This is a genomic window from Ferdinandcohnia jepli (assembly GCF_047246645.1).
GTDB lineage: Bacteria > Bacillota > Bacilli > Bacillales > Bacillaceae_L > Ferdinandcohnia.
Genome location: NZ_JBFOKR010000012.1, coordinates 109,199 through 166,869, shown reverse-complemented (window position 1 = coordinate 166,869; position 57,671 = coordinate 109,199). Strand labels below are relative to the sequence as shown.

Genomic DNA, 57,671 nt, shown 5'->3' with positions numbered 1-57,671 from the left:
AGGTATGAACGGTGTGCCGGGAGTTACAGCACGGATTGTTACTGCACTTTCGGAAAAAGGAATTCAAATCTTACAATCAGCAGATAGTCTTTCAACCATTTGGGTACTTGTGAAGGAGTCTGACATGAATGAAGCAATAAATGCACTACACAGGGCATTTCATTTATCAGATGGTCCTGTAGGAACAGAAGTAGCCGATTTATAAGAGAGTAGGAGTGAAATCATGATCGATTTTGGTAAAGTTTCAACAGCAATGGTAACTCCTTTTGATAATAAAGGAAATATTGACTTTACAAAAACAACACAGTTAATTAATTATTTATTAAATAACGGTACCGATTCATTAGTTGTTGCGGGTACTACTGGTGAATCTCCGACATTGTCGTCAGAAGAAAAAGTAGCACTGTTCCGTCATGTAGTTCGTGTTGTTGATGGGAGAGTACCAGTGATTGCAGGAACAGGAAGCAATAATACGTATGCATCAATTGAGCTAACAAAAAAAGCTCAAGATGCTGGTGTGGATGCTATCATGCTAGTAGCACCATACTATAATAAACCAAACCAAGAAGGCTTATATCAACATTTCAAAGCCATTGCCGAAAGTACAAATCTACCTGTAATGCTATACAATATACCTGGTAGATCTGTTATAAATATGTCTGTTGAAACCATTGTTAAGCTGTCTAAGCTTTCAAATGTAGTGGCTGTAAAAGATGCAAGTGGCAATCTAGATGCAATGACAGAAATAATTTCAAACACTGATCAAGACTTTGTATTGTATAGCGGTGATGATGGATTAACGCTTCCAGCGCTTGCAATAGGTGCTAAGGGCGTAGTATCAGTAGCGTCACATGTTATTGGTAACGAAATGCAACACATGATTAATGCTTTTGTATCGGGGACTGTACAAGAAGCTGCACAACTTCATCAACAACTATTACCAAAAATGAAGGCATTATTCACAGCTCCAAGTCCAGTTCCAGTAAAAACGGCTCTTCAGCTTAATGGACTCGATGTTGGATCAGTCCGTTTACCACTTGTACCACTAACTGAACAAGAAAGAAAAGATCTTTCAAATATCTTTTTAAACTAATAGATTATGAAAAAAGTCAATCCACTGATTGGCTTTTTTCTTTTGTCTCATTTACAAAGAGAATGTTACCTCAAAACATTCCAACGTTATAAATTCATCATTTTTTACTCCTTGCACAGTATAAATGGACACTTTCCCTGAGAGGAGAATGAAAAGAAATCTTGTGTTTATACTAAGTGGTAAATGGCTTGAAAGGAGATTACAATGGATAACGAACAATACATAAATGCTGGGCAACCCGAGGGGGACCAAGATAAGAATGATGGAGCAAAGGGATCTACTTTAGTTGAAAAAATACAACAACTAGGACAAACAAATGTGCCGCAGATGTCAACTGATAGTAAGATACATTGCTTAACAATAGTAGGACAGGTGGAGGGCCATATTCAACTGCCACCTCAAAATAAAACGACTAAATATGAACATGTTATCCCACAAATTGTTGCAATTGAACAAAATCCTAAAATTGAAGGATTACTTGTTATCTTAAATACAGTTGGCGGTGATGTAGAAGCAGGACTTGCAATTGCTGAAATGCTTGCCTCACTTTCAAAACCAACTGTTTCGATTGTATTAGGCGGTGGTCATTCAATTGGAGTACCAATTGCGGTGTCCTGCGATTATTCTTTTGTAGCCGAGTCCGCAACCATGACTATTCATCCTGTTAGATTAACTGGATTAGTAATTGGAGTACCTCAAACTTTCGAATATTTAGATAAAATGCAAGAAAGAGTTGTGAACTTTGTTACCGGACATTCAAATATTACGGAAGAAAAGTTTAAGGAACTAATGTTTTCGAAAGGAAATTTAACGCGTGATATCGGTACTAATGTAGTTGGTTCAGATGCAGTAGAGTATGGATTGATTGATGAGGTTGGAGGAGTAGGCCAAGCTATTAAAAAGCTTAATGAACTCATTGAGGAGAGACAACATTCTATTGAAAGTGAGCAGATGATCCAATGATTTTATATACAATGATGCCTCAGGAACTTGTTTATCCGCAAAATGATTATGAAGATAGTGGCCTCGAGTATATTAAGCAAAATGGTGTTTCGTTATGTGTGAGCAAAGATTCTGTTGGTGAGTATAAAATAGAAAGAGTGATGAGTACTGACCCACAACATTTTTTAAATGATAAGTATGCTCCTGGAAGTAGAATACAGTTGTAATGATCGTTTATTTTAAGAGCAGAAGAAACTTCCCCTAATTGTAGGTTTCTTCTATTAATGCTATAATTTAATAGGATTTATATAGAAGGGCAGCCATATTGTGGCTGCTTTCTCGTTATGTAAAATGGGTAGGTGTATTATGGCAAAGAGAAAGCGTAGGCATACAAAGAAAAAAGAGGAATGGAAGAAAACAATTAAATTTGAACTGCTAGGTTTATTACTTCTAGCATTATCATGTATTGGATTAGCTAGATTAGGTATAGTAGGTACTGGATTAGTACTCGTGTTTCGATTTTTTTTAGGGAATTGGGACATAATTGGCCTATTGGGTTTATTAGTAATTTCAATCTACATAATATGGAGACGTGAGTGGCCAACAGTCATAACAAGACAATTGATCGGGGTATATCTTATTATCGCTGCTATACTCTTACTGAGTCACATACCTTTGTTTAATTTACAGACAAATGGAGGAAAATTTGCTGAACCAAGTGTTATTAAAAATACCTGGAATTTATATTGGTCTGTAGTACAAGGAAACACTAGCACTACTGATATGGGTGGCGGAATGCTCGGCGCAATTCTTTTCGCTGCGTCCTATTTTTTATTTGATGAAGTAGGTTCAAAAATCATTTCGATATTTTTAATTATAATCGGCGGAGTTTTAGTAACAGGAAAATCACTACATGATTCTCTATTAAAGGTATTTGGGCCGGTTGTGCGTTTTATGCAAAAGCAATGGGTGGCATTCTTAGAGGATATCAATGAGTGGGTTAGTAACCTTAAAACGCGTCCAAAAAAGAAAACGAGGGTAAAAACCAAAAGTGAAAAAACTCGTTCGGATGTCGAGGTAGACCAAAACGAAATAGAGGATACGGTTGAGGAACCTATGGAACCAATTATCTCGAACTTTGCAGATAGAGCATATACCCAAGGTCCAGAAGTTCCAAAACAAGTCTCTAAACCAACTAAAGCAATAGACGATGAAGTTGAGGATAAGACTCCAATCACGTTTACAGAAGTAGAGCCTGAAAATGTAGATTACGAGTTGCCACCTATACATCTATTACATCCACCAAAGCAAACGAATCAGAGTGCTGAGCATGAAAATATTTATGAAAATGCTAGAAAGTTAGAAAAGACCTTTCATAGTTTTGGAGTTAAAGCGAAGGTCACAAAAGTACACTTAGGTCCCGCAGTGACAAAATATGAGGTTTATCCTGATGTTGGGGTCAAGGTAAGTAAGATTGTTAATTTAAGTGATGATTTAGCACTAGCTCTTGCTGCTAAAGATATACGCATTGAAGCTCCTATTCCAGGTAAATCTGCAATTGGAATAGAAGTTCCTAACTCTGAAATAGCAGTTGTTTCATTAAGAGAAGTGTTAGAATCAACAGAAAATAATAGCTCCGATTCAAAATTATTGATTGGTCTAGGCAGGGATATTTCAGGAGACGCAGTACTTGCTCAACTAAATAAAATGCCGCATTTATTAGTTGCCGGAGCAACTGGAAGTGGCAAAAGTGTGTGTATTAATGGAATTATTACAAGCGTCTTAATGAGAGCAAAGCCTCATGAAGTTAAGATGATGATGATAGATCCTAAGATGGTTGAATTAAATGTGTATAATGGTATTCCACATTTATTAGCTCCTGTAGTAACAGAGCCGAAGAAAGCATCACAGGCCCTTAAAAAAGTTGTAAATGAAATGGAGAGAAGATACGAACTCTTTTCACATACTGGTACAAGAAATATTGAAGGATACAATGAATACATTCGTCGTCACAACAATGAAGAAGAAGGTAAACAACCACCCCTTCCTTATATAATTGTTATTGTGGACGAGCTTGCAGATTTAATGATGGTAGCATCCTCAGATGTTGAGGATTCGATTACAAGGTTAGCACAAATGGCACGTGCTGCAGGAATACATCTAATTATTGCCACTCAAAGACCTTCCGTTGATGTAATAACGGGCGTTATAAAGGCTAATATTCCTTCACGAATTGCATTTAGTGTTTCTTCGCAAACTGATTCACGTACAATTCTGGACATGGGTGGGGCCGAAAAGTTACTAGGCCGTGGCGATATGCTCTTTTTACCAGTTGGCGCTTCAAAACCAGTTCGTGTTCAGGGGGCATTTTTATCTGACGAAGAAGTTGAAGAGGTTGTTGATTTTGTTATTTCTCAACAAAAGGCTCAGTATCAGGAAGAAATGATACCGACTGAAACTGTAGAAACAAACGAAAAGGTAGAGGACGATTTGTATGATGATGCGGTTCAGCTAGTGATTGAAATGCAAACTGCATCAGTTTCCATGCTTCAGAGAAGGTTTCGAATTGGATATACGAGAGCTGCTAGACTGATTGATGAGATGGAAGCAAGAGGTGTTGTAGGTCAATATGAAGGTAGTAAACCCCGAACAGTCTTACTTTCTGCAAAGAATGAGGACGTAGGAAGTTAACATTTTATGTCAAGAAGAGCATAGTGCTCTTCTTTTTTTCGACAAAATTTGTGATTGTTGTTTATTTCTCAATTGAAAAATGATATATTTATTTCGAATTAGTTTATTGTCTAACATCAGAGGTCTGATGACTATATAGCAAAACGGAGGAAAAATACATGACTATCAAGTTGGACAATCGACCTTTATATCTACAAGTGATTGATCAACTTAGGCTTGATATTGAAAACGGTATCTATAAAGAGAAGGAAAAACTTCCATCAGAATTCCTCCTAGCGAAGCATTTAGGAGTTAGCAGAGCCACTCTTCGAGAAGCACTAAGAATTCTTGAAGAAGAAAATGTCATCATTAGAAGACACGGGGTAGGTACATTTATTAATGCAAAGCCGTTGTTTAATTCGGGGATAGAACAGCTTACTAGTATAACAGACATGATACTTCAAGCAGGCATGAAACCTGGAACAATCTTTCTTTCTAACTCAGTAAAAGCTCCAACTGATAATGATATTAGAGGCTTTAACTGTTCAGAGGAAGAAGAAATTACAGTGATTGATAGAGTTCGTACTGCTAATGGAGAACCAGTCATTTATTGTATTGACAAAATTCAAACAAAACACTTACCTTCTACTTATTCACATGAGGAATCTTTATTTGATTTGCTTGAGATGAAAGCTGGTAGAAGAATTTCTTATGCAGTGACTCATATTGAACCTCTAGGTTACCATGAGAAAATATCACAAATTTTAAATTGTGATCCTGAAACCTCACTATTATTGTTAAAACAAATGCATTATGATGATAATGATGAGCCAGTTCTCTTTTCATTAAATTATTTTAAGGCAGATACGTTTTCATTCCATGTGGTAAGAAAGCGTTTATAATATTTTTCGTGCAAGTTGCACATTTTAAGGAGGTGAGTAAGGGGTCAAATACTAAAGTTTTTTTCATTTAGAAATATTAAAAAATATGTAGGGGGTATAAACCAATGTTAAAAAAGAAATTTAGTTTCGGTCTAGCATTTCTACTTGCTGCTGGTACATTACTGGGCGCATGTGGTGGTGCTGATGAAGAAGGAAATGGTGGCGGCGCTGACGCTCCAAAATCAGATTTAAAAGTAGGTATGGTAACTGACGCAGGTACAATCGATGATAAATCATTCAACCAAGGTACTTGGGAAGGGATTCTAGCTGCTAAAGAAGAACTAGGGATTCAAGAAAAATACTTAAAGCCAGCTGGTACAACTGAAGCAGAATACCTTAAAGAAATGGGTAACTTATACGATGCAGGTTACAAGTTTATTGTAACTCCTGGATTTAAATTTGAAACTGCAGTATTCCAAGCTCAAACTAAATATAAAGATGCTAAATTTGTAATTCTAGATGGTAATCCACATAGTGGTGACTTCAACCCTGTTGTAGAAGATAACACAGTTGCTGTTTTCTTCGCAGAGCATGAATCAGGTTTCTTAGCTGGTGTTGCTGCTGCTCTTGAATTAAAAGAAGGCGAAGCAGGATTCATCGGTGGTATGGAAATTCCAGCAGTACAAAAATTTAACTGGGGCTTCCAACAAGGTCTAGCATATGCTAACGAAAATCTTGGAACTAACATGAGCATTAAGGCTGATAACGTATTATATCAAGGTTCTTTTGATGACTCAGCTGCTGGTCAGCAAATTGCAGCACAAATGTATGACCGTGGAGTTAATGTAATCTTTACTGCTGCTGGTGGTGTAGGTGTAGGTGCAATTAACGAAGCTAAGACACGTGCAGGCGCTGGAGATGAAGTTTGGATCGTTGGTGTAGACGTTGACCAATATGCAGATGGAATTTATGACGAAGCAAATAACAAATCAATTATCTTAACTTCTGCTATGAAGAAGTTAGCTCACGTTACACAAACAATTATTGAACAAGAATTAAATGGTGAGTTCCCTGGTGGAGAAACGTTAACATTTGATACTACAAATGATGGTGTTGGTATTCCGGATGAAAACCCTAACTTAAGTGAAGATACTGTTAAGCAAGTTAAGGATATCTATGAAAAAATTAAATCTGGTGACATCAAAGTATCCTCTGAACAAGGTAGCTTAATTAAGTAATTTGGATACAAAAGAGACGGTTTCTTCCGTCTCTTTTGTTAACAACAAAGTATTAGGAACTAAAAAGTTGTCGTTAAAAAAGTAATGCTTTTTTTATGAACAAGACATTTGTATTTTTGTAAGAATCTCTAGAAAAGAACAGATAATTAGGTAACACAAAATCCTATGTCTTTATGTGATTATAGGGGACTCCTATTAAAATGGAAACGAGTCTATTAAAAAGGTGAGTGCTACTATGGAATATGTTGTAGAAATGCTAGATATCAGAAAAGAATTTCCTGGTATTGTTGCAAACGATAATATTACCCTTACTTTAAAAAAGGGTGAAATACACGCATTACTAGGTGAAAATGGAGCCGGGAAATCAACATTAATGGGTGTGCTTTTTGGAATGTACCAGCCAGAGAGAGGAACCATTAAAGTTAACGGTGAAGAAGTACGTATTACAAATCCTAATGTAGCTAATCGTTTAGGAATTGGGATGGTGCACCAGCACTTTAAATTAGTTGATAATTTTACGGTTACTGAAAATATTATTTTAGGTAGTGAGCCTGTTAAAGGTGTTGTGCTTGATACAAACAGTGCTGCTAAAAGAATAGAAGAGTTATCAAAGTATTATGGATTGAATGTTGACCCACATGCAAAGATTGAAGATATATCAGTAGGTATGCAACAAAGAGTAGAAATAATGAAAATGCTTTATCGTGAAGCAGATGTGCTTATCTTTGATGAGCCTACAGCTGTTTTAACTCCTAATGAAATTGAAGAATTAATGAAGATTATGCGTAATCTAATTAAAGAAGGAAAATCAATTATTATTATTACTCATAAGTTAAAAGAGATTAAGGCTGTTGCAGACCGTTGTACAGTAATACGACGTGGTAAGTCAATCGGAACAGTCAATGTTGCGGAAGCTAGTGAAGCTAGCCTAGCTGAAATGATGGTGGGTAGACACATATCATTCAAAGTGGATAAGAAAGAACGCACAGCAGGTGATGTTGTACTTGAAATAGATTCTTTATCTGTAAAAAATAACAGAAAAGTCCTGGGCCTTAAAAATTTCGCATTAACGGTTAAAAAAGGTGAGATTGTAGGTATTGCAGGTGTAGACGGAAACGGACAATCTGAGTTAGTTGAAGCGATCACTGGCCTACGTAAAGCAGAATCAGGAAAAATCTTGTTAAATGGAGAAGACATAACTAGTCTTCCTATACGTCAAAGAATTGAAAAAGGGATAGCTCATATTCCTGAAGATAGACAAAAACGCGGATTGGTTCTTGATTATACCTTACAATCCAATATGGTATTAGAGGTTTACAATAAGCCTCCTTTTGCCAAAAATGGTCTTTTAAATGTATCTGCTATGAAAGAATATGCAAAGAGAATATTAGAAAACTTTGATGTCCGTTCCGGTGAAGGTGAAATTTCTATTGCTAGAACTTTATCAGGTGGTAATCAGCAAAAAGCAATTATCGGTAGAGAGCTAGAACTTGATCCTGATTTGTTAGTTGCTGTTCAACCAACCCGTGGACTGGATGTAGGTTCAATCGAATATATTCACAAACGGTTAATAGAACACCGTGATAAAGGAAAAGCAGTACTCCTTATTTCTCTAGAACTAGATGAAGTATTGCAGCTTTCTGATCGCATTGCTATCGTTAACAACGGTGAGTTAGTTGGCGTTGTTAATGCCTCTGAAACGAATGAAAATGAGGTAGGATTAATGATGGCTGGTGTAGGTAAGGAGAGAAGTATATGAGAAATACTATAATATCTTTAATTGCAGTATTATTGGGACTTATAGCTGGTGGTATTTTAATGCTCTTTATTGGTAGTAATCCTCTTGAGGGATATTCGTTTCTGTTTCAAGGGGCATTAAAAAATATTTCAAGAATCGGTGATACATTAGCAACTGCTACACCGTTAGTGTTTACTGGACTCTCGGTAGCATTTGCGTTTAGAACTGGTCTATTTAATATTGGTGCATCTGGACAAATGTTAATTGGTGGTTTATTAGCAACTGCTGTTGGATTGACTTTTGATATCTCTAGACCTCTTTTACTTCTAGTTATGATTATAGTAGGATTTATCGGTGGTGCTTTATGGGCATTTTTACCAGGTCTTCTTAAAGCACGTTTTAATGTACATGAGGTTGTATCTACAATAATGATGAACTGGGTTGCCTATTGGACTGTATATTATGTAGTCCCAGGTTATTTCAAAGGGGAGTTTCTTGAAACTGAATCAGCGAAGTTACCGGAGTCAGCAACTCTTAGAACATCATTTTTAACAGATATGTTTCAAGGCTCTTATATTAACTTAGGATTATTTTTAGCTGTAATTGCAGTAATTATAGTAGGATTTATTATCAATAAAACTACTCTTGGCTTTGAATTAAAGGCTGTTGGGTTTAATCGTCATGCAGCTGAATATGCTGGTATGCAGGTTAACCGAAATATTATTCTATCAATGTTAATTTCTGGTGGATTAGCTGGTCTTGCAGGAGTAGCTATGTATACTGGGAACGCTTCAAGTATGCAAATAGGTATATTACCTGCCCAAGGTTTTGATGGTATCGCGGTAGCGCTATTAGGTGCTAATAATCCAATTGGTGTATTCTTTGCAGCGGTATTCTTCGGAATCTTATATTCAGGTACAGGATTTATGAATGCCATGACGGAAATCCCGCCTGAGATCGCAAATACTATCATTGCAATTATTATTTATTTTGCAGCTACAAGTATTTTAATCGAACGCATGTTAAACAAATTCAGAAAACGACGTTCAAATTCAAATGAAACTGGAAAAGCTGTTGTGAAAAAGGAGGAAGTATAAGATGTGGTCAATTATTGAACAAATCTTCCCATATGCAATTGTGTTTACAATCCCTCTCCTTATCACAGCACTTGGTGGTTTATTTAGTGAACGAAGTGGTGTCGTAAACATTGGTTTAGATGGATTAATGATTTTTGGCGCCTTCTCGGGTTCATTAACTATTTATTATCTACAGGGAACTATGAATCACACTTTAGTACTATGGATTGGTATCTTAGTAGCAGCATTAGTAGGAATATTGTTTTCTTTACTACATGCTTTTGCAAGTATTAATTTAAGTGCAAATCAAATTATTAGTGGTACTGCGATCAATATGATTGCTGGTGCGTTAACTGTATTCTTAGCTAGAAATATCACTGGTAGTGGTAATATCCGTATCACAAATGGGTTTGCTCCTTCGGATATTCCAGTATTGTCATCAATTCCTATTATAGGAGACTTGTTTTTTACAAAGACTTATCCAACAACATGGTTTATTTTGCTAATTTTGTTGGTTAGTGCATTTGTTCTATATAAAACAAAAGTTGGACTTCGATTACGTTCTTGTGGTGAATATCCACAGGCAGCTGAAGCAGCTGGTGTAAATGTAAGAAGAATCCGCTATCTAGGTGTAATGCTTTCAGGTGCATTTTCTGGAATTGGTGGAGCTCTTATAATCGTGACATATGCAGGTGAATTTAAAGGAACAGTTTCAGGGTTAGGGTTCTTAGCTCTTGCTTCCTTAATTTTTGGACAATGGAAGCCTCTTGGAATTCTAGGTGCTACTTTATTCTTTGGTTTTGCAACTACAGTAGCTAACGTTTCTCAAGTTATACCTGAGCTTGCGGCAATACCACCAATTATCCTAAAGATTTTCCCTTATGTAGTAACACTTATTGCATTAGTTCTGTTTTCTAAGTCATCACAGGCTCCAAAAGCAGCGGGTGAACCGTTCGACTCAGGAAAGAGATAGGAAAAATAATATGTATACTCGAAAAGGAATGACAATAATGTCATTCCTTTTTATGTGTTTTTCACTTTTGTTCATTATTTATTTATTGCAAATAGTAAAATAAAAATATTTCTGTTACTAGTTTCACATAGTATAATTATCAATGCACTTATTTAATTATATTGGAGGACTTGAAATGACAAGAAAAGAGATTATATGTGGAAGCCTTATACTTCTGTTAGTGCTACTTGCATATATCATTCCCTTCGTATTCCTAACTGAAATATCAGCTTGGTATGGAAGTTTTCTTTTTTGGACTGTATCAGCATTACTCATTATTATTTTAAATTACATACTAACTAAGGACTGGAAGTGATTGAACGATGAATACATCTTATGTATGGTGGGGGATTGGAATATATATAGTAATATCGATATATATAGCATATTTATCCAAGAGCGAGAAACAAGTCAATATGGAGGGGTATTTTTTAGGAAGTAGAAAAATGAACGGATTTGTGTCTGCTCTAAGCTATAGTGCCACTACATATAGCGCTTTTATGATGGTTGGGTTAGCAGGTCTTACCTATAGAGGTGGAGTTGGCGCGCTAGGCTTTGAAATCATTTATTTTATGGGGGTTTCTCTAGTTGCATTTTTTGGGCCTCGTTTTTGGGTAGTTGGAAAAAAGTATGGATATGTCACTCCATCTGAGATGTTAGGAGATCGGTATCAAGATAAAAAAGTTGCAGCCATCATATCCATTTCGAGTTGTATATTTCTTATCCCATATAGTGCTGTTCAGCTAGCTGGGGTGGGCTATTTGTTAGAGGGGATAACAAATGGTGCGGTTTCATTTACTACAGGTGCAATTATTGCAACCGTGTTGGCAATTGTTTATACATATATAGCAGGTATCCGGTCTGTAATGTGGACAGATTCTTTACAAGCTTTGGTAATGATATTGTCGTCTACTTTAGTGGTAATTCTTCTTGTAAACGGCTTAGGGGGCTTTAATGAATTTTTTGGAGCTCTACAGACTACTTATCCAGATTCACTAACTGTACCTGGTAACGGTTATTTTAGTTTTGCTACCTTTTTATCTCTTACCATCCCTTGGATCTTTTTTAGCTTATCAAATCCACAGGTGAGTCAGCGTCTATATATGCCTAAATCTTTAGGAAGTTTACGAAAAATGCTTTTAGGATTTCTTATATTCGGATTTATTTATACACTTGTATCGGTAATGTGGGGTTACTCAGCAATTTTACTCTTTCCTGGGCTAGAAAATCCGGACATTGCTACACCAAGACTTCTGTCATCTCATCTTGTACCTCCTGTTCTAGGAGTAATTGTTATGGTATCAATTATGGCAGCAGCTATTTCTACTATAGACTCTATCCTATTAACACTATCTTCTTTATTTGCAAGGGATGTTTATTCTGTTACCAAAAAAGGCAAGGATGAACAGCAGCAATTAAAAATTGGTAAGTTTGTAATACCAGTAATCGCATTATTAGCCTATGGGTTTGCTCAGTTACAGCTTGATTTAATTGCAGTATTATCTGTTGCTTCGTCTGCCGGACTTATAGTTGTTGTGCCAGCAATTATTGGTGCCTTTTTCTGGAAAAGAGGTACGGCAGCTGGAGTTATAACAAGCGTTACAGTAGGTGGTATACTTGTTGTGTTATTGGAACTGGCTAAATTTAAACCATTTGGGTATGGATCTGGTGTTTGGGGGCTACTCGTATCAGTTCTTTTATTTATCTTAGTTAGCTATGCTACAAAAGCTCCAGAACAGAAGGCTACTGAGTTTATATCGTATATTAAAGAAGAACTGAGTAGACAACGTAAAACATCGAAAGAAAAGTTCCAAGTAAAACCCAATAAATAATTTTGAAAACCAGTTGTAGTATGAATGAATACAACTGGTTTTTATTTTTCTTTGGGATAGGCGTTTACTTGAAATTATTGCTAAATTGAGGTTATAGTGTTTTTAAGATTATTTATACGATTTTAGTTGAAAATAGCACTATAGGTTTTTATCTCGTATGAATACAAGTAAATAGTGTATATTTCACAATACCTAGCCAAAATAGCCCCACAAGTAATTTATTCCATCTGGATTAACATTCACGGTTTAATGTATCACCCTATTTGACCCAAAAGGAGGCAATATTCAGATGCTGTTATTAGATGAAACTGAACATAAGATTAACGGTTTAACACTCCACACTATCAAAACTGATAAATACAAAACAAACACAATCGTCTTTAAAATGAAAGCACCATTAGATGAAGGGTATGTGACTCAACGGGCATTACTTCCGTATGTTTTACAAAGTGAAACAAAGAGTTACCCATCCTCCACAAGCTTAAGAACATATTTAGATGAATTATATGGGGCTTCACTTCATGTAGATTTAGCTAAAAAAGGTGAATATCACATTATCACGTTCAGTTTAGAAATCGCAAATGAACTCTTTTTGAAGGATCATACCCCACTTCTTGATAAGGCTATATCGTTATTAGGTGAAATGATTCTCTCACCAAATTTAGAAAACGGTGGGTTTAAAAGTACTGTAGTTGACAAAGAAAAGCGGAGTATAAAGCAGCGAATTCAAGCAGTATACGACGATAAAATGAGATACTCAAATCTTCGACTTGTTGAGGAGATGTGTAAGAGTGAACCTTACCATTTACATGTAAATGGTCGAATAGATGACATTGAAGCAATTACCCCTAATTCTCTTTATGAATATTATCAGAAAGCTATTTCTGAAGATGAAATTGACCTATATATCATAGGAAACATTGATCCTGAATCTGTTAAACAAAGTGTATCTGATATTTTTACATTCCAAGAACGAAACAAAGTTCAAGCCGAACAGACTAATGGAAAAAAAGTAACTCAAGAAAATGAGGTTATTGAAAAACAAGATGTTAAACAAGGGAAACTTAATATTGGGTTCCGTACAAATACAACGTACAGTGATCCTGATTATGATGCCCTACAAGTGTTTAATGGAATATTTGGCGGTTTCTCTCATTCAAAATTATTTATTAATGTACGGGAGAAGGAAAGTTTAGCATATTATGCAGCTTCCAGAGTTGAAAGTCATAAGGGTTTATTAATGGTCATGTCAGGAATTGAATTTAAGAATTATCAAAAAGCAGTTACGATTATAAAGGACCAAATGAAGGCAATGGTAGATGGTGACTTTACAGATGAGACATTGTCCCAAACAAAAGCAGTAATAAAAAATCAACTATTAGAGACTATCGATACGTCCCGTGGAATCGCAGAGGTGTTATATCACAACGTGGTCTCCACAAAAGGTCGCAAGCTTGAAGAGTGGATAACTGGGATTGACGAAGTTACAAAAGAGCAGGTAGTCGAGGTTGGAAAGAAAATTGAACTTGATACGATCTATTTTCTTACAGGATTGGAGGTTGGCGAATAATGGAAAAAATAACCTTTGATCAGCTTCAAGAGGATCTCTTTCATGAGAAGCTCACAAATGGTCTAAATGTATATATCCTTCCGAAAAAAGGGTTTAACAAGACGTATGCCACTTTTACAACAAAATATGGATCAATTGATAACCGGTTTGTGCCATTAGGGAAAGAAGAATTAATTTCTGTTCCAGATGGGATTGCACATTTTTTAGAGCACAAGCTGTTTGAAAAAGAAGATGGTGATGTATTCCAAGATTTTAGTAAACAGGGTGCATCAGCGAATGCTTTTACATCATTTACTAGAACCGCATATCTTTTCTCGAGTACATCAAATGTGGAGCAAAATCTTGAGACTTTGGTTGATTTCGTACAAAGTCCGTATTTTACCGAAAAAACAGTAGAGAAAGAGAAAGGAATCATTGGCCAAGAGATTACAATGTATGATGATAATCCTGACTGGCGTTTGTATTTTGGGGTAATAGAAAATATGTATAAAAAACATCCTGTAAAAATTGATATTGCTGGAACAATAGAATCAATTTCCAAAATTACAAAGGATTCCTTATACGAGTGCTATGAAACATTTTACCACCCAAGCAATATGGTGCTATTTATTGTTGGACCAGTTGAACCTGAAAAGATAATGGATCAGATTCGTTCAAACCAAAATAAAAAGGATTACAACAACCAGCCTGAAATTAAACGTCATTTTGACGATGAGCCGATGGAAGTTGATCAAAAGAAAAAGGTCCTTGAGATGAATGTCCAATCCTCGAAATGTCTTGTTGGTGTCAAAGCAGTTAATCCAAAGCGTTCAGGTAATGAATTACTGAAACGAGAACTTTCGGTTAATATCCTTTTAGATTGGTTGTTCGGAAAGAGTTCAGACCACTACCAAACTCTTTATGATGAAGGGTTAATTGATGACACATTTTCGTTTGATTATACGGAGGAAAGTGGATTTGGATTTGCTATAATTGGTGGAGATACACCAAATCCAGATGAATTATCCTCACGTTTACGAGAAATCATGCTTTCAGGTAAAAATTCACCAATAGGTGAAGAGCAGCTGGAACGTGTGAAAAAGAAAAAAATCGGTGCTTTCTTGCGTTCACTTAACTCACCAGATTATATTGCAAATCAATTTACAAGGTATGCTTTTAATGATATGAATTTATTTGATGTAGTTCCGGTAATGGAAGAACTAACAGTACAGGATATTTCAAACACTGCTTCAGAATTTTTCAATGAACAGTGTATGACAGAATGTCAAGTTGTACCTAAGAAACAGTAATACTAGAAAGAAAAAAGCATCCTTTAGGTAAGGGATGCTTTTTTGGAGGAGACTATTAATGGAAAAGTACGCATTAATAACCGGAGCAAGCGGGGGAATTGGTAGTGCAATTGCTAAAGAGATAGCAAATTTAGGGTATTCGTTGTACCTTCATTATCATGAAAATGAGAAGGCAGTCCAAAAGCTGAAAGCTGAATTGGTTGGAATTAATTGCTTCCTAGTTAAAGCTGATCTCAGCAATAAAACAGGTGTAGAAGATATCCTATCTCAAATTACCCACCCAATTGATACAATTATCCATAATTCGGGAAAAAGTATTTTTGGTCTGATGACAGATTTTGAACAGGAAACAATTGAGAGAATGGTTCAGCTGCATACAACTTCACCTTATCTACTGACAAAAGCCCTACTGCCAACAATGATTACAAAGAAGAGAGGTAATATTATCGTTATTTCTTCAATCTGGGGACAAACTGGGGCCTCCTGTGAAGTGCTTTATTCTATGGTAAAGGGAGGACAATTATCATTTGTAAAAGCTCTTGCTAAGGAAGTCGCCCTGAGTGGAATTCGTGTCAATGCAGTTGCACCAGGAGCTATTAACACAAATATGCTTTCTGAATTTACCAATGAAGATATTGCTGATATCAGCGAAGAAATTCCTTTAGGTCGTATTGGTGAACCAAATGAAGTTGCAAATGCCGTTTCATTTTTATTATCTAATAAAGCCTCTTATATAACTGGACAAGTATTATCTGTAAATGGTGGTTGGTATTGTTAATTTCCACGAATAATTTCGGATAAAAACGAGAAACTATACATGTACTAACCTTATAAGGAGGGTCACTTATGTCTGTATTAGACAATTTTGAAGAGTGGAAGGATTTTTTAGGTGATCGCTTGCAGCAAGCTAAATCAGAAGGTATGGACCAAGGTGTAATTTCTGATATGGCATATCAATTAGGTGATTACCTAGCTAATCAAGTTGAGCCTAAAAATGCTCAAGAGAAAGTTTTAGCAGATCTTTGGAGTGTAGCTTCTAAAGAAGAACAGCATGCAATCGCAAACTTAATGGTTAAACTTGTTCAGTAGTTTGTCATGCAGAGAGGATTATCCTCTCTTTTTTTATATAAAAAACCAAGCTTCTAAGCATTTTAACAGTCGTAATTATAACGACAAGATTTTATCACACAGAATTGTTGTGTTTATACCTTTAGAACGACCATTTTTTAGGACCGTCATAATAACGCTTTTGTTTTCGTAACCTTTTATGTTCCATAACCTTAGAAAAATAATTATTCCTATACCAGATATATGAAAAAGCATTCTTATAAAGTTGTCTCTTCCCCTAAAAAACACAATTAGAAATTGCACTCATTATTTTAATATTGCACTATAAAATGTGAAATGATTGGTTTATAATGAAAATGATATATTTTAATTTTCATGGGAATTATATCCAACAATTGGGTTTAAGGGGATGGAATAATGGAGAAAAAAGAATGGTATTTAGAATATGAAATCTCAAAAAACCGTCCAGGACTTCTTGGTGACATTTCTTCATTATTAGGAATGCTTTCAATTAATATTGTTACAATAAATGGTGTAGACGATCGTAGAAGGGGTATGCTGTTATTATGTGACAACAATGAGCAAATCGAAAGACTTGAATCTATATTACATACCATGGATACGATAACTGTTACTAAATTTAGGGAACCTAAATTACGAGATAAATTAGCTGTAAGACATGGAAGATATATCCAAAGAGATGCAGACGATAAGAAAACATTTAGATTTGCACGCGACGAATTAGGTTTACTTGTAGATTTTATGGCTGAACTTTTTAAACAAGAAGGTCATAAACTCATTGGAATTCGAGGTATGCCTAGAGTTGGTAAAACCGAATCTGTTGTAGCTGCAAGTGTATGTGCAAATAAAAAGTGGCTTTTTGTTTCATCTACCTTGTTAAAGCAAACGATTAGAAGTGAGCTTATTGAAGATGAATATAATGTCGATAATCTATTTATTATTGATGGAATAGTCTCCACTAAGCGGGCAACAGAAAGACATCTTCAACTTGTTAGAGAAATAATGAGGCTTCCAGCAGTTAAATTAGTGGAGCACCCTGATGTATTTGTACGCCATACAGAGTATACGTTAAAGGACTTCGATTATATCATTGAACTTCGTAATGACCCTGATGAGGAGATTACGTATGAAGTTATTGAAGAACAACAAATGTTTTCAAGTTCTGATATTACAGGTTTTGAATTTTAATATTGTTGCAAAATATGTATAATCGATTAAAGGATATCAATATCCATTAATTATAGCCTTTGGTGGGTAATTTTCTAGTATGGAGTAAACTCCTCGAAAAATAGTTGGCCGCAAAAGATTTAGGTGTATTTGATTAAAATTGGTAGGTGTTAGCATTGACTGAATTAGGGACTCGACTTAAAGAAGCGAGGGAAACTAAAAATTTAAGTTTAGATGATCTGCAACAAATTACAAAAATTCAAAAAAGGTATTTAATTGGCATTGAAGAGGGTAATTATAGCGTAATGCCAGGAAAGTTTTACGTGCGAGCTTTTATTAAACAATATGCAGAAGCGGTAGGACTTGACCCAGAGACGATATTTGAAGAATATAAGTCTGAAATACCTGGTACATACAATGAAGAATTACCTGAACAAATATCAAGAGTACGATCTAGGAGACAAATTTCTACAGCGGGTTCAAAGGTTATTGACAAAATCCCAATGATTTTATTAATCGTATTTGTCTTAGGAAGTTTGATGACGATTTACTGGTTTGTTTCTAATAGAGAGGTTGCTGATGAGCCGGATACACAATTAGAGAATGAAAAAACACAGTATGAAGCATCAGATGAACCACCTCCAACTCCTGAAGATAAAGAAGAACCAGCTGAGGAAGACGATGCAGTTGAAGGGGTTACTGACGAAGAACCAGTAGAAGAAACTCCTGTCCAGGAATTGGTTGAAGTAGAAAAAGGTAAAACAGCAGCCACTTATGAATTAAAGAATACTGACAAATTTAAGGTTAAGGTTACTGCTGCAGAAACAGGGCAAGCATGGGTTGCGATTCAAAATAAACAAAATGAACGATTTGTATATAAAACAATGGCAAATGGTGCATCAGAAGAACTTGATTTATCTAACCAAGCTGAGGTTATTTTTAATATTGGTAGATCTTCAGATCTTCAGATTGAAATCAATGGCCAGCCGTTTGAATATCCATTTAGTACCGCTGAAGTTGTTCAGCAGATTATTACAATTAAGTTTACACCCGGAACTGCTGAGTAACGAGAAGTCATCTTAATGATGGCTTTTTGTTACTTTTAAGTGTATTATCACTATGAAAGTATAAATGTATAGCTTTGGAGGTTTTTTACGTGAATTTACCAAATAAAATAACAGTCGCTCGTATTTTTCTTATTCCTCTTTTTCTAATTGTCATGTTCGTTCCTTTTGGATGGGGTGATGTAGAGATAGTTTCAATGTCAATACCAGTCGCTCATTTAGTTGGTGCCTTTATTTTCATTTTCGCGTCTGCTACTGACTGGATTGATGGGTATCTAGCTAGAAAACATAATCTAGTAACAAATCTGGGGAAATTCTTAGATCCATTAGCAGATAAACTATTAGTATCTGCTGCACTTGTGACGTTGGTTGAACTCGGATTTGCACCTGCATGGATGGTTATTGTGATCATTAGTAGAGAATTTGCTGTAACTGGTTTACGACTATTGCTGGCTGAAGGTGGGGAAGTTTCAGCTGCAAAAATGTTAGGAAAAATAAAAATGTGGGCTCAGGTCGTTGCAGTCTCCGCATTATTGTTACATAATCTACCTTTTGAATTTATCGGTTTTCCATTTGCTATGATAGCCCTTTGGGTTGCTGTAATCTTTACTATTGTTTCTGGCTGGGATTATTTTGCAAAGAACAAAGGTGTATTTGCAAATTCAAAATAATAGTAGAGGGGATATGACCATGAATGCTGAAATTATTGCAGTTGGTTCTGAGTTGCTATTAGGTCAAATTGCAAATACCAATGCCCAATTTCTATCAAAGCAGCTTGCTGAATTAGGGATAAATGTATATTTTCATACAGTCGTTGGAGATAATGCTTCACGGTTAGAGGATGTTATTAAAATCTCCCAATCTCGTTCCAACTTAATTATTTTTACTGGTGGACTAGGTCCAACTAAGGATGACTTAACTAAAGAAACGATTGCAAAAGTTCTAAGTAGAAAGTTAGTAATAAATTCGGATGCATTACGTAGCATTGAAGATTTTTTTTTAAAAACTAACCGTCATATGACTGAGAATAATAAGAAACAAGCCCTTGTCCTAGAAGGTTCAAAAGTATTACCTAATGACCATGGAATGGCCCCAGGGATGGGGCTGCAGGTTGGAGAGATAACGTATATGTTATTTCCTGGCCCACCTAAAGAACTAAACCCTATGTTTCTGACTTATGGCTCGAGCTATTTGCTTCAACAAATTGGTGAGGTTGAGAGAATAGAGTCAAGAGTTCTCCGCTTCTTTGGTATTGGAGAGTCTCAACTCGAAACAGAGATTGATGATTTAATAGATAATCAAACGAATCCAACCATTGCACCACTTGCAAGTGACGGTGAAGTTACCTTGAGGCTGACCGCAAAGCATCAGTCAACAGAAGTTGCCAAGAAGTTATTAGATGAAACCGAAAATCAAATTGTTGAAAGAGTTGGAAGCTTTCTATACGGATATGATTCAACATCCCTTGTAGATGAACTTATGAGTAAGCTACAAGAAATGAACCTTACAATTAGTAGTGCAGAGAGTTTAACTGGTGGATTATTTGCAGAGGAACTTACTAACATATCTGGTGCATCATCGGTCGTAAAGGGTGGAGTTGTTTGTTATACGAACGAAGTTAAGGAACAAGTTTTACAGGTTCGTAAATCCACATTAGAACAAAAGGGTGCGGTCAGTAACGAAACAGCTGAGGAACTAGCCATTAATGTAAGGAAATTACTTAAGTCTGACATTGGAATTAGTTTCACGGGTGTAGCGGGTCCAAGTGAATCAGAAGGAAAGCCAGTGGGAACTGTATATATTGGAATTTCTTACTTAAATAATCCTACGAAGATAATCCCTCTTCAATTAGCAGGATCTAGGCAGGGTATTCGTACGAGAACCGTTAAATATGGTTGTTATTATTTACTGAAATTACTTAAAGAACAGGACAGCTGATATATATCAGCTGTTTTTTTTTAATAAATATTTCATGTTAGCACTCACAAATTCACTAAATTAATAGAACACGGAAGAAGAAGTAGCACATCTCTTTAGACTATTTCTTTTCATAATTAAAAAGTTTTTTTGATAACTAAATTTCTATTTTTGCAAGCAAAAGGGCCTGAAAATTACAATTTTCTTTTAAGTAAGAAATTGAATTTATGGAAAAAACAATTAACAAAAATAACCGAATGAATGTTCGATTTTTTACTTGGCAAATCAACTAAAACATTGTATAGTAATAATAGTTTCAAAGAAAAAGGAGGAAATATTGTGAGTGATCGTCAAGCGGCCTTAGAAATGGCGTTAAAACAAATAGAAAAACAGTTTGGAAAAGGCTCTATTATGAAGCTTGGAGAACAAACTGATCGAAGAATCTCTACTGTTCCTAGTGGATCGTTAGCATTAGATGTAGCATTAGGTGTTGGAGGATATCCAAGGGGACGGATTATTGAAATATATGGACCAGAAAGTTCTGGTAAAACAACTGTAGCATTACACGCTATTGCAGAAGTACAACAATCAGGTGGACAAGCAGCATTTATTGATGCTGAACATGCTCTTGATCCAGTTTACGCACAAAAATTAGGTGTAAATATTGATGAATTACTGCTTTCACAACCAGACACTGGTGAACAAGCACTAGAAATTGCAGAAGCATTAGTACGTAGTGGTGCAGTGGATATTCTAGTTATTGACTCTGTTGCTGCGCTTGTACCAAAAGCAGAAATCGAAGGTGAGATGGGTGATGCTCACGTTGGTTTACAAGCACGTTTAATGTCACAAGCACTTCGTAAGCTTTCTGGTGCGATCAATAAATCAAATACAATTGCAATCTTCATTAACCAAATTCGTGAAAAAGTTGGGATCATGTTCGGAAACCCAGAAACAACTCCAGGGGGGCGTGCACTTAAATTCTATTCTTCTGTTAGACTTGAAGTACGTCGTGCGGAACAGATAAAGCAAGGTAATGAAATTGTTGGTAATAAAACAAAGGTTAAAGTTGTGAAGAATAAAGTTGCACCTCCATTTCGAGTGGCTGAAGTAGACATTATGTATGGAGAAGGAATTTCAAAAGTAGGCGAAATAGTTGATATGGGCTCTGAACTTGATATTGTCCAAAAAAGTGGTTCTTGGTATTCTTACGAAGGGGATCGAATTGGTCAAGGCCGTGAAAACGCAAAACAATTCTTAAAAGAAAACCCGGAAATTCGTAAGCATATTGAACAACAAATTCGTCTTCACTTCAAGTTAGATGAAGCTTCAGCAGTTGCTCCAGTAGATGAAGAGCAGGACGAGTTTGACTTATAAACAATATTAATTTGTAAAAGAGGCGCATCGATGCGTCTCTTTTTTAAATATGTTAAGAAAATTATAGGTTTCAATTAAAAAAAACTCGAAATTTCCATTTTCATGTAACTCTTAAAGGTGACAGGCCTTGACAATAAAATTTCTCACATTTACAATTAATATGTATATTTTACACTTTGTTAGAATTAAAACGTTAGAAGCAAAACTCGGTCTTGATGAGCTTTTGCTATTCAGACCCGAAGCAAACTTAAAATTCTTCGGATCGTAACTGTGAATCTGATTAGCTTAAAAAGCCTTTGTGCTGTATATTGACACTTAACAATGTACATGCCGACATTTTGATCTAGCAAGAAAAGTTCATAGCAAGAGGAGGTGAAATGATGGAATCCATTTTTATTATCATCTCCGCTTTGTTTGGCCTAATCGTCGGTGCAATTGTTGGCTTTTATGTTCGTAAATCCATTGCTGAAACTAAGATTGCTGGTGCAAAATCTGCTGCTGAACAGATTATTGACGACGCAAGAAGAGAAGCAGAATCTTTAAAGAAAGAAGCACTTCTTGAAGCAAAGGATGAAATTCACAAACTTCGTACAGAGGCAGAACGAGATATTCGTGATCGAAGAAACGAACTACAAAAACAAGAAAATCGTTTAATGCAAAAAGAAGAGAATCTTGATCGTAAGGATGAAACATTAGATAAGCGTGAATCAATGTTAGAAAAGAAAGATGATTCTCTCGCTCAAAGACAACAGCATATTGAAGAGATGGAAAGCAAAGTGGAAGAGATGGTTCACAAGCAACAAGTTGAACTTGAGCGTATTTCTAGCTTAACACGTGAAGAAGCAAAGCAAATCATCCTAGAGCGTATTGAAAATGAGCTTTCACATGATGTTGCAATTATGGTAAAAGAAGCTGAAAATCGTGCTAAGGAAGAATCTGATAAGAAAGCAAAAGAAATTCTTTCTCTTGCAATACAAAGATGTGCCGCTGATCATGTTGCAGAAACTACAGTATCAGTAGTTAACCTGCCAAATGATGAGATGAAAGGTCGTATTATCGGTAGAGAGGGTCGAAACATCCGTACTCTTGAGACGTTAACGGGTATTGATCTTATTATTGATGATACACCAGAGGCAGTCATATTATCTGGCTTTGACCCAATTCGACGTGAAACAGCAAGGATTGCACTTGAAAAACTTGTTCAGGACGGACGTATTCACCCTGCACGTATTGAAGAGATGGTTGATAAATCAAGACGTGAGGTTGACGAGTATATCCGTGAAGTGGGTGAACAAACAACTTTCGAAGTTGGTGTTCATGGACTCCATCCGGATTTAATTAAGATCTTAGGTCGCTTGAAGTTTAGAACAAGCTATGGCCAAAATGTCTTAAAGCATTCAATGGAAGTTTCATTCTTGTCAGGCTTAATGGCAGCTGAACTAGGTGAGGATGAAACATTAGCTCGACGTGCTGGCTTACTGCATGACATCGGTAAGGCAATTGACCACGAAGTGGAAGGTAGCCATGTTGAAATCGGTGTTGAGCTTGCAACGAAGTATAAAGAGCATCCAATCGTAATTAATAGTATTGCTTCTCACCACGGGGATACAGAACCAACATCTATTATTGCTGTGTTAGTTGCAGCTGCAGATGCATTGTCGGCTGCAAGACCTGGTGCAAGAAGTGAGACACTTGAAAATTATATTCGTCGCTTAGAAAAGCTTGAGGAAATATCTGAGTCCTATGAAGGAGTCGAAAAATCCTTTGCTATTCAAGCAGGGCGTGAAGTTCGAATTATCGTTAAACCTGACACAATTGATGACTTAAATGCACATCGATTAGCCCGTGATATTCGAAAACGAATCGAAGAAGAGTTAGATTATCCAGGACATATTAAGGTTACGGTTATTCGTGAAACAAGAGCAGTTGAATACGCAAAATAAAGTGGTCTTTATGACCACTTTATTTTTTTGTTTTTACATCTTATACTCTGTCAAAGAAGGCTACCGGGTTTCGTTGCGATTTTTATAGAAATATGATTCACTTAAGTTATAAGAAAGGGGCTTTTAAATGAAGATTTTATTTATTGGGGATGTTGTAGGCTCCCCGGGAAGAGATATGATTAGTGAGTACTTGCCGAAATTAAAAGCAAAGTTTCGTCCTACTTTGACAGTTATTAACGGAGAAAATGCTGCTGGTGGAAGGGGCATTACAAATAAAATTTATAATCAGTTTATCGAAAGTGGAGCTCAAGCTGTAACACTAGGGAATCATTCTTGGGACAATAAAGAGATTTTTGAGTTTATTGATTCAGCTAAGTACTTAGTAAGGCCAGCAAATTTTCCAGAAGAAACTCCAGGAAAAGGATTAATCTTCTGCCATGTAAATGGACAAGACATAGCTATTATTAATCTTCAAGGTCGTACTTTTCTTCCTCCAATTGACTGCCCATTTAAAAAAGCAGATGAATTGATCGAACAGGCAAAAAAGAAAACTTCAATTATATTTGTTGATTTTCATGCTGAAGCCACTAGCGAAAAGCTTGCAATGGGCTGGTATTTAGATGGAAGAGTTACTGCTGTCGTTGGAACACATACACATGTGCAAACTGCAGATAACCGCGTCCTGCCAGGGGGAACCGCTTTTATAACTGATGTTGGAATGACTGGGCCATACGATGGAATTTTAGGAATGGATAGAGAATCAGTTATTAAAAAATTTATTACTTCATTACCGGTTCGGTTTGAAGTTGTGACCGGAAGAAGCCAATTAAATGGTGTTTTAATCGAACTTGATCAAAAAACAGGTAAGGCAAAAAACATTAATAGAATTCTAATAAATGACGATCATCCATTCTTTGATTAACAAACTACCAAGTTTAAGACGAACCTAATGGTCGTCTTTTTTTTTAGTTTCATTTATTAACCATAATAATATTATGTTAACTAAATATCAAAAATTATTATTTTCGTGAGAATATAAAAACATTAAAGGGAGATGTACAAGTCTCTCTATTTACAACTATAAGTTTTTGAATTTTTTGAAAAAGAATAGAAACAAGCAGGAATATTGGTAGTTTCTAGTGAATATAGTAGCAATGGGAACAATAAAAACTTTATTTATAGCTTCATATATCTTTAACCCTAGCTGAATAAAGTTAAGCCTCTGGCAGGTTTGTCTGATTGTTTTCAGCGAATAAGCCTTGGCACATTTTATAATTATGGTTCTAACGAACGCTCAATAAACATTGTAGAGAACAAGGAGGAAATAGGAAATGGAAATATTAAAGGTTTCAGCAAAATCTAATCCTAACTCTGTTGCTGGCGCACTTGCTGGTGTGTTACGTGAAAGAGGGGCTGCGGAAATTCAAGCAATCGGGGCAGGAGCATTAAATCAAGCAGTGAAGGCAGTAGCAATCGCAAGAGGATTTGTAGCACCGAGTGGAGTGGACTTAATATGTATCCCAGCATTTACTGATATCCTAATTGATGGTGAAGAAAGAACAGCCATTAAACTAATTGTAGAACCACGATAATCAAATGTATCTGTATATTTGGTGGTCGGATGGTTATTAATAACCTGTTTGTCTATAAAAGACAAACAGGTATTTTTATGTGAGAATAGGAAATAAGGAGTGATAAAAAATGAAGATTTTTGATGCCCATTGCGATGTTCTTTATAAGATGTGGCTTGATCCCACAATATCTTTTTCAGATTCTACTAAGCTTCATATAACATATGAACAATTAAAGGCTACTGGTAGCAAGGTACAGTGCTTTGCCATTTATATTCCCGAAATTGTTAGACCAGAAAGCCGCTTTGAGGTAGCTTTAGAAATGGTAGAGATTTTCTATAACAAAGTTCTTGCTACATCCCCTTTTTTAAAATTGGTGAAATCTAGAGATGATATCAATGCTCTTAAAGATCACGAAATAGGTGCTTTACTAACATTAGAGGGTTGTGACGCAGTTGGTCAAAGTCTTGTTAGGCTACAAACACTAATTCGCCTTGGAGTATCATCTGTCGGTTTAACATGGAATAATGCTAACGATGTTGCTGATGGAATATTAGAGCTGCGTGGTGGAGGGCTAACAACCTTCGGAAAAGAGGTTGTTAAAGAATTAAACAAGTCGATGTTATGGACTGATGTTTCACATTTATCAGTAGCAGGTTTTTGGGATGTGATGGAGCTTGCGGATCACCCGATTGCATCCCACTCTAATGCGATATCGCTTTGTAATCATCGTAGAAATCTACAAGATGAACAGATTAAGACCTTAATAAAAAAGGATGGAATGATTGGAATCACATTTGTACCTCCATTTTTAACAAATCAGGGAGAAGCAAAAATTACAGATGTGTTAAATCATTTAGATTATGTATGTTCCCTTGGTGGAGAGTATCATGTGGGATTTGGCTCTGATTTTGATGGCATAACTGAAACGGTAAATGGCTTGAGTCGTTATAATGACTATCAAGCACTTATCAATGAATTGCAAAAACATTATTCAGAAAATCAGGTCCAACGATTTTTATTTACTAATTTTATAGAGCATTTACCAATGTAGTGAGAAGAGGGAATAGGGAATAAAAGAAATTTTCTCTAAAATAAAAAAATATTCTCTTTTTCGCCAATATTTGCTCTCTAAGGGTTGCTTTTTTTCGTTGATAGGTCTAGAATTGAAAGCGTTTAGTACATATCCAACAACTAATTGGAAGCTTACTAATTCTTCGACTAAGAATAATATGCTACTATTCTATATTTGAAGAGGAAAAGTACTCTTTACTACATACACATTAGGAACGACATCTAGATAGTTGGAAAGTGCTATACGAGAAAAAACGTAGAGAAAATCTCATATATGAACGTATTCCAAAGGGGTGTAAGGCACATGATCAATCAACTTTCATGGAAAGTTGGCGGACAACAAGGGGAAGGAATCGAGAGTACGGGTGAAATCTTTTCCATAGCTCTAAATCGTTTAGGTTACTATTTATACGGTTATCGCCACTTTTCATCACGAATTAAAGGTGGCCATACAAATAATAAAATTCGTGTAAGCACTACACAGGTTCGTTCTATCTCAGACGATCTTGATATTTTAGTAGCGTTTGACCAAGAAACAATTGATTTCAATTTTCACGAATTACGTGATGGTGGAGTTGTCTTAGCAGATGCTAAGTTTAATCCAACAATTCCAGAAAATACAAAGGTAACTTTGTATTCGGTTCCATTTACTGATATCGCAACTGAACTTGGTACTTCTTTAATGAAAAATATGGTTGCTATTGGTGCAACTAGTTCATTGCTGGACCTTGATCTTAATGTATATCTTAATGTTGTTGAGGAAATATTCGGCCGTAAGGGTCAACAAGTTGTTGAAAAGAACATGGAAGCAATCAAAGCAGGTGCTGAGTTCTTAAAAGAACAACTTGGAGATAGTGGCACTACAATGCAAGTAGAAAAAGCAGACGGTAAAAAGCGTATGTTCATGATTGGTAACGATGCAATTGCTATGGGGGCATTAGCTGGTGGAGCTCGTTTCATGCCTGCTTATCCTATTACACCTGCATCAGAAATCATGGAATATTTAATAAAGAAGCTACCTGAATACGGTGGAACAGTTATTCAAACAGAGGATGAAATCGCTGCAGTTACAATGGCAATAGGTGCTAACTATGCAGGAGTTCGTACATTAACTGCTTCTGCTGGACCAGGTTTATCCCTTATGATGGAAGCTATTGGTTTATCAGGAATTACTGAGCAACCACTAGTTATTGTTGATACTCAACGTGGAGGGCCAAGTACAGGATTACCAACAAAGCAGGAACAATCTGACTTAATGGCAATGATTTATGGAACTCATGGGGAAATACCAAAAATTGTTATGGCTCCAAGTACTGTACAAGAAGCATTTTATGATGCTATAGAGGCGTTTAACTTAGCTGAAGAATACCAAGTTCCTGTTATTTTATTAACAGATCTACAACTTTCACTTGGAAAGCAAACAGTTGAGCCATTAGATTTCTCAAAAATTGAAATTAGACGTGGTAAGCTTAACATAAATGCAGAACTTCCTGAATTAGAAAATAAAGAATACTTTAAGCGTTATGAAGTAACTGAAGATGGTGTATCACCTCGTGTAGTTCCAGGTATGAAGAACGGAATTCACCATGTAACAGGTGTAGAGCATAATGAACAAGGTAAACCATCAGAGGTTGCTAGCAATCGTAAAGATCAAATGGATAAGCGTTTACGTAAAATCAACAACCTAAAATTCAACACTCCTGTTCATAAAGCTGTTAAGCACGAAGAAGCAGACTTGTTGATCGTTGGTTTTAACTCAACACGCGGTACGATCGAAGAAGCAATGACTCGACTGGAAAATGAAGGCGTAAAAGTTAATCACGCTCATATTCGTCTAGTTCATCCTTTCCCAACTGAAGAAGTATTACCATTAGTTAATTCAGCTAAGAAAGTTTTGGTTGTTGAAAATAACGCTACAGGTCAGCTCGCAAACATTATGAAGATGAATGTAGGACATGCTGAGAAGATTACAAGCTTCTTAAAGTATGACGGTAATCCATTCCTACCTCATGAAGTTTACACAAAATGTAAGGAGTTGTTCTAACAATGGCGACATTTAAAGATTTCCGTAATAATGTAAAACCAAACTGGTGTCCTGGTTGTGGGGACTTTTCAGTTCAAGCAGCTATCCAACGTGCTGCTGCTAATGTTGGTCTTGAACCTGATAATCTAGCTGTTATCTCTGGAATCGGTTGTTCTGGACGTATTTCTGGTTACATTAATGCATATGGTTTCCACGGAATTCACGGTAGATCATTACCGATTGCTCAAGGTGTTAAGATGGCTAACCGTGACCTAACTGTTATTGCATCTGGTGGAGATGGTGACGGTTATGCAATTGGTATGAGTCATACAATTCATGCAATTCGTCGTAATATTGATATCACATACATTGTAATGGATAATCAAATTTATGGATTAACAAAAGGTCAAACTTCTCCAAGAAGTGAAATGGGCTTTAAAACAAAAAGCACTCCGCAGGGGTCAATTGAATCTGCTCTTTCTGTAATGGAAATGGCGTTAACTGCTGGAGCAACTTTTGTTGCGCAAAGTTTCTCAACAGACCTTAAAGATCTTACTGCTTTAATTGAAGCTGGTATTAATCATAAAGGTTTCTCACTTATCAATGTATTTAGTCCATGTGTAACGTACAATAAGGTAAATACGTATGATTGGTTCAAAGAGAATTTAACAAAATTAAGTGATATTGAAGGTTATGACCCAAGTAATCGTTCTCAAGCAATGCAAACATTGATGGAGAACAATAGTCTTGTAACGGGCTTGATTTATCAAAACACTGAAAAGCCATCTTATCAGGAACTTGTACACGGTTATAGCGAAGCACCATTAGTGCATTCAGAATTAGAACTTGATGAAGACAAGTTCCAAAAGCTTGTAGCAGAATTTATGTAATTACTATAAACCCTATTGAGATGTTAGATCTCAATAGGGTTTTATTATCTTATATATAAGGTAAAGTGATACTGTGAAGATTATCCGTCAGTGATTAAATCATGTTTTCTCCTAATCGAGTTACTTGTGCTTCTTCTACTTTACTCGCTTATATGACAATGTTAAAATAAGCTTGTATGTCTTTTAATAGACTATTTTATTTATACTAGTTTTGTCGATTTTTCTACATTTTATTTGTTTTATTGTTTTTAATCTTGTTAAACCTTATACTAATAAATTGCATATATGGTTTAATTTTACCGATGGATAGATAGTATTCTCTACTAATACAAGATTACTACCTATAGTAACGGGATTGATTGATAGCAAGGAAGGAGACGTAATATGAATGAAAAACAACGCCTTGAAAGTACCCAAGTAAAACCTGCGGACAAAAAATCCGAAAAGGATTATAGCCAGTACTTTCAGACTGTATATCAACCACCTTCACTTAAAGATGCTAAAAAACGTGGTAAAGAACAGGTAAATTACTTAAAAGAATTCTCAATTCCTGAAGATATGATGAATGCAGGTAATGGGAAACGTTTTATGATAAAAACCTATGGATGCCAAATGAATGAGCATGATACTGAGGTGATGGCTGGTATCTTTATGCAAATGGGCTATGAGCCGACAGAAGTCGTTGAAGATGCTGATATTATTCTACTAAACACTTGTGCAATTCGTGAAAATGCTGAGAATAAGGTATTTGGTGAAATTGGACATTTAAAGCCTTTAAAAATGCAAAATCCTAACCTTTTAATCGGTGTTTGTGGATGTATGTCTCAAGAAGAATCTGTTGTTAATAAGATCCTTCAAAAATACCAATACGTGGATATGATTTTTGGTACTCATAATATCCATCGACTTCCTAATATTGTAAAAGAAGCAATGTTTAGTAAGGAAATGGTTGTTGAAGTTTGGTCCAAGGAAGGTGATATTATTGAGAACCTTCCAAAAGTGCGTAAAGGTAATATTAAGGGATGGGTTAATATCATGTACGGCTGCGATAAATTCTGTACGTACTGTATCGTACCTTATACTCGAGGTAAAGAACGTAGCCGTCGTCCTGAAGACATTATCGAAGAAGTCCGCCATTTAGCAAGACAGGGGTATCAAGAAATTACATTACTTGGTCAAAATGTAAATGCGTATGGTAAAGATTTTGAAGATATGAAATATGGACTAGGTGATTTGATGGATGAATTACGCAAAATAGATATCCCGCGTATTCGTTTCACCACCAGTCATCCTCGTGACTTTGACGACCATCTAATTGAAGTTCTTGCAAAAGGCGGAAACTTAATGGAACACATCCATTTACCAGTACAGTCTGGTAGCTCTGCAGTACTTAAATTAATGGCACGTAAATATACGAGAGAATCATATTTAGAACTTGTTAAAAAGATGAAAGAAAAGATACCAAATGCATCTTTTACAACAGATATTATTGTTGGATTTCCAAATGAAACGGATGAACAGTTTGAAGAAACAATGTCGCTATATCGTGAAGTTGAGTTTGATTCTGCATACACGTTTATCTATTCACCACGTGAAGGGACTCCTGCTGCCAAAATGGAAGACAATATTCCAATGGAAGTAAAGAAGGAGAGACTCCAGCGATTGAATGCTCTTGTTAACGAAATCTCTGCAAAGAAAAATCTTACTTACCAAGATCAAATTGTTGAGGTGCTTGTTGAAGGAGAGAGTAAGAATAACCCAGATGTGTTAGCGGGTTACACAAGTAAAAATAAATTAGTTAATTTTAAAGGTCCAAAGTCTGCTATTGGTAAATTAGTAAAAGTGAAAATTAATCAAGCAAAGACATGGACACTTGATGGTGAAATAATTGAAGAAGCGGTAGAGGTGAACTGATATGGGTCAATATACAAAAGAACAAATTGTCGAACGTGCAACTGAGCTTGCAAGAATGATTGCTGAAACAGAAGAAGTAGATTTCTTTAAACGTGCAGAAGCACAGATAAATCAAAACCAGAAGGTACAAGAAATTATTTCAACAATTAAGAGCTTACAAAAGCAAGCTGTAAACTTCAAACACTATGGTAAATCAGAAGCGTTGAAACAAGTTGATGAAAAGATAGATAAACTTCAAGAAGAGTTGGATAGTATCCCAGTTGTTGAAGAGTTCAAAAATTCACAAATTGAAGTAAACGACTTACTTCAATTAGTGGCACACACTATTTCAAACAATGTAACAAACGAAGTCATCAGCTCTACAGGTGGAGACCTACTACAAGGTGAAACTGGATCTAAACTTCAAAACAAAAGTGGATGTGGATGTCACTAAGTTAAAAAAAGACAAAAAGCGATTATGCTTTTGTCTTTTTTTTATTTCCAAAGCTTAATACCCTACAAACCCCGTTTTTCATCAAATAGAGCTTCTTTATTTTTCTTTTTCCCCTTTAAAAAAGGTACATAAATAGGCGCGCCCGCATACAATTAACTATGTAGCAATACCAAGATTATTAGATTTTAAAGAAAAGAGGCTTGATTTTTTAAGTACTTATTATGTTTCACATATCACCTTTTTCTGGCAAAACTGCTGCCGGAGTCAGAGCCAATAGTGAATAAAGTATAGAAAAAGAAATCAGTCAAATAAAAATAGTAGCACACTAGTCAAATGTCCCGCATAGGATGAATTGAAGATTGATTGAGGAGGGTTTGTTCGAATGTCTGAATACAGAGAGATTATCACAAAAGCTGTTGTAGGTAAGGGACGTAAGTTTACACAGTCTACACACACGATTTCTCCATCCCACAACCCATCAAGTATCTTGGGGTGCTGGATTATTAACCATCGTTTTGAAGCGAAGAAATCTGGGAATGCAGTAGACGTACATGGACATTTTGATATGAATGTTTGGTATTCATACGGTAACAACACAAAAACAGAAGTAGCAACTGAAACTGTTTCATACACAGATTGCATTAAATTAAAGTACAGAGATGAGAACTTCTTAGGAGATAAATGTGATGTTATTGTTGATGTCCTTCAACAACCAAACTGCTTAGAGGCTACAATTTCACCAAACGGAAATAAAATCCTAGTTCAGGTAGAAAGAGAGCTACTTGCAGAAGTAATTGGCGAAACTAAAGTGTGCGTCAAAATTAATCCAGATGGTTGTTATGATGACGACAAAGACTGGGATGTAGACGACGAAGACTTTGAAGATTTAAATCCTGACTTCTTAGTTGGGGATTTAGAAGAATAGTATAAAGCTAGGAGGCATGACTTCCTAGTTTTTTTTATGCTTTTACGGGACAAGTCTCCTACATCAAAATTTTTATCTATGTTATAATATTGAAAGAATAAAAGTGGAAGTAAAAAGTGTTGGGGGATTAAAATGGCAGAGTATACGCCTATGATAAAACAATATTTAACGGTTAAGGCAGATTATCAGGATGCCTTTTTATTTTTTCGACTTGGGGATTTCTACGAAATGTTTTTTGAAGATGCTGTTAAGGCTTCCCAAGAATTAGAAATCACACTAACAAGTAGAGAAGGTGGTGTAGATGAACGAATTCCAATGTGTGGAGTTCCTTATCATGCAGCACCCGGATATATAGAACAATTAGTAAGTAAAGGTTATAAAGTAGCAATTTGCGAGCAAACCGAAGATCCAAAACATGCTAAAGGTGTCGTAAAACGTGAAGTAGTTCAATTAATTACGCCTGGTACCGTTATGGAAGGGAAATCTCTTTTAGATAAAGAAAACAACTTCCTAGCGTCGATAACAAGCTTTTCTGATGGTTATTTTGGATTTGCATTAGCTGATTTAACAACAGGTGAAATACGTGCATCATTATTGTCTTCAAACTTTGATGATGTACTTGGCGAAGTTTACGCTCATGGTGTTAAAGAAGTAGTAGTATCAAAGGATTTTGATACCCATTTCATAAAGACACTAATTGAGCGTTGTAGCGTAACTATTTCCCATGAAGAGCAAATAAATGTAAATGAAAACTTTAAAAAGTTAGTTCAGCATTTAGAGGACGAAAGACTAGTCACAACATTTGGCAGGTTATTACAATACCTAATTAAGACGCAAAAAAGATCTTTAGATCATCTACAACCTGTAAAAGTATATAATGTTAATCAATTTATGAAGATTGATATATATTCAAAGCGAAACTTGGAATTAACGGAAACAATACGAAGTAAGGGTAAGAAGGGTTCGTTATTATGGCTATTGGACCAAACTGTTACTGCGATGGGTGGGCGTTTACTAAAACAGTGGATTGACCGACCATTAATCAATAAAGAAGAAATTGAATCTCGATTAAATATGGTGCAAACTTTTATGGATCATTATTTTGAGAGATTAGAATTACGGGATTTGTTACGAGAAGTTTATGACTTAGAAAGACTCGCAGGAAGAGTGGCATATGGAAATGTTAATGCAAGGGACCTTCTTCAATTAAAGAAATCACTTGAACAAGTTCCTTTTATTTATAAGATAGTTAATGAATTAAATAATCCTTACGCACATAACCTTGTTGCTAAAATGGATTTATGCGAGTCTTTGACTGATCTTCTTCATAGGTCAATTAAGGAAACACCACCATTATCTATTAAAGAAGGCGATATAATTAAGGATGGTTATAATGCTACTCTTGACCAATACCGAGATGCTAGTAGAAATGGGAAAACATGGATAGCATCTTTAGAAAAACAAGAGAGGGAAAAGACGGGTATCAAGTCTTTAAAAATAGGTTATAACCGCATATTTGGGTACTATATTGAAGTCACAAGAGCCAATCTACAAAATTTACCTGAAGGTTTGTACGAGAGAAAGCAGACACTTGCAAATGCGGAGCGCTTCATAACTCCGGAGCTTAAGGAAAAAGAAACTCTCATCTTAGAAGCGGAAGAAAAAATCGTTCAATTAGAATATGATATTTTTATTGATATCCGCGAGCAGGTTAAAGAATATATTCCAAGACTTCAAGCTTTAGCAAAAGTAATCAGTGAGCTTGATGTGTTACAATGCTTCTCTTCAATAAGTGAAGAGCGTCATTATAGTAAACCGACATTTTCGGCAGATACTTTATTCATAAAGGACGGACGTCATCCTGTAGTTGAAAAGGTAATGAAGGCACAAGAATATGTACCAAATGATTGTGTAATGGAGAAAGGTCGATCAGTTCTTCTAATTACAGGGCCTAATATGTCAGGTAAAAGTACGTATATGAGACAGATAGCACTCACGTCAATCTTAGCTCAAATCGGGTGCTTTGTCCCAGCGAGTGAAGCTGTTTTACCGGTCTATGACCAAGTGTTTACAAGGATTGGTGCTGCAGACGATCTTATTTCTGGACAGAGTACATTTATGGTCGAAATGCTTGAAGCAAAAAATGCAATTGTAAATGCAACCTCAAAGAGCTTGTTATTGTTCGATGAGATAGGAAGAGGAACTTCTACCTACGATGGTATGGCACTAGCTCAAGCGATTATTGAGTATATTCATAAAAATATTGGAGCACACACCTTATTTTCAACTCACTATCATGAGTTAACTGACTTACAGTCAGAATTAGGTAATTTAGTGAATGTTCACGTAAGTGCAATTGAAGAAAATGACAATGTTGTTTTTCTTCATAAAATTAAGGAAGGCGCTGCGGATAAAAGTTATGGTATTCATGTCGCAAAGTTAGCACAGCTTCCAGAGGCCTTAATTAAACGAGCTGGCGAAATATTGGACAAGCTAGAACAAAACGAACCAAAACAACAAAGTCCGTTAACGGATGTTAAACCAGATGTAATAGACGAAGACTTTCAGCTATCATTCTTTGAGGAAAAGAAATCCTCTACCATAAAAGCGGAAAGTCACTTATCAAAAAAGGATAAGGAACTTGTTGACTCAATTAAGGAACTAGATATCTTAGGATTAACTCCTATTGAGGCGTTAAATAAACTTTATGAGATTCAGAAACAATTAAGAAAAGGATAAGTTTCTGATAATTATAGAATTGAGGTGTGGGCATGGGGAAAATCATTCAACTAGATGACCTTCTTTCAAATAAGATCGCAGCCGGAGAGGTAGTAGAACGCCCTGCCTCTGTTGTTAAAGAATTAGTTGAAAATGCAATTGATGCCAAGAGTACAATTGTGGAGATAGAGATTGAGGAAGCGGGTTTATCAAAAATTAGAATCCTTGACAATGGAGAAGGTATGGACGGTGAAGACTGTGTAAATGCCTTCCATCGCCATGCTACGAGTAAAATCAAGGATGAAAACGATTTGTTCCGAATTCGTACACTAGGTTTTAGAGGAGAGGCTCTACCTAGTATTGCGTCAGTATCTGAGCTCGACATGAAGACTTGTACAGGAGAAGGTTCTGGAACACATATAGTTATTAAAGGCGGAGAACTGGTAGAAAGAAAGTCCACTAATAGCCGTAAAGGTACTGACATCACTGTGTCAAATTTGTTTTTCAACACTCCGGCACGTTTGAAGTATTTAAAAACCGTTCATACAGAGCTAGGTAATATAACGGATACTGTAAATCGTATTGCGTTAGCACATCCTGAAGTATCAATTCGTTTGCTGCACAATGGCAAACGACTACTTTATACAAGTGGAAATGGCAATGTTAGACAAGTTATTACAGCGATTTATGGTTTAGGTATAGCTAAGCAAATGGTACCTATACAGCTTCAATCTTTAGACTTTCGTATCGAGGGCTTTGTTTCAATGCCTGAAGTAACAAGAGCTTCAAGAAACTATATCTCTACTATCATTAATGGGAGGTTTATTAAAAACTATCCATTGGTAAAAGCGATCCAACAGGGGTATCATACACTGCTGCCTATCGGTCGTTTTCCTATAGTTCTACTAAACATTGAAATGGATCCTCTCTTAGTTGATGTAAATGTTCATCCTGCGAAACTTGAAGTTCGAATCAGTAAGGAGCAGGAATTAAATCAATTAATTGAGGAAGGCATTAAGGATATATTTAAGAACAAACAACTAATACCGCAGGTTTCTTATACACCTAAAAGTGAAGTCAAAAAATCGGAGCAACAACAATTTGTTTTTCAGCACTTTCAAGCTGAAAATAGACCGGTAGTAGAAAAAAGAGACGATAATATTGTGATTAATGAATATCAACGACCATCTAGAATGGAAGTTCTTGAAGAAGATGAGTTTGAAGTGGAAGAGCCGGTTTATAAAGATGAAATACCTCCAGATAACGTTTCAGCAACTATACCAACTAATGCATTTGAACTAAATAGGGCTGAAGAATTAGATTCTCCCCCTTCACCGGTAGCTACGAAAGTTAACCAGAGTGAAAGAGTTCCAATAATGTATCCCATTGGACAAATGCATGGAACTTATATACTAGCTCAAAATGATAAGGGTCTTTATATTATAGATCAGCATGCCGCTCAAGAGCGGATTAAATATGAGTTCTTCAAAGAAAAGGTTGGTCAAGTCATCTCGGAAGTACAAGAACTTCTGCTTCCTATTACATTGGAGTATTCTACTGATGAATGCATTATCATTAATTCACATAAATCTGACTTAGAACAGGTCGGGATATTCCTAGAACCATTCGGGCATAACAGTTATATTGTACGATCACATCCACAATGGTTTCCACAGGGCGATGAGAAATCAATTATTGAGGAGATAATTGAGCAAGTACTTAATGATAAAAAGATTGATATAAAAAAACTTAGAGAAGCGGCCGCTATAATGATGAGCTGTAAAGCGTCGATTAAAGCAAATCATCATTTACGAAACGATGAGATATTTGCTTTACTTGAAACACTGCGTAAAACCTCTGATCCATTTACATGTCCGCATGGGAGACCGATTATTATACATCATTCTACCTATGAGATGGAGAAGATGTTCAAACGTGTAATGTAAATAAACACAGAAAACTCACCGATTTAGGTGAGTTTTCTACTGTAATACCTAAGTAGTACATAATAGTTCTAAAAGATAGAAAAATATGTTATTTTCTTTAGTGTTTTGGTTATAATAGTTTAGTATTCGTCTTATTATCTGTGTTAGGATAATAGTATGAATTGGTATGTAAAGGTAGTGATTGATTGGAAGAAAAGAAAAAAGAAAAACTAATTGTTCTAATTGGTCCAACTGCCGTTGGGAAAACCCAATTGAGTATTGAGCTTGCGAAGAAATTAAATGCTGAAATTATTAGCGGTGATTCTATGCAGATCTATCGTGGTATGGATATCGGAACCGCAAAGATAACGAAAGAGGAAATGGAAGGTATTCCACATCATTTGATTGATATTAAAGATCCTCACGAAAGCTTCTCAGTTGCAGAGTTTCAAACGGTTGTTAGACAGCTAATCTCAGATATTCATAAACGAGGAAAATTCCCAATGATTGTAGGAGGTACAGGTCTTTATATTCAATCAGTAATATATGATTACCAGTTTACTGATGAAGCCTCTGATTCTGAGTACAGACAACAACTTGAAGAAGTGGTTTCTGTACGCGGGGTTGAACCGTTGTTTGAAAAGTTAAAAGAAGTGGATCCCTTAAGTGCAGAACGTATCCATCCTAATAATATCCGACGATTAATTCGGGCATTAGAAATTTACCATACAACAGGGAAAACAATGTCTGAATATATGGAGGCGCAGCAAGAAGATCTGATATATGATGTTGCACTAATAGGGCTAACAATGGATAGGGATAAACTTTATGACCGAATTAATAAACGAGTAGAGATTATGATGAAGACTGGTTTAGTGGAGGAGGTATCATCCTTTTACCAGCAAGGTCTTAGGGATTGTCAATCGATACAAGCAATTGGGTATAAAGAACTTTACAGCTACTTAGACGGAGATACATCACTCGATGCAGCTGTTGAACAACTTAAACAAAATACTCGAAGATATGCAAAACGCCAACTAACATGGTTCCGTAATAAAATGGATGTAAAGTGGTTTGATATGACAGGTATAACAAACTTTAATGAAAAATTTAATGAAATTTATAAATATATTGCAGGAAAGCTTGGAATTTAAGAGAATAGATACTAATAGGATTAATTCGTTTTGTCCGTAAAAAGGGCATGTACTACCAGCATCTCTGGCAAAGAAATAGAGGAGGACATGAAAAATGGCTCAAACAATTAATATTCAAGATCAGGTTTTAAACCAATTACGTAAGGATGGTACATTTGTAACTGTATTCTTATTAAATGGGTTCCAGTTACGAGGACTTGTAAAAGGATTTGATAATTTTACAGTATTACTGGAATCTGAGGGTAAGCAACAGCTAATTTATAAGCATGCCATCTCTACTTTTTCACCACAGAAAAATATAAGACTGGAACTTGAATAAACAACAAAAAGCAACTTACTTTCACGAGTAGGTTGCTTTTTTGTTTGTTTTTTTGGGGAAGATCGATTACATCTATTTGGTTACAATTCAGGCTTACTTACTATCATTTTTTAAATAGCTTATTTATTTTTTTCAAGATTTACAATTTGCCTCATATACTAATAATGTACGCATTGTATTTCTTGGGAAAGCGCAATGTTTGACATCAAGCTTGATTATTATGTAGAAGAAGAAAAGAACTTGTAGAATTAGCAGAAGAAAAGTCTCTTAATTCACATATTTTCATCAAAAGCTCATTTATTTTTGAATAAACAATTGCAGTTTGCGATACATCCAGTGGGGTCAGACTTTTTTAAATGAAGGTAAAGCTACAATTTTGCAGAGTATGGAGAGGTACTGATAAGATTTTGCGCATATTCCCCAAGGTTACTTTTGATTTATCCATGGGCTTTTGTCACGAAATAAACACAACAACGTATAATGGTAAAGAATGAGAGGTGAGAGCTCTTGGATCAACCAATTACAATGAAAAATAATGGTCAAATAAATGTTGTTTTAAATGGAGAAAAAAAGAAATTAAAGGTATTGCATTCCTCTTCAAAGGAAACTATTTCATCAGCTATACAAACAAAACATACGGCTTTAAAGGAAATAGAGGAAGAGATGAGTTCTCTTGTAGGCATGGACGAAATGAAAAAGATGGTTAAAGAAATTTATGCGTGGATTTTTATTAATAAAAAACGTGAAGAGCAAGGTCTTAAAGCGGGTAAGCAAGCGTTACACATGATGTTCAAGGGAAACCCAGGGACAGGTAAAACAACTGTTGCCAGATTATTAGGGAAATTATTTCTACAAATGAATGTTCTGTCAAAAGGTCATTTAATTGAAGCAGAAAGAGCAGATCTTGTAGGAGAATATATTGGACATACAGCTCAAAAAACAAGAGATTTAATTAAAAAATCAATTGGGGGCATTCTGTTTATTGATGAGGCATATTCATTAGCTAGAGGTGGAGAAAAGGATTTTGGTAAAGAAGCAATTGATACTTTAGTAAAACACATGGAGGATAAACAACATGAATTTGTCCTGATTTTGGCAGGCTATTCCAAAGAAATGGATCATTTTCTATCGTTAAATCCAGGACTTTATTCAAGGTTCCCGCTGGTAGTCGATTTTCCAGATTACACGGTTGATCAACTAATGGAAATTTCATCGAAAATGATGGTAGAGCGGGAGTATGTATTTAGTCCGGAAGCAGAACGTAAATTACGAGATCATCTGTTAACTGTTAAGATGGATTCCTACCCTGGGAAGTTCAGTAATGGAAGGTATGTTCGAAACATAATCGAAAAATCAATTCGTGCCCAAGCGATGAGATTATTGGTGGATGATACTTATAATAAACAAGAACTTCAGACTATTAGAACACAAGATTTAATTTTCAAAGAGTAGAGCCCCGTATTAAGGAGGCTCTTTTTCATATTACTTAAATATGGCATAGACAAGTCGAACAAAATTGGTGATAATGCGATTTATCTGATATGATAGCAGAAGAAATTACCTTTTATGAAAGTGGGTAAAGCGATTGACAAATGATCATAACAAGGAATTAGAAAAAGCAATACTTGTTGGGTGCCAGCTACAAACAGTCGATGATGGCCGTTTTGAATATTCTCTTGATGAGCTTCATTCCCTTACGAAAACAGCAAAAGGTGAAGTCATTATGACTATCACTCAAAAACGGGAACGAATTCATCCAGCTACTTACATAGGAAAAGGAAAGGTTGAAGAACTTTTACAATTAGAAGAGGAACTTGAGCCTGATGTTATTATTTTTAATGATGAGCTTTCTCCTAGTCAGGTTAGAAACCTTTCTGCAAAGTTACAATCCAGAGTCATAGACCGTACACAACTCATTCTTGATATTTTCGCTTCAAGAGCAAATTCAAAAGAAGGTAAACTACAAGTAGAATTAGCTCAGCTTCAATATCTCTTGCCTAGATTGACTGGAAAAGGTATCGAATTATCCAGATTAGGAGGCGGAATAGGAACTAGGGGACCGGGTGAGACAAAGTTAGAAACGGATCGAAGACATATACATAAACGAGTTGATGACATTAAAGGTCAATTATCTGTTATTGTTCAACATCGCGAGCGGTATCGTGAACGAAGAAAGAAGAATAATACGTACCAAATTGCGTTGGTAGGTTACACAAATGCTGGTAAGTCTACACTTTTTAATAGACTAACTGAGGCCGATTCCTTTGAAGAAAATTTACTGTTTGCAACTCTTGATCCCATGACGAGAAAAATGATATTACCATGTGGGTTAACAACACTTTTAACAGATACAGTTGGGTTTATACAGGACTTACCAACATCATTAATAGCTGCTTTTCGTTCGACTTTAGAAGAGGTGAAAGAAGCAGATTTAATTTTGCATGTTGTTGACTCGGCAAATCCGGACTATTTCAATCATGAACAAACGGTGTATAAACTACTCGATGAACTGAATGTTGAGTCAATTCCAATTTTGACAATCTATAATAAGAAGGATAAAGTGCATTCAGATTTCGTTCCTTCATCAAAATCAGCATCTTTACTAGTGAGTGCTTTTGTAGAGAATGATTTATTGCAGATAAAAACGATGATTGAAGATACAATGATTGACGAAATGGATGAATACCAGGTTTCACTTCCAAGCTCAGAAGGTCGGATATTAGCACATTTGAAGCAAGAGACTATATTAAAAGAGCTACGCTATAATGAAGAATCTGAAAAGTATGATTGTACAGGTTATATATTTAAAAACCATTCTTTATCAGGACAACTACGAGATTTTTATTCATAAAGGGGAAACGTATGTATAGAGACTTAGAATATGGTAAAGAGATTTCTTTACTAGTTGAAGAGATTGAAAATCAAATAAAACCAATTCACGAACAAATTGATAAAACGATTGATTATAACCAATTTCGTGTATTAAAAAGCTTTCAAGAAAATAAGGTTAGTGATTCTCATTTTATTCCATCAACAGGCTATGGTTATGACGACATGGGTAGAGATACTTTAGAGGCCGTATATGCTAATGTATTTGGTGGTGAGGCTGCGCTTGTGCGATCTCAAATTATATCAGGAACTCATGCGATATCGATCGCTCTATTTGGTATATTACGACCAAGTGATGAACTTTTATATATTACAGGAAAACCGTATGATACATTAGAGGAAATTGTTGGAATACGTGGGAGTGGAAACGGTTCTCTTAAAGAATTTAATATTGGATATAATACTGTTAACTTAACTTCAAAGGGTATGCCTGACTTCGAAGCAATTGGCAAAGCGATTCATGAAGGGACAAAAATGATTGGTATCCAGCGTTCCAAGGGATATGCAACTAGACCCTCTTTCACAGTAGCAGAGATAAAAGAAATGATTGACTTTGTAAAAGAAATTAAGCCTGATGTAGTTGTGTTTGTTGATAACTGTTATGGAGAATTTGTTGAGCAACTTGAACCCTGTCATGTTGGCGCAGACCTAATTGCAGGCTCCTTAATTAAAAACCCAGGTGGTGGGCTTGCGAAAACGGGGGGTTATATCGTAGGAAAAAAGGAATTTGTTGAAGCTTGCTCTTATCGAATGACTTCACCAGGTATCGGGGCAGAAGCGGGTGCGTCCTTATATACTTTGCAAGAGATGTATCAAGGTCTTTTTCTTGCACCTCATGTAGTAGGACAAGCGCTAAAGGGGGCTGTATTTACAGCTGCAATCCTGGAGAAAATTGGTTTGCATACTCAACCAAGATGGGATAGCGTTCGTACAGACTTAATTCAATCAGTACAATTTGATAATAAAGATATGATGGTTGCATTTTGTCAGGCGATACAATTTGCTTCCCCTGTAAACTCACATGTTACTCCTTATCCAAGCTATATGCCTGGATACGAGGATGATGTGATTATGGCTGCTGGTACGTTTATTCAGGGTGCGAGTATCGAATTAACTGCAGATGGTCCAACCAGACCGCCTTATGTTGCATATGTTCAGGGGGGACTTACCTATTCACATGTAAAGATCGCGATTTGCCTTGCATTGAACCGTTTAGTAGCCAAAAATCTAATCTCACTTTAAGACAGAGGAATTATTATTTCCTCTGTTTTATTTTTTTTATGTTATATTTTCTAACATGTTGTTGACAGATAATCTGACATCAATTAGAATAAGGTTAACGATAGCGAAAAAGGAGGATAAAAAATGAGTGACAACGTTAGACGTTCAATGCCGCTCTTTCCAATCGGAATTGTAATGCAGCTAACAGAGTTGTCAGCTCGTCAAATCCGATATTACGAAGAAAATGGTTTGATTACTCCAGCAAGAACGGAAACTAATCGTAGACTTTATTCATTCAACGATGTTGACCGATTACTTGAAATTAAGAGTTTGATCGAACAAAAGGTTAATCTTGCTGGAATTAAACAAATTTTCGCAGTACAAAACACTCAACTTGTTAACGAAGAAAGACCTGTCGAACCTGTAAAACAGGAATTATCTGATTCTGAGCTGAGAAAACTACTGAGGAATGAGCTATTACATGCAGGAAGATTTAAAAATCAAGCAAGTTTGCGTCAAGGTGATATGTCAAGGTTTTTCCATTAAGAATGTTAGGTATTAAAAATTACTTTAATTTTTGTTTAGGGGGAAATGTAGATGGCAAAGTATTCAAAAGATGATATTTTTCGATTAGCTAGTGAAGAAAACGTAAAGTTTATAAGATTACAGTTTACTGATATTTTAGGAACAATTAAAAACGTTGAAATTCCTGTAAGTCAACTTGAAAAAGCATTGAGCAATAAAATGATGTTTGATGGTTCCTCAATTGAAGGATTTGTTCGTATTGAAGAGTCCGATATGTACTTATTTCCAGATTTAGATACTTGGGTTATCTTTCCGTGGACTGCAGAAAAAGGTAAGGTTGCTCGCTTAATTTGCGATATTCACAATGCTGACGGAACTCCGTTTAGTGGTGACCCTCGTAATAATCTTAAAAGAGTATTAAAAGAAATGGAAGAATTAGGATTTACTGACTTTAACCTTGGGCCAGAGCCAGAGTTCTTCTTATTTAAACTAGATGAAAAGGGAGAACCAACTCTTGAGTTAAATGATAACGGTGGATATTTTGATTTAGCCCCTACAGATCTAGGTGAAAACTGTCGCCGGGATATCGTATTGGAGTTAGAAGAAATGGGCTTTGAAATTGAAGCATCTCACCATGAGGTTGCGCCTGGTCAGCATGAGATTGACTTTAAATATGAAAATGCACTAAAGGCTTGCGACGAGATTCAAACATTTAAGTTAGTTGTAAAAACAATTGCTCGCAAACACGGTCTACATGCTACATTTATGCCTAAGCCTTTGTTTGGAGTAAATGGTTCAGGTATGCACTGTAACGTTTCATTATTCAAAGGTAGTGAAAATGCATTTTTTGACCCAAGTGGAGAACTGCAATTAAGTGAAACAGCTAAGAACTTTATTGCCGGAATTTTAAAGCATGCTCCTAATTTCACTGCAGTTACAAACCCAACTGTTAATTCATATAAACGATTAGTGCCTGGTTATGAAGCTCCTTGTTATGTAGCTTGGTCTGCTCAAAATAGAAGTCCGCTTATCCGTATTCCTGCTTCACGCGGATTAAGTACACGTGTTGAGGTGCGTAGTGTTGACCCTGCTGCAAACCCATATATGGCAATGGCAGTTTTACTTGCTGCTGGTCTTGATGGAATAAAGAACAACCTTACACCGCCGGCTCCGGTTGATCGTAACATCTATGTAATGAATAAGGCAGAGCGTCTAGAAGCTGGAATTGTGGATTTACCAGCGACTTTAGCTCAAGCGTTAGATCTATTAAAAACGGATGAAGTGCTTGTCAATGCACTTGGGGAACATTTGTTCGAACACTTTGTAGAAGCAAAAGAAATTGAATGGGATATGTTCCGTACACAAGTTCATCCTTGGGAACGTGAGCAATATATGTCTATATATTAAGATTTAAAACCCTTGGTGCTATATGCTTCAAGGGTTTTTATGTAGTCCAAATCACTAGTGATATTGTGATAGTCAAGATTAGAAAAAAAGCCACTTCAAATGAAGTGGCCTTTACAATTTAATGTACTGTTCTATATACCCCGATAACCTTACCAAGGATGGATACATTTTTTAAGATAATGGGTTCAAGCATTGAATTTTCAGGTTGTAAGCGAATGTGGTCTTTTTCTTTAAAGAAGCGCTTTACTGTTGCTTCATCGTCCTCTGTCATAGCGACAACGATATCACCATTATTTGCTGATTGTTGTTGTCTAACAATTACTAAGTCTCCGTCTAATATGCCTGCTTCAATCATACTGTCACCCATGATTTCCAACATGAATATTTGATCATCATGAGCAGCAAAACGATCTGGTAATGGAAAATATTCTTCAATGTTTTCAACTGCTGTAATAGGTTGTCCAGCAGTAACTTTACCGATTACTGGAACATTAATAACTTTACTTGTCGGTATTGATTGTGACTCATCCTCATGGAGGATTTCAATAGCACGAGGTTTTGTAGGATCTCTTCTAATTAATCCTTTGCTTTCAAGTCTAGCCAAATGCCCATGTACTGTTGAACTGGAAGCTAGACCTACTGCCTCGCCAATTTCTCTAACAGAAGGTGGATAACCTTTTAGTCTTACTTCTTCTTTTATGTAGTTTAAAATGTCTTGTTGTCTTTTTGACAGTTTTATCATACTATTCAACCCCTCGCTCCGCCTTAAATTGTATGTATTTGTATATTCGTTCAAAGCCTTATGTAAAGCTTAGTATCAAAGGCTTGTTCCTAACAGTAACTTTACAAAGATTATAGCATGCAATATAAAAAAATACAAACATAAGTTCGAAATTTATGTTGACACAAAACATTTGTTCGGTCTATAATAATTTTATAAAATACGAACAAACATTCTATAGGAGTGATTTTAATATGATTAAAAAATTACAAGGTGGATTTATCTATTATGTTTTATTTGTTGTTTTAAGTATGAGTATGGTATTTTTAACTGCTAATTAAGGACTTATACATATATAGAATGAGTCAGTGACTTTATAAAAATTTAGATCGGACAAATGTTTTTGAGAGAGTATACTATAATGATAAAGCGGAATACTTGTAAAATAACTCTTCATCTAGTACTATGGAAAATGATTTAGAAGAAGATAATAAGGAGTTATTTTATGCTTTCGAAAGAAAAGATTGATCGAATTAATAGTCTGTCTAAAAAAGCGAAGACAACCGGTCTTACCGATAAAGAAAAACAAGAACAACAGGAATTAAGACAAGAGTACTTACGAGTCTTTCGTAGTTCAATGACAAATACACTACATTCAGTCAAAGTCATTGATCCAGAAGGAAAAGATGTTACTCCTAAAAAGTTAAAAGAAAGTAAGAAAAATAGGTTACATTAACAAGAATACATAGATATCTATGTATTCTTTTATTTTTTGTACATACTATTTGTGAATAGCACGTTATTCAATTTAGAAACAAGATCAATATGTTATGTACGACTAAGAAATACTTTGAAAGGATGTAACTACCAATGACTCATTCAATAACTGATTTATCAATTGCGTCAATACGTACACTGTCCATAGATGCTGTTGAAAAAGCAAATTCTGGACATCCGGGCATGCCTATGGGAGCGGCACCAATGACATACGCTCTCTGGACAAAACATATGAATCAGAATCCAACTAATCCAAATTGGTTTAATCGTGACCGCTTTGTATTATCTGCTGGTCATGGTTCAGCCCTCTTATATAGCATGCTTCATTTATCTGGGTATGACCTCACGTTAGAAGACCTTAAGCAATTTCGTCAATGGGGAAGTCGGACTCCAGGACACCCAGAGTTTGGGCATACTTCAGGTGTAGATGCAACAACAGGCCCACTTGGCCAAGGTATATCTATGGCAGTAGGAATGGCGATGGCTGAAAGACATTTAGCATCTACTTATAATAAAGATTCTTTTGAGTTAGTTAACCACTATACATATGCAATTTGTGGTGATGGGGACTTAATGGAAGGTATATCAGGTGAGGCTTCTTCACTTGCTGGACATTTGAAGCTCGGTCGATTAATTGTGTTGTACGACTCAAATGATATTTCGCTTGATGGAGATTTAGATCGTTCATTCTCTGAGTCAATTGAACAGCGTTATAAATCGTATGGCTGGCAATATATTCTTGTTGAGGATGGGAATGATGTAAATGCTATAGACCAAGCGATCCAAGAAGCCAAAAGTGATTTAAATCGTCCAACAATGATTGAAATTAAGACTACGATTGGCTATGGTTCTCCTAATCGTGCAGGAAAATCTAAGGCGCATGGTGAACCGTTAGGAGCAGATGAGTTAAAACTTACTAAAGAGGCGTATAATTGGACGTTCGAAGAGGACTTTTATGTACCTCAAGAAGTGTATGCTCACTTTGATGAAGTCATAAAGAAAGCGGGTCAACAAAAAGAAAATGAGTGGAGTCAATTATTTGATCAATACAAAGAAAAATATCCAGAGTTAGGAAAACAACTAGAATTGGCAATCAGTGGTAGCCTTCCGGAAGGCTGGGAAAAGACATTACCTGTATATGAAGAAGGTAAGAGTCTAGCTACACGTGCTTCTTCTGGTGAAGTGCTAAATGCCATTGCAAAAAGTGTCCCTCAATTCATAGGGGGTTCTGCTGACTTAGCTGGTTCTAACAAAACAATGATTACAGGTTCTCCAGATTATACTCCTGATGATTATAGTGGAAGAAATATCTGGTTTGGTGTTAGGGAGTTTGCGATGGGTGCTGCTCTAAATGGAATGGCGCTTCATGGAGGAGTAAAAATATTTGGAGGTACATTCTTTGTATTCTCAGATTATTTAAGGCCGGCAATCCGATTAGCTGCACTCATGAAACTACCTGTAACATATGTGTTTACTCATGATAGTATTGCTGTTGGAGAAGATGGACCTACGCATGAACCTGTTGAACAATTACCTGCGTTACGAGCAATGCCTAATTTATCGGTAATTCGTCCTGCGGATGGGAACGAAACAGCTGCTGCTTGGAGAACAGCATTGGAATCAACGAAGGTTCCAACAGCTCTGGTTCTAACTAGACAAAATTTGCCTACAATTGCTGGAACTTCTGAAAATGCCTATGAGGGAGTACAAAAAGGTGCATATGTTATTTCGCCTGCAAAATCAAATCAACCGGACGCATTATTGTTAGCGACTGGATCTGAAGTAAGTCTTGCAGTAGAAGCGCAGACAGTACTAGCAAACGAAAACATTGATGTATCAGTAGTCAGTATGCCTTCTTGGGACCGATTTGAAGCTCAACCTAAGGAATACAAGGATTCAGTTATCCCGAAAAGCGTTAAGAAACGTCTCGCGATTGAAATGGCTTTTCCTTTAGGATGGGAGCGTTATACTGGAGACGAAGGTGAGGTTCTTGGTATCACACAATTTGGTGCATCTGCTCCCGGGGAGATTGTTATGAAAGAATATGGTTTCTCAGTTGAAAATGTTGTAAAACGTGTGAAGGGACTTTTAGGGAAATAGTTAGTTATTCATTTCTTGAAAAGAGTGTGAATTCGTAATTGAATTCACACTTTTTATATTACTTGGAGGAAAGCTTCATTGGACAAAAACATTACTTTACTCAATATAAAAGCCTTTCGACAAAAAAAGACGTCTCTTTCTCCGGATTAAGACAAAAAAAGTATGCACTTTCCTCTATACTATTTTTAACGTTGAGCAGTTGGGTACAAGCCCTACTAATAGGTAGATATAGGAGGAAAGAGTATGAGAGACTATCACATATACTTAATTGAAGAAGAATTTGCAGCACACTACTTCGGTCGAGAATCACTAATCTATCATTTATTTCAAGATCATAATCAAGCAAAATCAAATAGAAAAGAAACCTTATCAAAGCAGATTGACTTTATAACTAAATCAATACCGGCATTGCGTATTCAACAAACAATTGAATCGAATCTATCCCGCTACTCTTCCTACAAGGTAGATAGTAATAAACATACACTCGAATGGAATGAATTTACGAGCTATGCAAAGCTTACAATACATAATCAATATATACATTTAGAATCTTCCGGAAGTTATGAAGCGGAAACTGCTTTCTTTGAAATATTACGAAAATTTGACCGGTGTTTTTTAGCGATGGATTTTAAGTCAAATAAATACGGTTGGTTAAATCCAATTAGAGAGCGAAAGTTTATTTAAAAATAGCTATGAAATCATAAAACAAATATTGTATAATAACTTAGGGTTTAGTACACTGTAATGTAGACAACATGAAGGAGGAAGTATTATGCAAACGTGGTTAGCCATTCTACTTATTGTGGTAGCTTTACTTGCTGGTGTTGCGCTAGGATTTTTTCTAGCACGTAAATACATGATGAGCTACTTAAAGAAAAATCCACCGATCAATGAGCAAATGCTAAAAGTTATGATGATGCAAATGGGTATGAAACCATCTCAAAAGAAGATCAATCAAATGCTAAAAGCAATGAACGGCCAAATGGATAAGCAATAAGATCGGACAGGCACTCTCTATGGGGTGCTTTTTTCTTTGAGATAAATTGATAGACTTTTTCATCTTTCCAGAATTTTATAATTTTGGTAAACTAGTTAGGCACTTATATAGTTTGGCGGGGGATAATAATGAAGATTTTTGCAGATTTAATGTGGTTTTTTAAACAGGAAAGGAAATCATATCTTACTGGTATATTTCTGCTGTTGCTTGTAGCTTTATTGGAGCTTGTGCCACCAAAGGTTATTGGAATGATGGTTGACTTTATCGAGCAAGGAACGCTTTCAAGGGAAGTTTTATTTAAATGGTTGGGGCTACTCTTGTTAACAGCATCTATGACTTATGTACTTCGTTTTTTTTGGAGGATTATGATTTTTGGCTCGTCTGTAAAGTTAGCTAGATTATTACGTAATCGCTTATTTGAGCATTTTACAAAGATGTCCCAGGCATTCTATCAAAATAAAAGAATCGGGGACCTTATGGCGCACTCGACAAATGACTTGCAGGCAATTCAGCAAACTGCTGGTTCAGGGGTATTAACTTTAGTAGATTCTCTTGCAACTGGAGGATTAGTTCTTCTCACAATGGCTTTCACAATAAATTGGAAGTTAACCTTGATTTGTTTAATTCCATTACCATTTATGGCACTATCAACAAATTACTATGGGTCTTTATTACATAAAAGGTTTCACAAAGCACAGGAAGCTTTTTCAAGTCTAAATGAAAAAGTACAAGAAAGTGTTAGTGGTATAAAGGTAATAAAAACATTTGGACAAGAGGAAGAAGATATAGAGTCATTTCGAAAGCAGTCTGATGATGTTGTAACAAAAAATTTAGCTGTAGCTAAAGTCGATGCATTATATGATCCGACAATCTCACTTATTGTAGGCTTTTCCTTCTTCTTAGCTATCGTATTTGGATCTCGTTTCGTGATTTCGGGTGAAATGACCTTAGGTGATTTAGTTTCTTTTACTACATATTTAGGATTGTTGATTTGGCCACTATTAGCCTTTGGCTGGTTGTTTAATATTGTGGAACGCGGTAGAGCATCTAATGATCGTGTTACGAAGCTATTATCAGAGCAGATTGATATTAAAGATAATGCAGGTGCTGTTGAAATTACCCCAGTGGGAGATATTACATATGCCATCTCTCATTTTTCCTATCCAGGAGAAAAAACGCGAGTTTTACAAAATATAAGGTTCCAACTTTCACGTGGAGAAACACTTGGAATTGTAGGGAAAACAGGAGTAGGAAAGACTACACTATTGAAATTACTTTTCCGAGAGTTTGAAGGGTATGAAGGGACTATTTCAATTGGGAAAAAGAACATAAAGGATTATAAATTAGAGTCTTTGAGAAAAGGAATTGGATACGTACCGCAAGATCATTTTCTTTTTTCAGCAACAGTTGCTGATAATATTGCGTTTGCCAAACCAGACGCTACTATGAGTGAAATTATAGGGGCAGCAAAACTAGCAAATATCCATGAAGATATCCTCCAATTTACTGATGGTTATGAAACTATAGTTGGAGAACGTGGTGTTTCCTTATCCGGAGGCCAAAAACAACGAATTTCAATAGCAAGAGCTTTGCTAGTTAACCCGGAAATATTAATTTTAGATGATTCGTTATCAGCTGTTGATGCCAAAACAGAGGAAGCTATCTTAAGGTCCTTACGTGAAAATCGAGAAGGGAAAACAACGATTATCACATCACACCGGTTGAGCGCTATTCAGCACGCCAATCATATTCTCGTTATTGATGACGGAAAAATTTTGCAACATGGTACACATGATGAACTTATGAATCTAGAAGGCTGGTACCGTGATATGTATCATCGTCAACAGCTTGAATCACTCGTTGAACACGGAGGGTAGACATGGAAAAGAACATAAAAAAAGAACAAAGACGTGTTTTAGTAAGACTACTTTCCTATACGAAGTCTCATATTAAGGAATTCTCCTTTGCATTTACATTATTACTTATTGCAACGTTAGCAGATATACTCGGGCCAATCTTAATAAAAATCTTTATTGATGATTATTTAACACCTAGACATTTGCCTTTACAGCCTTTAATGATCCTAGGTGGTACGTATCTCATTATTCATTTTACGAAGGTTATTCTTCAGTATTTTCAACTAGTTAAGTTTCAGGAGATTGCCCTGAAGATTATACGAGAAATGAGAATAGAAGTGTTCTCAAAAGTACAAAAGCTAGGCTTAAAATACTTTGACAAAACTCCCGCTGGAAGTATCGTTTCTAGAGTCACAAATGATACAGAGGCGATAAAGGATATGTTTGTAGAAGTAATTGCAACATTTGTTCAAAATGGCGTCTTTTTAGTTGGAATATTCATTGCTATGTTCTACTTAAATGTGAATCTAGCACTCTTCTGCTTAGTATTAATTCCGTTAATTTTTATATTAATGCAAACTTATCGTCGCTTTAGTTCCAGGTATTATCATGATATGAGAGAAAGAATTAGCCAGTTAAATGCCAAGTTAAATGAATCTTTGCAAGGAATGGCAATTATTCAAGTATTTCGACAGGAGAAAAGGTTACGCAAAGAGTTTGAAGAAATTAATGAAGCACACTATCAAGCGGGTGTGAAAAATATTAAGCTTGATGGACTTTTACTACGACCAGCAATTGATTTTCTGTATGTCTTAACGATTATTTTAGTACTTAGCTTTTTTGGTATTTCTGCGATGGAAAGCCCAATCGAAATTGGAGTATTATACGCCTTTGTAAACTACTTAGAGAGATTTTTTGAACCGGTTAATAACATGATGATGAGACTTTCAATTCTACAACAAGCTGTTGTTGCGTCACAAAGGGTATTTGACCTACTGGATAATGACGAATTAGCACCACAAGGAATTGGAAATGAGAATCCAATTATCGAAAAAGGTGAAATCGAGTTTAAAAATGTCAGTTTTTCATATGATGGGAAACGTGATGTATTAAAAAACATCTCGTTCTCTGCTAAAAAAGGTGAAACAGTGGCGTTGGTTGGTCACACAGGTAGCGGTAAAAGTTCAATTATAAATTTGTTATTACGTTTTTATTCAATTGAGCGTGGTGATATTTTACTAGATGGAAAATCAATTAAGACTTTCAAAGATCAACAATTGAGAAATAATATTGGGTTGGTTTTACAGGACCCTTTCCTATTTGTTGGATCGATTAAGGATAATTTACGTTTAAACGACCCAACTATTACTGACCGAGAAATAGAAGATGCTGCAAAGTTTGTTCAAGCTGATTCATTTATAAGAAAACTAGATGACGGATATGATCATAAGGTTGTTGAAAGGGGAGCTACTTTCTCAAGTGGGCAAAGACAATTATTAGCCTTCGCACGTACAATTGTAACAAACCCTAAAATTCTTGTATTAGACGAGGCAACTGCAAACATTGATACAGAAACAGAGGAAGCAATCCAAGAGGCACTTGAAAGAATGAGAAAGGGTCGAACAACAATTGCAATTGCACACCGTTTGTCAACTATACAAGATGCCGATTTGATCTTAGTGCTTCACCAGGGTGAGATTGTCGAGAGGGGAACACATCAGGAATTGTTGGCGCAACAAGGTTTGTATTATAAAATGTTTTTACTTCAGAATGGAAGTGTGGAAAAAGTACAAAATGCGGTAATGTAATGATAATTCCCTTAAAAGAAGCCTCTCATGAATTTGAGAGGCTTCTGACTGATTTTCCAGCAATATTATATTGATTAAGAAGGTCGTCCAAATCTTGACTGATTTTTATCGTTGGAGTAGCGTTTAGACCATGTTTAAAAACAATTTCGATAAGTTCTGCTCGCTTTTGTTCAATCAAAACTAGTAGTTGATCATTTGACACGAGGACCTTGTCCTTTCTTTATGTTGTAATAGGTAATAATAATATTTCTATTTTTGATAACTTATGTTAGGGTTATCAAGTCCAGCTCCAGCACCTAGCCCCTCGAGGTCGCTTCACCCCTCCAGCGGCGGCTATAGCCTCCTCGTCAGGGTTCCGACGCACAGGACGTGCTAGTGCCGACGTTGCCACAGGAGACGTGGCGACATTAGTCGGCCAGCGCTTGTCGGACTTGCACAGGATGTGCTGACATCGACGTTCGCCACAGGACGTGGCGGCTATTTAGTCGATGTTCCTTTTTTTAAAGGTGCTTGCGCTTTTATATTTAAATCGGTAATTGATAGTATAACATATAATGGCAATTAAATGGGAAGTGGAATGGATATGGAAAAATATACAAGGTTTCCATAGTAGTAATGACACAAAACTGTCAAACAAAAGATTATGCTATCGATAGTATCTTTGCTAGAATTAGAAGTAACAATTACATTAGGGGCTGTTTGTATGACAGATGTAAATATTCTATTGGCTTTAGGTGCAGGTTTCTTATCGTTTATCTCACCTTGTTGTCTGCCGTTATATCCAGCTTTTTTATCTTATATAACGGGAGTTTCGGTAAGTGAATTAAAACAGGATAATGCTATGCTACAAAAAAGAAGCATTCTACATACAATATTCTTTTTAATTGGTTTTTCAAGTATCTTTGTAATGTTAGGTTTCGGTACTTCTTTTATTGGGAAATTATTTAGTGAGTATCAAGATTTAATACGGCAGCTTGGTGCCATACTAATCATTTTCTTTGGATTAATTGTAGTTGGTTTATTAAAACCGAAACTTTTAATGAAAGACCGTAAATTTGAATTTAAGAATCGTCCAGCTGGATATATAGGTTCAATTTTTATTGGTATGGCTTTTGCTGCAGGTTGGACACCGTGTACAGGTCCAATTTTAATGTCGGTCATAGCACTAGCGGGATCAAATCCTGAATCAGGCATGCTATACATGATTGCATATTCCTTAGGGTTCTCTATCCCATTCTTAATTCTTTCATTTTTCATTGGACGTTTACAATGGATCCGTAGAAATAGCATGAAAATTGTTAAAATCGGTGGTTACGCCATGATTATCATGGGGGTTATTTTGTATTTTGACTGGATGACAAAAATAATTGCTTATGCTTCTGCATTATTTGGAGGATTTACAGGTTTTTAATCGAATATATAATATAGCATTATTAGTTTTATTCCTCACACAGGGAGGAAGCTATAATGGTAAGGTGAAATGGGAAGAATAGGTAGGTGTTGAATACCTTTCTAATCCTAGATTGTGCAACAATTGAACAGTAGAGACAAGAAGGTACTGTTCATAGATTAAGGAGGTTTCAAAAGTGGCAAGAATTCTAATAGTAGATGATGCGAAATTTATGAGATTGACCTTAAAAAATATATTGGTTAAAGCAAATCATGAAGTGATTGCTGAGGCTGAAAATGGAAAAGAAGCAGTACAGAAATTCAATGAGTTAAAACCAGATATCGTAACGATGGATGTTACAATGCCGGAGATGAATGGTTTAGATGCTCTAAAAGCAATAAAAGAGAGTGATCCACAAGCAAAAGTAATTATGTGTTCCGCAATGGGACAACAAAAGATGGTTGTTGAAGCTATCTCCGCAGGTGCAAAGGATTATATTGTAAAGCCGTTCGATGACAGCAAGGTAATTGATGCAATAAATAGAGTACAACGGTAAGAATAAAACCATTTAAGAGGTGATTTCTTAAATGGTTTTTTTATGTTACTATCGAAGTAGTTAATTAGCTTATGAAAAAGGATTGATTCGTTTGGCAATCGCTTCATCTATAGTCGCTATTATTATGGCGATATTTGTTACATTTTTACGTTCAAAGTCTTCTCAAAGACCCGCCTCTATAAAGAAAATTATTTTACCTCCGATTTTTATGAGTACGGGTGCCTTAATGTTTGTGCATCCGATGTTTCGGGTAACACCCTTAGAAATTGTCGAGGCAATTACAGTAGGTATGTTATTTTCATTATTATTAATTAAAACGTCATCGTTTGAGATAAAAGGAAATGATATTTATCTAAAAAGATCAAAAGCATTTATGTATATATTAATTGGTTTATTGGCTTTTCGGATTATTTTAAAATCAATATTAAGCACTACTATAGACATTGGGGAGCTTAGTGGTATGTTTTGGATACTTGCCTTCGGAATGATTGTTCCGTGGAGAATTGCAATGTTTGTTAAATATAAAAGACTCGCCGCTACATTAGTTAATGGGAATTAATAAAAAACTCGGTACATAAACAACATCTAACGAAGAAGAGTGTTGTTTGTAGCCGAGTTTTTTTATTACAAAATGTATTAGTATTACATTATTCAGGTTTTTTAAAATAATTCCTTATAAGGCGCTATATCAATTTGTTTTTCATGTAATGTTTTTAACAAAAATTTATGGTCGCGCTTAGGAGTAGCGACTATATATCCTTTTACGACAAGGTCTTGTGAAATTGTTTTTGCTTTCTCCTGTAGAGCTAGTTCCCCTATTTTCCCTGCGATTTTCTGTCTAGCAACGTCCCGGAAAAGTTCTGGGACAGGTTTCACTAGGTCTTCCAGCAATTTCTTTTCTTCGTCAGGCCATAAATGACGAGTTTTTTCTATGTAATAATCCTGCCAATCTAATTCAGATTTACCATCTTCTTTAGGAAGTTTTTTTAAGAATTTGCGGAACATAAAGAAGCCGCCAATTCCCAGCATTGTTATGAAAAATACTACCCATATTAGGATAAACCATAAAAACCATCCAGTTAACTGCTGCATATATTGTCACCTCAATGCTTTATTATACCTTACTTTGTATGTGTTTTGAACTAGTTTAGTTTGGAGAATCTCTAATTTTTATTATAGAATATAGTGCTACAAAAATACTGTTGAATAGATATCCTATTTTCACACATATCCAGCTCTTTCAAGGGAAATCTATAAGTATGAAAAAAATACTGTTATTTGCAATGATATTTGTATTTGGAATGAATGTAGGTACTGGTAATGCAGAGAACTTGGTTCGTGTTCGCCTTGAAAACTTCATAGGTGAAACAAACAAAGTAGATTTTTACTTTTCTGGTGACTATTTTACACTTGACCCTACCTTAATACTAGAAGAAGGAGTGAACTATTGTTTAACGGTAAAGAATGGAACGCTATACATCAAAGGTGGCGGGGTAAAGCAAAGGGTAGACGAACCATTTCTATTAGTTCCCAGAGATTATAGTGAAAAGAATAAAGTTACTTTAAATGAACGTCCTTACTTAGGTGCAATGGAGTTTCAACTAGAAAATAAGCATCACATACGTCCTGTAAATCAACTTCCATTAGAGGATTATTTAAAGGGAGTTGTACCACTTGAAGTATTTCCGTCTTGGCATATCGAAGCATTAAAAGCACAAGCGTTAGCTGCTCGGACTTATGCTGTTAGTCATCTTAAGGAAGATATGGATGATACAACCTTTTATCAGGTATACGGTGGATACGCATGGAATGCTCGTACAACCAAGGCTGTTGAAGATACAAAAGGCCAGGTGATTACGTATAAAAATAAATTAATTGATGCATTCTACTCTGCTAGTAATGGTGGGAAAACAGAGAACAACACGAATGTATGGGGCGGGGATTCAAGATCATTCTATCCAATAAAAGACGATCCATACGATCCTGTACATCCTTGGGAATTCACCCTTAAAAAATCACAAATTGATTTAACCAAAATAGACTTCAATATAGATGAATCATGGGAACTATTAAAGGAAAAGGATTCAGAGATTACATCTATTATGAAGAAGTCAATTAATAGACAAGGCTACCCGGGAGATATTGTTATTTTATCTATCCCGAAATTTGAGTTATCAAACGATAGATTTAGTTCTGATCGTTCTATGAAAGGCTCAATTGAAGTTGAATTTTTACAAAGATTACTGGATGACACAATTCTCCTTGGAACGATTAACCTGGATAATGTCAATTTAAACAGAATTCGTCCAATGATTGGTGGCAGTATTTTTAAGAGTTATTATATTGAATCACTCGAGGATGACGGTACTAAATATACAATGAAAGGTAGAGGGTATGGACATGGAGTTGGTATGAGTCAGTGGGGCGCAAGCCGAATGGGCGAGCAAGGAAAGAACTATAAAGAAATTGTCCAATTCTACTTTCCAGGCACAACAATTACCACATTACCAGTTACTAAATAAAATGAAGTTTCATGTAGGCTAAACTAATAATACGAGAAGAAAGTCCTGTATAGAATTA

The 57,671-nt window shown here is 35.8% G+C and carries 53 protein-coding genes (2 of these 53 running past the window's edge); 49 read left to right on the top strand and 4 right to left on the bottom strand.

Going from position 1 to position 57,671, the window contains the following annotated elements:
* The 39 genes from dapG to glnA form a co-directional block, all read left to right on the top strand.
* Positions 1-205 carry the 3' portion of an aspartate kinase gene (gene dapG, locus AB3M96_RS14465; RefSeq protein WP_412968335.1) on the top strand. It extends 1,040 nt beyond the left edge of the window, so 205 of the gene's 1,245 nt are visible here — the last part of the coding sequence; its start codon lies beyond the left edge, outside the window; the stop codon is at positions 203-205.
* An 18-nt stretch (positions 206-223) separates the two neighbouring features.
* On the top strand, positions 224-1,093 hold the full coding sequence (dapA, locus tag AB3M96_RS14460) for a 4-hydroxy-tetrahydrodipicolinate synthase (RefSeq protein ID WP_412968334.1): 870 nt from the start codon (positions 224-226) through the stop codon (positions 1,091-1,093).
* A gap of 204 nt (positions 1,094-1,297) precedes the next feature.
* Positions 1,298-2,056: a ClpP family protease gene (locus tag AB3M96_RS14455; protein ID WP_412968333.1), complete on the top strand. Its 759-nt coding sequence runs from the start codon at positions 1,298-1,300 to the stop codon at positions 2,054-2,056.
* A 14-nt stretch (positions 2,057-2,070) separates the two neighbouring features.
* Entirely contained in the window at positions 2,071-2,262 is a 192-nt protein-coding gene (locus AB3M96_RS14450; protein WP_412968332.1) for a YlzJ-like family protein, read from the top strand.
* A 139-nt stretch (positions 2,263-2,401) separates the two neighbouring features.
* The gene (locus tag AB3M96_RS14445; protein WP_412968331.1) at positions 2,402-4,726 is read left to right on the top strand and encodes a DNA translocase FtsK; all 2,325 of its coding nucleotides are present in this window, start codon (positions 2,402-2,404) and stop codon (positions 4,724-4,726) included.
* 158 nt (positions 4,727-4,884) lie between these two features.
* On the top strand, positions 4,885-5,607 hold the full coding sequence (locus AB3M96_RS14440) for a GntR family transcriptional regulator (protein WP_412968330.1): 723 nt from the start codon (positions 4,885-4,887) through the stop codon (positions 5,605-5,607).
* A gap of 104 nt (positions 5,608-5,711) precedes the next feature.
* Positions 5,712-6,824: a BMP family lipoprotein gene (locus AB3M96_RS14435; RefSeq protein ID WP_412968329.1), complete on the top strand. Its 1,113-nt coding sequence runs from the start codon at positions 5,712-5,714 to the stop codon at positions 6,822-6,824.
* Between the two features lie 235 nt (positions 6,825-7,059).
* Positions 7,060-8,583, top strand: a complete 1,524-nt coding sequence (locus AB3M96_RS14430; RefSeq protein WP_412968328.1) for an ABC transporter ATP-binding protein — start codon at positions 7,060-7,062, stop codon at positions 8,581-8,583.
* Positions 8,580-9,659 carry an ABC transporter permease gene (locus AB3M96_RS14425; protein ID WP_412968327.1) on the top strand — a complete coding sequence of 360 codons (1,080 nt, stop codon included), beginning with the start codon at positions 8,580-8,582 and terminating at the stop codon, positions 9,657-9,659. Before AB3M96_RS14430 ends, AB3M96_RS14425 begins: the two co-directional genes overlap by 4 nt.
* A gap of 1 nt (position 9,660) precedes the next feature.
* Positions 9,661-10,611: an ABC transporter permease gene (locus AB3M96_RS14420; protein WP_412968326.1), complete on the top strand. Its 951-nt coding sequence runs from the start codon at positions 9,661-9,663 to the stop codon at positions 10,609-10,611.
* Between the two features lie 175 nt (positions 10,612-10,786).
* Positions 10,787-10,966, top strand: a complete 180-nt coding sequence (locus tag AB3M96_RS14415; protein WP_412968325.1) for a hypothetical protein — start codon at positions 10,787-10,789, stop codon at positions 10,964-10,966.
* A gap of 7 nt (positions 10,967-10,973) precedes the next feature.
* Positions 10,974-12,482 (top strand): sodium:solute symporter family protein, encoded by a 1,509-nt coding sequence (locus AB3M96_RS14410; protein ID WP_412968324.1) that lies wholly within the window; start codon positions 10,974-10,976, stop codon positions 12,480-12,482.
* A gap of 289 nt (positions 12,483-12,771) precedes the next feature.
* Positions 12,772-14,052 carry an EF-P 5-aminopentanol modification-associated protein YfmF gene (gene yfmF, locus AB3M96_RS14405; RefSeq protein WP_412968323.1) on the top strand — a complete coding sequence of 427 codons (1,281 nt, stop codon included), beginning with the start codon at positions 12,772-12,774 and terminating at the stop codon, positions 14,050-14,052.
* Positions 14,052-15,341 (top strand): EF-P 5-aminopentanol modification-associated protein YfmH, encoded by a 1,290-nt coding sequence (yfmH, locus tag AB3M96_RS14400; RefSeq protein ID WP_412968322.1) that lies wholly within the window; start codon positions 14,052-14,054, stop codon positions 15,339-15,341. The genes yfmF and yfmH overlap by 1 nt, the downstream gene beginning before the upstream one ends.
* Before the next feature lie 58 nt (positions 15,342-15,399).
* Entirely contained in the window at positions 15,400-16,119 is a 720-nt protein-coding gene (gene ymfI, locus AB3M96_RS14395; RefSeq protein ID WP_412968321.1) for an elongation factor P 5-aminopentanone reductase, read from the top strand.
* A gap of 68 nt (positions 16,120-16,187) precedes the next feature.
* Positions 16,188-16,430, top strand: a complete 243-nt coding sequence (locus tag AB3M96_RS14390) for a DUF3243 domain-containing protein (protein WP_412968320.1) — start codon at positions 16,188-16,190, stop codon at positions 16,428-16,430.
* Between the two features lie 396 nt (positions 16,431-16,826).
* Positions 16,827-17,618, top strand: a complete 792-nt coding sequence (locus tag AB3M96_RS14385; protein WP_412968319.1) for a DUF3388 domain-containing protein — start codon at positions 16,827-16,829, stop codon at positions 17,616-17,618.
* A 146-nt stretch (positions 17,619-17,764) separates the two neighbouring features.
* Positions 17,765-18,664 (top strand): helix-turn-helix domain-containing protein, encoded by a 900-nt coding sequence (locus tag AB3M96_RS14380; protein ID WP_412968318.1) that lies wholly within the window; start codon positions 17,765-17,767, stop codon positions 18,662-18,664.
* Between the two features lie 89 nt (positions 18,665-18,753).
* Positions 18,754-19,332 carry a CDP-diacylglycerol--glycerol-3-phosphate 3-phosphatidyltransferase gene (gene pgsA, locus AB3M96_RS14375; protein WP_412968317.1) on the top strand — a complete coding sequence of 193 codons (579 nt, stop codon included), beginning with the start codon at positions 18,754-18,756 and terminating at the stop codon, positions 19,330-19,332.
* Between the two features lie 19 nt (positions 19,333-19,351).
* Positions 19,352-20,599, top strand: a complete 1,248-nt coding sequence (locus AB3M96_RS14370) for a competence/damage-inducible protein A (RefSeq protein WP_412968316.1) — start codon at positions 19,352-19,354, stop codon at positions 20,597-20,599.
* 318 nt (positions 20,600-20,917) lie between these two features.
* Positions 20,918-21,955, top strand: coding sequence for a recombinase RecA (gene recA, locus AB3M96_RS14365; protein WP_412968315.1), 1,038 nt, complete (start codon positions 20,918-20,920; stop codon positions 21,953-21,955).
* 380 nt (positions 21,956-22,335) lie between these two features.
* Positions 22,336-23,898: a ribonuclease Y gene (gene rny / locus AB3M96_RS14360; RefSeq protein WP_412968314.1), complete on the top strand. Its 1,563-nt coding sequence runs from the start codon at positions 22,336-22,338 to the stop codon at positions 23,896-23,898.
* 127 nt (positions 23,899-24,025) lie between these two features.
* On the top strand, positions 24,026-24,820 hold the full coding sequence (locus AB3M96_RS14355; RefSeq protein WP_412968313.1) for a TIGR00282 family metallophosphoesterase: 795 nt from the start codon (positions 24,026-24,028) through the stop codon (positions 24,818-24,820).
* 409 nt (positions 24,821-25,229) lie between these two features.
* A complete protein-coding gene (spoVS, locus tag AB3M96_RS14350) occupies positions 25,230-25,490 on the top strand; it encodes a stage V sporulation protein SpoVS (protein ID WP_003211281.1) in 261 nt (86 codons plus the stop codon).
* Positions 25,491-25,599: 109 nt separating this feature from the next.
* Positions 25,600-26,523, top strand: coding sequence for a dipeptidase (locus AB3M96_RS14345; RefSeq protein ID WP_412968312.1), 924 nt, complete (start codon positions 25,600-25,602; stop codon positions 26,521-26,523).
* A 324-nt stretch (positions 26,524-26,847) separates the two neighbouring features.
* Positions 26,848-28,587 (top strand): 2-oxoacid:acceptor oxidoreductase subunit alpha, encoded by a 1,740-nt coding sequence (locus AB3M96_RS14340; protein ID WP_412968311.1) that lies wholly within the window; start codon positions 26,848-26,850, stop codon positions 28,585-28,587.
* A gap of 2 nt (positions 28,588-28,589) precedes the next feature.
* Positions 28,590-29,456 carry a 2-oxoacid:ferredoxin oxidoreductase subunit beta gene (locus tag AB3M96_RS14335; RefSeq protein WP_412968310.1) on the top strand — a complete coding sequence of 289 codons (867 nt, stop codon included), beginning with the start codon at positions 28,590-28,592 and terminating at the stop codon, positions 29,454-29,456.
* Positions 29,457-29,840: 384 nt separating this feature from the next.
* A complete protein-coding gene (miaB, locus tag AB3M96_RS14330; RefSeq protein ID WP_412968309.1) occupies positions 29,841-31,370 on the top strand; it encodes a tRNA (N6-isopentenyl adenosine(37)-C2)-methylthiotransferase MiaB in 1,530 nt (509 codons plus the stop codon).
* Position 31,371: 1 nt separating this feature from the next.
* Positions 31,372-31,803 (top strand): regulatory iron-sulfur-containing complex subunit RicA, encoded by a 432-nt coding sequence (ricA, locus tag AB3M96_RS14325; protein ID WP_412968308.1) that lies wholly within the window; start codon positions 31,372-31,374, stop codon positions 31,801-31,803.
* Positions 31,804-32,185: 382 nt separating this feature from the next.
* Positions 32,186-32,728: an outer spore coat protein CotE gene (locus AB3M96_RS14320; protein ID WP_412968307.1), complete on the top strand. Its 543-nt coding sequence runs from the start codon at positions 32,186-32,188 to the stop codon at positions 32,726-32,728.
* 132 nt (positions 32,729-32,860) lie between these two features.
* Positions 32,861-35,467, top strand: coding sequence for a DNA mismatch repair protein MutS (gene mutS / locus AB3M96_RS14315; protein ID WP_412968306.1), 2,607 nt, complete (start codon positions 32,861-32,863; stop codon positions 35,465-35,467).
* A gap of 32 nt (positions 35,468-35,499) precedes the next feature.
* Positions 35,500-37,392, top strand: coding sequence for a DNA mismatch repair endonuclease MutL (gene mutL / locus AB3M96_RS14310; RefSeq protein WP_412968305.1), 1,893 nt, complete (start codon positions 35,500-35,502; stop codon positions 37,390-37,392).
* Positions 37,393-37,577: 185 nt separating this feature from the next.
* A complete protein-coding gene (miaA, locus tag AB3M96_RS14305; protein ID WP_412968304.1) occupies positions 37,578-38,525 on the top strand; it encodes a tRNA (adenosine(37)-N6)-dimethylallyltransferase MiaA in 948 nt (315 codons plus the stop codon).
* Positions 38,526-38,619: 94 nt separating this feature from the next.
* A complete protein-coding gene (gene hfq / locus AB3M96_RS14300) occupies positions 38,620-38,844 on the top strand; it encodes an RNA chaperone Hfq (RefSeq protein WP_412968303.1) in 225 nt (74 codons plus the stop codon).
* Between the two features lie 507 nt (positions 38,845-39,351).
* A complete protein-coding gene (gene spoVK, locus AB3M96_RS14295) occupies positions 39,352-40,296 on the top strand; it encodes a stage V sporulation protein K (protein WP_412968302.1) in 945 nt (314 codons plus the stop codon).
* A gap of 133 nt (positions 40,297-40,429) precedes the next feature.
* Entirely contained in the window at positions 40,430-41,695 is a 1,266-nt protein-coding gene (gene hflX, locus AB3M96_RS14290; protein WP_412968301.1) for a GTPase HflX, read from the top strand.
* 11 nt (positions 41,696-41,706) lie between these two features.
* On the top strand, positions 41,707-42,975 hold the full coding sequence (locus AB3M96_RS14285; RefSeq protein WP_412968300.1) for a methionine gamma-lyase family protein: 1,269 nt from the start codon (positions 41,707-41,709) through the stop codon (positions 42,973-42,975).
* Positions 42,976-43,098: 123 nt separating this feature from the next.
* Positions 43,099-43,500: a MerR family transcriptional regulator gene (locus tag AB3M96_RS14280; RefSeq protein ID WP_412968299.1), complete on the top strand. Its 402-nt coding sequence runs from the start codon at positions 43,099-43,101 to the stop codon at positions 43,498-43,500.
* Between the two features lie 51 nt (positions 43,501-43,551).
* Positions 43,552-44,886: a type I glutamate--ammonia ligase gene (glnA, locus tag AB3M96_RS14275; RefSeq protein ID WP_412968298.1), complete on the top strand. Its 1,335-nt coding sequence runs from the start codon at positions 43,552-43,554 to the stop codon at positions 44,884-44,886.
* A 118-nt stretch (positions 44,887-45,004) separates the two neighbouring features.
* Here the strand turns inward: glnA and lexA are convergent, their stop codons facing one another.
* Entirely contained in the window at positions 45,005-45,628 is a 624-nt protein-coding gene (lexA, locus tag AB3M96_RS14270) for a transcriptional repressor LexA (protein WP_412968297.1), read from the bottom strand.
* A 484-nt stretch (positions 45,629-46,112) separates the two neighbouring features.
* Between lexA and AB3M96_RS14265 the strand changes: the two genes are divergently transcribed.
* The 6 genes from AB3M96_RS14265 to AB3M96_RS14240 all read left to right on the top strand — a co-directional run bounded on the left by AB3M96_RS14265 (position 46,113) and on the right by AB3M96_RS14240 (position 53,145).
* Complete coding sequence (locus tag AB3M96_RS14265) at positions 46,113-46,343, top strand: DUF896 domain-containing protein (protein WP_412968296.1); 231 nt, start codon at positions 46,113-46,115, stop codon at positions 46,341-46,343.
* Between the two features lie 134 nt (positions 46,344-46,477).
* Positions 46,478-48,484, top strand: a complete 2,007-nt coding sequence (gene tkt, locus AB3M96_RS14260) for a transketolase (protein WP_412968295.1) — start codon at positions 46,478-46,480, stop codon at positions 48,482-48,484.
* A 243-nt stretch (positions 48,485-48,727) separates the two neighbouring features.
* A complete protein-coding gene (gene sirA, locus AB3M96_RS14255) occupies positions 48,728-49,168 on the top strand; it encodes a sporulation inhibitor of replication protein SirA (RefSeq protein ID WP_412968294.1) in 441 nt (146 codons plus the stop codon).
* Between the two features lie 88 nt (positions 49,169-49,256).
* The gene (locus AB3M96_RS14250; protein WP_412968293.1) at positions 49,257-49,481 is read left to right on the top strand and encodes a YneF family protein; all 225 of its coding nucleotides are present in this window, start codon (positions 49,257-49,259) and stop codon (positions 49,479-49,481) included.
* 128 nt (positions 49,482-49,609) lie between these two features.
* A complete protein-coding gene (locus tag AB3M96_RS14245; protein ID WP_412968292.1) occupies positions 49,610-51,358 on the top strand; it encodes an ABC transporter transmembrane domain-containing protein in 1,749 nt (582 codons plus the stop codon).
* A 2-nt stretch (positions 51,359-51,360) separates the two neighbouring features.
* Positions 51,361-53,145, top strand: coding sequence for an ABC transporter ATP-binding protein (locus tag AB3M96_RS14240; protein WP_412968291.1), 1,785 nt, complete (start codon positions 51,361-51,363; stop codon positions 53,143-53,145).
* A gap of 25 nt (positions 53,146-53,170) precedes the next feature.
* Here the strand turns inward: AB3M96_RS14240 and AB3M96_RS14235 are convergent, their stop codons facing one another.
* Entirely contained in the window at positions 53,171-53,347 is a 177-nt protein-coding gene (locus AB3M96_RS14235; protein WP_412968290.1) for a Spo0E family sporulation regulatory protein-aspartic acid phosphatase, read from the bottom strand.
* 501 nt (positions 53,348-53,848) lie between these two features.
* On the opposite strand from AB3M96_RS14235, the gene AB3M96_RS14230 reads away from it, so the two are divergent.
* The 3 genes from AB3M96_RS14230 (at position 53,849) to AB3M96_RS14220 (ending at position 55,650) form a co-directional block, all read left to right on the top strand.
* The gene (locus tag AB3M96_RS14230) at positions 53,849-54,556 is read left to right on the top strand and encodes a cytochrome c biogenesis CcdA family protein (protein WP_412968289.1); all 708 of its coding nucleotides are present in this window, start codon (positions 53,849-53,851) and stop codon (positions 54,554-54,556) included.
* A 175-nt stretch (positions 54,557-54,731) separates the two neighbouring features.
* On the top strand, positions 54,732-55,091 hold the full coding sequence (locus AB3M96_RS14225; RefSeq protein WP_412968288.1) for a response regulator: 360 nt from the start codon (positions 54,732-54,734) through the stop codon (positions 55,089-55,091).
* Between the two features lie 85 nt (positions 55,092-55,176).
* A complete protein-coding gene (locus tag AB3M96_RS14220) occupies positions 55,177-55,650 on the top strand; it encodes a CcdC family protein (protein WP_412968341.1) in 474 nt (157 codons plus the stop codon).
* Between the two features lie 101 nt (positions 55,651-55,751).
* Here the strand turns inward: AB3M96_RS14220 and AB3M96_RS14215 are convergent, their stop codons facing one another.
* The gene (locus tag AB3M96_RS14215; protein WP_412968287.1) at positions 55,752-56,183 is read right to left on the bottom strand and encodes a DUF2621 domain-containing protein; all 432 of its coding nucleotides are present in this window, start codon (positions 56,181-56,183) and stop codon (positions 55,752-55,754) included.
* Positions 56,184-56,350: 167 nt separating this feature from the next.
* Here AB3M96_RS14215 and AB3M96_RS14210 point away from each other — a divergent pair, with 167 nt between their 5' ends.
* Entirely contained in the window at positions 56,351-57,613 is a 1,263-nt protein-coding gene (locus tag AB3M96_RS14210) for a SpoIID/LytB domain-containing protein (RefSeq protein WP_412968286.1), read from the top strand.
* A 55-nt stretch (positions 57,614-57,668) separates the two neighbouring features.
* Here AB3M96_RS14210 and AB3M96_RS14205 read toward each other — a convergent pair whose 3' ends face one another.
* A protein-coding gene (locus tag AB3M96_RS14205; protein WP_412968285.1) for an Hsp20/alpha crystallin family protein crosses the window boundary here: on the bottom strand, positions 57,669-57,671 show its final stretch. 399 nt of this gene lie beyond the right edge of the window; 3 of the gene's 402 nt are visible here — the last part of the coding sequence; its start codon lies off the right edge, out of view; it ends in the stop codon at positions 57,669-57,671.

Excerpts from the sequence above, each read along its gene's own strand:
- AB3M96_RS14340 (WP_412968311.1), top strand. The coding sequence starts at position 26,848 with ATGATCAATCAACTTTCATGGAAAGTTGGCGGACAACAAGGGGAAGGA.
- glnA (WP_412968298.1), top strand. The coding sequence starts at position 43,552 with ATGGCAAAGTATTCAAAAGATGATATTTTTCGATTAGCTAGTGAAGAA.
- AB3M96_RS14355 (WP_412968313.1), top strand. The coding sequence starts at position 24,026 with ATGAAGATTTTATTTATTGGGGATGTTGTAGGCTCCCCGGGAAGAGAT.
- sirA (WP_412968294.1), top strand. The coding sequence starts at position 48,728 with ATGAGAGACTATCACATATACTTAATTGAAGAAGAATTTGCAGCACAC.
- AB3M96_RS14425 (WP_412968327.1), top strand. The coding sequence starts at position 8,580 with ATGAGAAATACTATAATATCTTTAATTGCAGTATTATTGGGACTTATA.
- AB3M96_RS14320 (WP_412968307.1), top strand. The coding sequence starts at position 32,186 with ATGTCTGAATACAGAGAGATTATCACAAAAGCTGTTGTAGGTAAGGGA.
- rny (WP_412968314.1), top strand. The coding sequence starts at position 22,336 with ATGGAATCCATTTTTATTATCATCTCCGCTTTGTTTGGCCTAATCGTC.
- yfmH (WP_412968322.1), top strand. The coding sequence starts at position 14,052 with ATGGAAAAAATAACCTTTGATCAGCTTCAAGAGGATCTCTTTCATGAG.
- AB3M96_RS14265 (WP_412968296.1), top strand. The coding sequence starts at position 46,113 with ATGCTTTCGAAAGAAAAGATTGATCGAATTAATAGTCTGTCTAAAAAA.
- AB3M96_RS14250 (WP_412968293.1), top strand. The coding sequence starts at position 49,257 with ATGCAAACGTGGTTAGCCATTCTACTTATTGTGGTAGCTTTACTTGCT.
- mutL (WP_412968305.1), top strand. The coding sequence starts at position 35,500 with ATGGGGAAAATCATTCAACTAGATGACCTTCTTTCAAATAAGATCGCA.
- AB3M96_RS14390 (WP_412968320.1), top strand. The coding sequence starts at position 16,188 with ATGTCTGTATTAGACAATTTTGAAGAGTGGAAGGATTTTTTAGGTGAT.
- AB3M96_RS14435 (WP_412968329.1), top strand. The coding sequence starts at position 5,712 with ATGTTAAAAAAGAAATTTAGTTTCGGTCTAGCATTTCTACTTGCTGCT.
- dapA (WP_412968334.1), top strand. The coding sequence starts at position 224 with ATGATCGATTTTGGTAAAGTTTCAACAGCAATGGTAACTCCTTTTGAT.
- hfq (WP_412968303.1), top strand. The coding sequence starts at position 38,620 with ATGGCTCAAACAATTAATATTCAAGATCAGGTTTTAAACCAATTACGT.
- AB3M96_RS14245 (WP_412968292.1), top strand. The coding sequence starts at position 49,610 with ATGAAGATTTTTGCAGATTTAATGTGGTTTTTTAAACAGGAAAGGAAA.
- miaB (WP_412968309.1), top strand. The coding sequence starts at position 29,841 with ATGAATGAAAAACAACGCCTTGAAAGTACCCAAGTAAAACCTGCGGAC.
- spoVS (WP_003211281.1), top strand. The coding sequence starts at position 25,230 with ATGGAAATATTAAAGGTTTCAGCAAAATCTAATCCTAACTCTGTTGCT.
- AB3M96_RS14450 (WP_412968332.1), top strand. The coding sequence starts at position 2,071 with ATGCCTCAGGAACTTGTTTATCCGCAAAATGATTATGAAGATAGTGGC.
- AB3M96_RS14285 (WP_412968300.1), top strand. The coding sequence starts at position 41,707 with ATGTATAGAGACTTAGAATATGGTAAAGAGATTTCTTTACTAGTTGAA.
- lexA (WP_412968297.1), bottom strand. The coding sequence starts at position 45,628 with ATGATAAAACTGTCAAAAAGACAACAAGACATTTTAAACTACATAAAA.
- AB3M96_RS14445 (WP_412968331.1), top strand. The coding sequence starts at position 2,402 with ATGGCAAAGAGAAAGCGTAGGCATACAAAGAAAAAAGAGGAATGGAAG.
- AB3M96_RS14440 (WP_412968330.1), top strand. The coding sequence starts at position 4,885 with ATGACTATCAAGTTGGACAATCGACCTTTATATCTACAAGTGATTGAT.
- AB3M96_RS14420 (WP_412968326.1), top strand. The coding sequence starts at position 9,661 with ATGTGGTCAATTATTGAACAAATCTTCCCATATGCAATTGTGTTTACA.
- AB3M96_RS14385 (WP_412968319.1), top strand. The coding sequence starts at position 16,827 with ATGGAGAAAAAAGAATGGTATTTAGAATATGAAATCTCAAAAAACCGT.
- AB3M96_RS14230 (WP_412968289.1), top strand. The coding sequence starts at position 53,849 with ATGACAGATGTAAATATTCTATTGGCTTTAGGTGCAGGTTTCTTATCG.
- AB3M96_RS14430 (WP_412968328.1), top strand. The coding sequence starts at position 7,060 with ATGGAATATGTTGTAGAAATGCTAGATATCAGAAAAGAATTTCCTGGT.
- AB3M96_RS14240 (WP_412968291.1), top strand. The coding sequence starts at position 51,361 with ATGGAAAAGAACATAAAAAAAGAACAAAGACGTGTTTTAGTAAGACTA.
- AB3M96_RS14215 (WP_412968287.1), bottom strand. The coding sequence starts at position 56,183 with ATGCAGCAGTTAACTGGATGGTTTTTATGGTTTATCCTAATATGGGTA.
- AB3M96_RS14345 (WP_412968312.1), top strand. The coding sequence starts at position 25,600 with ATGAAGATTTTTGATGCCCATTGCGATGTTCTTTATAAGATGTGGCTT.
- ricA (WP_412968308.1), top strand. The coding sequence starts at position 31,372 with ATGGGTCAATATACAAAAGAACAAATTGTCGAACGTGCAACTGAGCTT.
- AB3M96_RS14335 (WP_412968310.1), top strand. The coding sequence starts at position 28,590 with ATGGCGACATTTAAAGATTTCCGTAATAATGTAAAACCAAACTGGTGT.
- ymfI (WP_412968321.1), top strand. The coding sequence starts at position 15,400 with ATGGAAAAGTACGCATTAATAACCGGAGCAAGCGGGGGAATTGGTAGT.
- yfmF (WP_412968323.1), top strand. The coding sequence starts at position 12,772 with ATGCTGTTATTAGATGAAACTGAACATAAGATTAACGGTTTAACACTC.
- mutS (WP_412968306.1), top strand. The coding sequence starts at position 32,861 with ATGGCAGAGTATACGCCTATGATAAAACAATATTTAACGGTTAAGGCA.
- AB3M96_RS14415 (WP_412968325.1), top strand. The coding sequence starts at position 10,787 with ATGACAAGAAAAGAGATTATATGTGGAAGCCTTATACTTCTGTTAGTG.
- AB3M96_RS14210 (WP_412968286.1), top strand. The coding sequence starts at position 56,351 with ATGAAAAAAATACTGTTATTTGCAATGATATTTGTATTTGGAATGAAT.
- AB3M96_RS14280 (WP_412968299.1), top strand. The coding sequence starts at position 43,099 with ATGAGTGACAACGTTAGACGTTCAATGCCGCTCTTTCCAATCGGAATT.
- AB3M96_RS14455 (WP_412968333.1), top strand. The coding sequence starts at position 1,298 with ATGGATAACGAACAATACATAAATGCTGGGCAACCCGAGGGGGACCAA.
- AB3M96_RS14410 (WP_412968324.1), top strand. The coding sequence starts at position 10,974 with ATGAATACATCTTATGTATGGTGGGGGATTGGAATATATATAGTAATA.
- tkt (WP_412968295.1), top strand. The coding sequence starts at position 46,478 with ATGACTCATTCAATAACTGATTTATCAATTGCGTCAATACGTACACTG.
- AB3M96_RS14370 (WP_412968316.1), top strand. The coding sequence starts at position 19,352 with ATGAATGCTGAAATTATTGCAGTTGGTTCTGAGTTGCTATTAGGTCAA.